Origin of the sequence: Actinacidiphila sp. bgisy160, assembly GCF_965342435.1 — a bacterium.
Classification (GTDB): domain Bacteria; phylum Actinomycetota; class Actinomycetes; order Streptomycetales; family Streptomycetaceae; genus Actinacidiphila.
In genome coordinates this window covers 57,672-112,788 of record NZ_CBDRCM010000016.1, presented here as the reverse complement: position 1 = coordinate 112,788, position 55,117 = coordinate 57,672, and the positions used below count along the sequence as shown (strand labels likewise).

At 73.8% G+C, this 55,117-nt stretch carries 55 protein-coding genes, 1 tRNA gene and 3 pseudogenes (2 of these 59 only partly in view); 32 read left to right on the top strand and 27 right to left on the bottom strand.

From position 1 onward, the window contains the following. Positions 1 to 237, bottom strand: the start of a protein-coding gene (locus tag ACRWNP_RS16020; RefSeq protein ID WP_431961896.1) for an HdeD family acid-resistance protein. It extends 372 nt beyond the left edge of the window; 237 of the gene's 609 nt are visible here — the first part of the coding sequence; the start codon lies at positions 235 to 237; its stop codon lies beyond the left edge, outside the window. Between the two features lie 150 nt (positions 238 to 387). Here ACRWNP_RS16020 and ACRWNP_RS16015 point away from each other — a divergent pair, with 150 nt between their 5' ends. Further along, on the top strand, positions 388 to 1,164 hold the full coding sequence (locus ACRWNP_RS16015) for an enoyl-CoA hydratase/isomerase family protein (protein WP_431961895.1): 777 nt from the start codon (positions 388 to 390) through the stop codon (positions 1,162 to 1,164). A gap of 318 nt (positions 1,165 to 1,482) precedes the next feature. Continuing rightward, entirely contained in the window at positions 1,483 to 1,689 is a 207-nt protein-coding gene (locus ACRWNP_RS16010; RefSeq protein WP_431961894.1) for a hypothetical protein, read from the top strand. On the opposite strand, the gene ACRWNP_RS16005 is transcribed toward ACRWNP_RS16010, so the two are convergent. The 5 genes and pseudogenes from ACRWNP_RS16005 to ACRWNP_RS15985 all read right to left on the bottom strand — a co-directional run bounded on the left by ACRWNP_RS16005 (position 1,673) and on the right by ACRWNP_RS15985 (position 5,846). Next, on the bottom strand, positions 1,673 to 2,590 hold the full coding sequence (locus tag ACRWNP_RS16005) for a DMT family transporter (RefSeq protein ID WP_431961893.1): 918 nt from the start codon (positions 2,588 to 2,590) through the stop codon (positions 1,673 to 1,675). The genes ACRWNP_RS16010 and ACRWNP_RS16005 overlap by 17 nt on opposite strands. 44 nt (positions 2,591 to 2,634) lie before the next feature. Next, positions 2,635 to 3,093 (bottom strand): hypothetical protein, encoded by a 459-nt coding sequence (locus tag ACRWNP_RS16000; RefSeq protein ID WP_431961918.1) that lies wholly within the window; start codon positions 3,091 to 3,093, stop codon positions 2,635 to 2,637. A gap of 193 nt (positions 3,094 to 3,286) precedes the next feature. After that, positions 3,287 to 3,574: pseudogene (locus ACRWNP_RS15995) on the bottom strand (hypothetical protein); the annotation flags it as partial. Between the two features lie 29 nt (positions 3,575 to 3,603). After that, positions 3,604 to 4,092, bottom strand: a complete 489-nt coding sequence (locus ACRWNP_RS15990; RefSeq protein WP_431961892.1) for a glutathione peroxidase — start codon at positions 4,090 to 4,092, stop codon at positions 3,604 to 3,606. Between the two features lie 113 nt (positions 4,093 to 4,205). Continuing rightward, positions 4,206 to 5,846, bottom strand: a complete 1,641-nt coding sequence (locus ACRWNP_RS15985) for an ABC-F family ATP-binding cassette domain-containing protein (protein WP_431961891.1) — start codon at positions 5,844 to 5,846, stop codon at positions 4,206 to 4,208. An 80-nt stretch (positions 5,847 to 5,926) separates the two neighbouring features. Between ACRWNP_RS15985 and ddaH the strand changes: the two genes are divergently transcribed. Both ddaH and ACRWNP_RS15975 read left to right on the top strand, forming a co-directional pair. Continuing rightward, positions 5,927 to 6,703 (top strand): dimethylargininase, encoded by a 777-nt coding sequence (ddaH, locus tag ACRWNP_RS15980; RefSeq protein WP_431961890.1) that lies wholly within the window; start codon positions 5,927 to 5,929, stop codon positions 6,701 to 6,703. Between the two features lie 89 nt (positions 6,704 to 6,792). Then, the gene (locus tag ACRWNP_RS15975) at positions 6,793 to 7,758 is read left to right on the top strand and encodes an acyl-ACP desaturase (RefSeq protein ID WP_431961889.1); all 966 of its coding nucleotides are present in this window, start codon (positions 6,793 to 6,795) and stop codon (positions 7,756 to 7,758) included. A 98-nt stretch (positions 7,759 to 7,856) separates the two neighbouring features. On the opposite strand, the gene ACRWNP_RS15970 is transcribed toward ACRWNP_RS15975, so the two are convergent. Further along, entirely contained in the window at positions 7,857 to 8,816 is a 960-nt protein-coding gene (locus tag ACRWNP_RS15970; RefSeq protein ID WP_431961888.1) for an AEC family transporter, read from the bottom strand. 199 nt (positions 8,817 to 9,015) lie between these two features. Between ACRWNP_RS15970 and ACRWNP_RS15965 the strand changes: the two genes are divergently transcribed. From ACRWNP_RS15965 to ACRWNP_RS15935, 7 genes are read left to right on the top strand one after another with little or no spacing between them, the layout of a single operon-like run. After that, positions 9,016 to 9,813, top strand: coding sequence for a TIGR03084 family metal-binding protein (locus ACRWNP_RS15965; RefSeq protein ID WP_431961887.1), 798 nt, complete (start codon positions 9,016 to 9,018; stop codon positions 9,811 to 9,813). Between the two features lie 20 nt (positions 9,814 to 9,833). Next, positions 9,834 to 11,372, top strand: a complete 1,539-nt coding sequence (locus ACRWNP_RS15960; protein WP_431961915.1) for an acyl-CoA carboxylase subunit beta — start codon at positions 9,834 to 9,836, stop codon at positions 11,370 to 11,372. A gap of 13 nt (positions 11,373 to 11,385) precedes the next feature. Next, positions 11,386 to 13,278: an acetyl/propionyl/methylcrotonyl-CoA carboxylase subunit alpha gene (locus ACRWNP_RS15955; protein ID WP_431961886.1), complete on the top strand. Its 1,893-nt coding sequence runs from the start codon at positions 11,386 to 11,388 to the stop codon at positions 13,276 to 13,278. Then, entirely contained in the window at positions 13,275 to 14,477 is a 1,203-nt protein-coding gene (locus ACRWNP_RS15950) for an acyl-CoA dehydrogenase family protein (protein WP_431961885.1), read from the top strand. Before ACRWNP_RS15955 ends, ACRWNP_RS15950 begins: the two co-directional genes overlap by 4 nt. A gap of 30 nt (positions 14,478 to 14,507) precedes the next feature. Further along, on the top strand, positions 14,508 to 16,091 hold the full coding sequence (locus ACRWNP_RS15945) for a 4-coumarate--CoA ligase family protein (RefSeq protein ID WP_431961884.1): 1,584 nt from the start codon (positions 14,508 to 14,510) through the stop codon (positions 16,089 to 16,091). Then, positions 16,088 to 16,837 carry an enoyl-CoA hydratase family protein gene (locus ACRWNP_RS15940; protein ID WP_431961883.1) on the top strand — a complete coding sequence of 250 codons (750 nt, stop codon included), beginning with the start codon at positions 16,088 to 16,090 and terminating at the stop codon, positions 16,835 to 16,837. The genes ACRWNP_RS15945 and ACRWNP_RS15940 overlap by 4 nt, the downstream gene beginning before the upstream one ends. Beyond that, complete coding sequence (locus ACRWNP_RS15935) at positions 16,825 to 17,445, top strand: TetR/AcrR family transcriptional regulator (RefSeq protein ID WP_431961882.1); 621 nt, start codon at positions 16,825 to 16,827, stop codon at positions 17,443 to 17,445. Before ACRWNP_RS15940 ends, ACRWNP_RS15935 begins: the two co-directional genes overlap by 13 nt. A gap of 107 nt (positions 17,446 to 17,552) precedes the next feature. Here the strand turns inward: ACRWNP_RS15935 and ACRWNP_RS15930 are convergent, their stop codons facing one another. Continuing rightward, positions 17,553 to 17,810 carry a hypothetical protein gene (locus ACRWNP_RS15930; RefSeq protein ID WP_431961881.1) on the bottom strand — a complete coding sequence of 86 codons (258 nt, stop codon included), beginning with the start codon at positions 17,808 to 17,810 and terminating at the stop codon, positions 17,553 to 17,555. A 332-nt stretch (positions 17,811 to 18,142) separates the two neighbouring features. On the opposite strand from ACRWNP_RS15930, the pseudogene ACRWNP_RS15925 reads away from it, so the two are divergent. Continuing rightward, positions 18,143 to 18,483 (top strand): annotated as a pseudogene (locus tag ACRWNP_RS15925) (MmcQ/YjbR family DNA-binding protein). Here ACRWNP_RS15925 and ACRWNP_RS15920 read toward each other — a convergent pair. Continuing rightward, positions 18,458 to 19,093: a DUF4291 domain-containing protein gene (locus ACRWNP_RS15920; RefSeq protein WP_431961880.1), complete on the bottom strand. Its 636-nt coding sequence runs from the start codon at positions 19,091 to 19,093 to the stop codon at positions 18,458 to 18,460. The pseudogene ACRWNP_RS15925 and the gene ACRWNP_RS15920 sit on opposite strands and share 26 nt — an antisense overlap. A 175-nt stretch (positions 19,094 to 19,268) precedes the next feature. Between ACRWNP_RS15920 and ACRWNP_RS15915 the strand changes: the two genes are divergently transcribed. Further along, positions 19,269 to 20,414: an inorganic phosphate transporter gene (locus tag ACRWNP_RS15915; protein WP_431961879.1), complete on the top strand. Its 1,146-nt coding sequence runs from the start codon at positions 19,269 to 19,271 to the stop codon at positions 20,412 to 20,414. A 19-nt stretch (positions 20,415 to 20,433) separates the two neighbouring features. Beyond that, positions 20,434 to 20,673: a hypothetical protein gene (locus tag ACRWNP_RS15910; RefSeq protein WP_431961878.1), complete on the top strand. Its 240-nt coding sequence runs from the start codon at positions 20,434 to 20,436 to the stop codon at positions 20,671 to 20,673. 370 nt (positions 20,674 to 21,043) lie between these two features. On the opposite strand, the gene ACRWNP_RS15905 is transcribed toward ACRWNP_RS15910, so the two are convergent. The 5 genes from ACRWNP_RS15905 to ACRWNP_RS15885 all read right to left on the bottom strand — a co-directional run bounded on the left by ACRWNP_RS15905 (position 21,044) and on the right by ACRWNP_RS15885 (position 26,364). Then, positions 21,044 to 21,775, bottom strand: a complete 732-nt coding sequence (locus ACRWNP_RS15905) for a tyrosine-protein phosphatase (RefSeq protein ID WP_431961877.1) — start codon at positions 21,773 to 21,775, stop codon at positions 21,044 to 21,046. A gap of 30 nt (positions 21,776 to 21,805) precedes the next feature. Next, positions 21,806 to 23,278 (bottom strand): FAD-binding protein, encoded by a 1,473-nt coding sequence (locus ACRWNP_RS15900; protein ID WP_431961876.1) that lies wholly within the window; start codon positions 23,276 to 23,278, stop codon positions 21,806 to 21,808. Between the two features lie 155 nt (positions 23,279 to 23,433). Then, positions 23,434 to 24,663: a hypothetical protein gene (locus ACRWNP_RS15895; protein WP_431961875.1), complete on the bottom strand. Its 1,230-nt coding sequence runs from the start codon at positions 24,661 to 24,663 to the stop codon at positions 23,434 to 23,436. A 40-nt stretch (positions 24,664 to 24,703) separates the two neighbouring features. Then, on the bottom strand, positions 24,704 to 25,228 hold the full coding sequence (locus ACRWNP_RS15890; protein ID WP_431961874.1) for a SigE family RNA polymerase sigma factor: 525 nt from the start codon (positions 25,226 to 25,228) through the stop codon (positions 24,704 to 24,706). A 35-nt stretch (positions 25,229 to 25,263) separates the two neighbouring features. Beyond that, on the bottom strand, positions 25,264 to 26,364 hold the full coding sequence (locus ACRWNP_RS15885) for an MFS transporter (RefSeq protein ID WP_431961873.1): 1,101 nt from the start codon (positions 26,362 to 26,364) through the stop codon (positions 25,264 to 25,266). A gap of 138 nt (positions 26,365 to 26,502) precedes the next feature. Between ACRWNP_RS15885 and ACRWNP_RS15880 the strand changes: the two genes are divergently transcribed. Then, positions 26,503 to 26,772, top strand: a complete 270-nt coding sequence (locus ACRWNP_RS15880) for a DUF6343 family protein (RefSeq protein ID WP_431961872.1) — start codon at positions 26,503 to 26,505, stop codon at positions 26,770 to 26,772. 73 nt (positions 26,773 to 26,845) lie between these two features. Here ACRWNP_RS15880 and ACRWNP_RS15875 read toward each other — a convergent pair. Next, a tRNA-Met gene (locus tag ACRWNP_RS15875) sits at positions 26,846 to 26,919 on the bottom strand. Positions 26,920 to 26,934: 15 nt separating this feature from the next. After that, complete coding sequence (locus ACRWNP_RS15870; protein WP_431961871.1) at positions 26,935 to 27,330, bottom strand: hypothetical protein; 396 nt, start codon at positions 27,328 to 27,330, stop codon at positions 26,935 to 26,937. Between the two features lie 268 nt (positions 27,331 to 27,598). On the opposite strand from ACRWNP_RS15870, the gene ACRWNP_RS15865 reads away from it, so the two are divergent. Continuing rightward, entirely contained in the window at positions 27,599 to 29,212 is a 1,614-nt protein-coding gene (locus ACRWNP_RS15865; protein WP_431961870.1) for an ABC-F family ATP-binding cassette domain-containing protein, read from the top strand. A 75-nt stretch (positions 29,213 to 29,287) separates the two neighbouring features. Here the strand turns inward: ACRWNP_RS15865 and ACRWNP_RS15860 are convergent, their stop codons facing one another. Then, a complete protein-coding gene (locus ACRWNP_RS15860; RefSeq protein WP_431961869.1) occupies positions 29,288 to 29,917 on the bottom strand; it encodes a hypothetical protein in 630 nt (209 codons plus the stop codon). A gap of 207 nt (positions 29,918 to 30,124) precedes the next feature. On the opposite strand from ACRWNP_RS15860, the gene ACRWNP_RS15855 reads away from it, so the two are divergent. Continuing rightward, positions 30,125 to 31,534: a helix-turn-helix domain-containing protein gene (locus ACRWNP_RS15855; RefSeq protein ID WP_431961868.1), complete on the top strand. Its 1,410-nt coding sequence runs from the start codon at positions 30,125 to 30,127 to the stop codon at positions 31,532 to 31,534. 116 nt (positions 31,535 to 31,650) lie between these two features. Here ACRWNP_RS15855 and ACRWNP_RS15850 read toward each other — a convergent pair whose 3' ends face one another. Together ACRWNP_RS15850 and ACRWNP_RS15845 are read right to left on the bottom strand one after the other, a co-directional pair. Next, positions 31,651 to 31,947 carry a DUF4190 domain-containing protein gene (locus tag ACRWNP_RS15850; RefSeq protein ID WP_431961867.1) on the bottom strand — a complete coding sequence of 99 codons (297 nt, stop codon included), beginning with the start codon at positions 31,945 to 31,947 and terminating at the stop codon, positions 31,651 to 31,653. Positions 31,948 to 31,975: 28 nt separating this feature from the next. Then, the gene (locus tag ACRWNP_RS15845; protein ID WP_431961866.1) at positions 31,976 to 32,131 is read right to left on the bottom strand and encodes a hypothetical protein; all 156 of its coding nucleotides are present in this window, start codon (positions 32,129 to 32,131) and stop codon (positions 31,976 to 31,978) included. A gap of 140 nt (positions 32,132 to 32,271) precedes the next feature. Between ACRWNP_RS15845 and ACRWNP_RS15840 the strand changes: the two genes are divergently transcribed. After that, entirely contained in the window at positions 32,272 to 32,901 is a 630-nt protein-coding gene (locus ACRWNP_RS15840) for a TetR family transcriptional regulator (protein WP_431961865.1), read from the top strand. Between the two features lie 109 nt (positions 32,902 to 33,010). Here the strand turns inward: ACRWNP_RS15840 and ACRWNP_RS15835 are convergent, their stop codons facing one another. The 4 genes from ACRWNP_RS15835 to ACRWNP_RS15820 all read right to left on the bottom strand — a co-directional run bounded on the left by ACRWNP_RS15835 (position 33,011) and on the right by ACRWNP_RS15820 (position 35,729). Further along, positions 33,011 to 33,136: a hypothetical protein gene (locus tag ACRWNP_RS15835; RefSeq protein ID WP_431961864.1), complete on the bottom strand. Its 126-nt coding sequence runs from the start codon at positions 33,134 to 33,136 to the stop codon at positions 33,011 to 33,013. Positions 33,137 to 33,161: 25 nt separating this feature from the next. Next, entirely contained in the window at positions 33,162 to 33,953 is a 792-nt protein-coding gene (locus ACRWNP_RS15830) for a VOC family protein (RefSeq protein WP_431961863.1), read from the bottom strand. Positions 33,954 to 34,048: 95 nt separating this feature from the next. Then, positions 34,049 to 34,819 carry an ABC transporter ATP-binding protein gene (locus ACRWNP_RS15825; protein ID WP_431961862.1) on the bottom strand — a complete coding sequence of 257 codons (771 nt, stop codon included), beginning with the start codon at positions 34,817 to 34,819 and terminating at the stop codon, positions 34,049 to 34,051. Beyond that, positions 34,812 to 35,729 carry an ABC transporter permease gene (locus ACRWNP_RS15820; RefSeq protein WP_431961861.1) on the bottom strand — a complete coding sequence of 306 codons (918 nt, stop codon included), beginning with the start codon at positions 35,727 to 35,729 and terminating at the stop codon, positions 34,812 to 34,814. The genes ACRWNP_RS15825 and ACRWNP_RS15820 overlap by 8 nt, the downstream gene beginning before the upstream one ends. 146 nt (positions 35,730 to 35,875) lie before the next feature. Here ACRWNP_RS15820 and ACRWNP_RS15815 point away from each other — a divergent pair, with 146 nt between their 5' ends. Then, complete coding sequence (locus tag ACRWNP_RS15815) at positions 35,876 to 36,487, top strand: TetR/AcrR family transcriptional regulator (RefSeq protein WP_431961860.1); 612 nt, start codon at positions 35,876 to 35,878, stop codon at positions 36,485 to 36,487. 59 nt (positions 36,488 to 36,546) lie between these two features. On the opposite strand, the gene ACRWNP_RS15810 is transcribed toward ACRWNP_RS15815, so the two are convergent. Together ACRWNP_RS15810 and ACRWNP_RS15805 are read right to left on the bottom strand one after the other, a co-directional pair. After that, positions 36,547 to 37,077, bottom strand: coding sequence for a SixA phosphatase family protein (locus ACRWNP_RS15810; protein ID WP_431961859.1), 531 nt, complete (start codon positions 37,075 to 37,077; stop codon positions 36,547 to 36,549). Positions 37,078 to 37,085: 8 nt separating this feature from the next. Further along, positions 37,086 to 37,808, bottom strand: coding sequence for a hypothetical protein (locus ACRWNP_RS15805; protein WP_431961858.1), 723 nt, complete (start codon positions 37,806 to 37,808; stop codon positions 37,086 to 37,088). A 279-nt stretch (positions 37,809 to 38,087) separates the two neighbouring features. Here ACRWNP_RS15805 and ACRWNP_RS15800 point away from each other — a divergent pair, with 279 nt between their 5' ends. From ACRWNP_RS15800 to ACRWNP_RS15770, 7 genes are all read left to right on the top strand, one after another. Beyond that, entirely contained in the window at positions 38,088 to 38,630 is a 543-nt protein-coding gene (locus ACRWNP_RS15800) for a (2Fe-2S)-binding protein (protein ID WP_431961857.1), read from the top strand. Continuing rightward, positions 38,627 to 41,020, top strand: coding sequence for a xanthine dehydrogenase family protein molybdopterin-binding subunit (locus tag ACRWNP_RS15795; protein WP_431961856.1), 2,394 nt, complete (start codon positions 38,627 to 38,629; stop codon positions 41,018 to 41,020). The genes ACRWNP_RS15800 and ACRWNP_RS15795 overlap by 4 nt, the downstream gene beginning before the upstream one ends. Then, on the top strand, positions 41,017 to 41,874 hold the full coding sequence (locus tag ACRWNP_RS15790; RefSeq protein WP_431961855.1) for an FAD binding domain-containing protein: 858 nt from the start codon (positions 41,017 to 41,019) through the stop codon (positions 41,872 to 41,874). The genes ACRWNP_RS15795 and ACRWNP_RS15790 overlap by 4 nt, the downstream gene beginning before the upstream one ends. Positions 41,875 to 42,091: 217 nt before the next feature. After that, positions 42,092 to 42,985, top strand: a complete 894-nt coding sequence (locus tag ACRWNP_RS15785) for an AAA family ATPase (RefSeq protein ID WP_431961854.1) — start codon at positions 42,092 to 42,094, stop codon at positions 42,983 to 42,985. Continuing rightward, complete coding sequence (locus ACRWNP_RS15780; protein WP_431961853.1) at positions 42,982 to 44,127, top strand: vWA domain-containing protein; 1,146 nt, start codon at positions 42,982 to 42,984, stop codon at positions 44,125 to 44,127. Before ACRWNP_RS15785 ends, ACRWNP_RS15780 begins: the two co-directional genes overlap by 4 nt. Next, complete coding sequence (locus ACRWNP_RS15775) at positions 44,120 to 45,232, top strand: XdhC family protein (protein WP_431961852.1); 1,113 nt, start codon at positions 44,120 to 44,122, stop codon at positions 45,230 to 45,232. The genes ACRWNP_RS15780 and ACRWNP_RS15775 overlap by 8 nt, the downstream gene beginning before the upstream one ends. Positions 45,233 to 45,250: 18 nt before the next feature. Continuing rightward, positions 45,251 to 45,880 (top strand): SRPBCC family protein, encoded by a 630-nt coding sequence (locus ACRWNP_RS15770; RefSeq protein WP_431961851.1) that lies wholly within the window; start codon positions 45,251 to 45,253, stop codon positions 45,878 to 45,880. A gap of 43 nt (positions 45,881 to 45,923) precedes the next feature. Here ACRWNP_RS15770 and lpdA read toward each other — a convergent pair whose 3' ends face one another. Then, on the bottom strand, positions 45,924 to 47,324 hold the full coding sequence (gene lpdA, locus ACRWNP_RS15765; protein WP_431961850.1) for a dihydrolipoyl dehydrogenase: 1,401 nt from the start codon (positions 47,322 to 47,324) through the stop codon (positions 45,924 to 45,926). A gap of 152 nt (positions 47,325 to 47,476) precedes the next feature. Then, positions 47,477 to 47,753, bottom strand: a pseudogene (locus ACRWNP_RS15760) (glycoside hydrolase family 75 protein); the annotation flags it as partial. Positions 47,754 to 47,894: 141 nt separating this feature from the next. Between ACRWNP_RS15760 and ACRWNP_RS15755 the strand changes: the two are divergent. From ACRWNP_RS15755 to ACRWNP_RS15730, 6 genes are all read left to right on the top strand, one after another. Next, complete coding sequence (locus tag ACRWNP_RS15755; RefSeq protein ID WP_431961849.1) at positions 47,895 to 48,893, top strand: polysaccharide deacetylase family protein; 999 nt, start codon at positions 47,895 to 47,897, stop codon at positions 48,891 to 48,893. Between the two features lie 70 nt (positions 48,894 to 48,963). Continuing rightward, complete coding sequence (locus ACRWNP_RS15750) at positions 48,964 to 49,809, top strand: tyrosine-protein phosphatase (protein WP_431961848.1); 846 nt, start codon at positions 48,964 to 48,966, stop codon at positions 49,807 to 49,809. Positions 49,810 to 49,862: 53 nt separating this feature from the next. Then, positions 49,863 to 52,355: a SpoIIE family protein phosphatase gene (locus tag ACRWNP_RS15745; protein ID WP_431961847.1), complete on the top strand. Its 2,493-nt coding sequence runs from the start codon at positions 49,863 to 49,865 to the stop codon at positions 52,353 to 52,355. 491 nt (positions 52,356 to 52,846) lie between these two features. Continuing rightward, positions 52,847 to 53,665, top strand: a complete 819-nt coding sequence (locus ACRWNP_RS15740) for an ABC transporter ATP-binding protein (protein ID WP_431961846.1) — start codon at positions 52,847 to 52,849, stop codon at positions 53,663 to 53,665. Then, positions 53,658 to 54,374, top strand: a complete 717-nt coding sequence (locus tag ACRWNP_RS15735; RefSeq protein ID WP_431961845.1) for an ABC transporter ATP-binding protein — start codon at positions 53,658 to 53,660, stop codon at positions 54,372 to 54,374. Before ACRWNP_RS15740 ends, ACRWNP_RS15735 begins: the two co-directional genes overlap by 8 nt. Positions 54,375 to 54,404: 30 nt before the next feature. Then, positions 54,405 to 55,117: the 5' portion of a branched-chain amino acid ABC transporter permease gene (locus tag ACRWNP_RS15730; RefSeq protein WP_431961844.1), read on the top strand. It continues 133 nt past the right edge of the window; only the first 713 of its 846 coding nucleotides appear in the window; it begins with the start codon at positions 54,405 to 54,407; its stop codon lies off the right edge, out of view.

The window sequence follows — 55,117 nt, the reverse complement described above, 5'->3', positions numbered from 1 at the left end:
CCAGAAGAAGCTCGTGTCGCGGTTCTGCACCGCCTGGACCAGGCCGACGACGCCGCCGGCCAGCAGCAGCCAGCCGAAGAGCAGCATCGAGGTGATGGTGGCGAAGCCCACGTAGAACAACCCGACCAGGCCGCCCACGACGAGGACCGCCCCGAGGGCGGCGACCCAGCCGAGGCTGCGCTTGATCCCGGCCTCCGGGGGCTTCGGGTGCCTCTTGCGTCCCTTGAACGGGGCCATGGCCGCCGCCTCCTTGCGCTCGTCGGGAGCCACTCGGGAGCTACTGCCCATATACCCGATTTGCCGCGGCACGGACCGGGATAGGATCCCGGTCCGGCGGCCTTCGCGATCTCCGGCAGCCGGGACGACGACGAGATGAGGGATGCGGACATGTCCGAGCCGTCCGGGCCCGGCCTCGTGGTGGACACGGTGGGCGCCACCGCAACCGTGACGATCAGCAATCCGGCCAAGCGCAACGCGATGACCGTGGCGATGTGGCGGGAGCTGCCCGGCCTGCTCGGCGGCCTCGCCGCGGACCCCGCCGTCCGCGTCCTGGTGCTCACCGGTGCCGGCGGTACCTTCTGCGCCGGCGCCGACATCTGCGACCTGCGCGATCCGGCGAGCGGTTCCGGTGCGGCGCAGGGCGCGGCCGTGGAGGCGGAGGAGGCGCTCGCGGCGTTCCCCAAACCGACGCTCGCCGCGATCCGCGGCTTCTGCGTGGGCGGCGGCTGCCAGCTCGCGGCCGCCTGCGACCTGCGGTTCGCCGCGGAGGGCGCCCGCTTCGGGGTCACCCCGGCGCGGCTGGGCATCGTCTACCCGGCGTCCTCCACCCGGCGGCTGATGGGGCTGGTCGGCCCGTCGGCGGCGAAGCACCTGCTGTTCTCCGCGGAGCTGATCGGCCACGAACGGGCGCTGCGGACCGGGCTGGTGGACGAGGTGCTGGCGGAGGACGAACTGGACAAGCGGGTCGAGGAGTTCGCCGGGGTGCTGGCCTCGCGGTCGCTGCTGACGCAGGCGGCGGCCAAGGAGTTCGCCGCGCCCGAACTCGACCCGGCGCGGGTCGGGCACTGGGCCCGCCAGGCGGACGGCAGCGACGAGACGGCGGAGGGTGTGACCGCGTTCCTGGAGCGCCGCGAGCCCCGCTTCACCTGGACGGTGGGGCGGTAGCGAGCGCCGCCAGGGCATCGTCCACGACTACAGCCTGGTGCCGCGCCCGGTGCCGGACGGGATCGGCGCCCGGCGGTTCGCGGCGCAGCCGACGGTGCTCGTGCTGCCGGCCGGGCATCCCGGCGACCCTGGGCCGGGCGATCCGGTGCCGCTGTCCGCGCTGAGCCGCCTGTCCGGGGCCGGGTGGATCACCGACTCGCGCGGCAGCGACGACGACGAACTGGTCCCGCGGGTGTGCGCGATGGCCGGCTTCACCCCGCGGATCGTCCCGGGCGACAGCCTGCACCTGGTGAACCTGCTCACGGGGCGGGCCTGGGGGTGGCGCTGCTCGCCGCGTCGGGGGTGGAGCGGCAGCGCGACGACGTGGTGCCCCGCCCGCTGGACCCGCCGATGGGCACGCGGCGGCACTTCCTGGCGGCGGGCGCCGGTCAGCGGCCGTGGCCGCCCATCGCGACGGTCGCCCGGCTGCTCATGGGTGAGCGCGCGGGCGACCGGGGTGGACAGGGGGTCAGCGGACGATTCTGACGGATTCCCCGCCGGCTCCGCGGACGCCGGCCGGGTCCTTCCGGGAGGTGCCGTACGCGCACGGCATCGCCGGATGCCGGCCCAGCAGCACGACGCCCACGGCGATCGCGGCGAGCCCCGCCGCCTCCCAGGCCAGTGCGCCGGGCGTGAGGCGTACCCGGTCGCCGAGGAAGCCGACGCCGCAGGCGATTCCGGCCAGCGGCTGGGCGGCGGTCAGCGCGGGCAGCGACATGCGCAGCGGGGCCGTCTCGAAGGCGCTCTGCACGAGCATCAGCCCGGTCAGACCCATCACGACGACGGCGTACGGCTGCCAGTGCACGAAGAGCGCGCCGACGCCCTCGTCCTCGGCCACCTGGCCCGAGATCCGGGTCAGGGCGTCCTGGAGGCCGTAGAGCAGGCCCGCGGCGAGCGCCAGCACCGTGGCCTCGCGCGCGGGGCGCAGCCGTCGCGCGCAGGCGACCAGGAGCAGCGCCAGGCCGACGACGACCCCGACCACCAGCCAGTGGCGCAGCGCCCCGGCGGGTGGTCCGCCGCCCGAGGGCCGGCCGGCCACGATGAAGGCCGTCACGCCGATCGCCAGCAGCGCCACGCCCGACCAGCCGTGCCGGCCGAGTCTCTGGCCGGTGAGACGGCGGGAGAGCGCCATCGCGAAGAGCAGGTTGGTCGCGGTCAGCGGCTCGACGAGGGAGACCTCGCCCTTGGTGAGCGCGAGGGCGCTGAGCAGCATGCCGCAGATCATCAGGAAGACACCGAGCAGCCACTGCGGCATGCGCATGAGGTCCAGCAGCAGCCTGAAGGACAGGAAGTCGGACAGCGGAGCGCGCTGGGCGGCCAGCTGCTGGAGTACGAAGCCCAGCCCCAGACAGCAAGCGGCCCCCACCCCGAGCAGGAATACGGCCACCTCGTCAACCTCCCGGTCTCGCCGGCTGGCCCGACCTTAGCCCCTCACCCGTCTTGATCGCGACGATTGCCCGCCCGTGAATCCCGGGCTCCGCCCACCACTGTCGCGACGGCGTGCCCTGTGGTACGTGTCCCCCGCGCGGGCACCGGCAGGCCGGCGACGATGCTGCGGATGAAGTGCAGCTCGGCGACGATGCCGGCGAGCGTCTCGCACTCGGGGCCGCGGGGAGATCCGGGGGCCGCGGCGGGGGCCCGGCCGTCCAGGGTGTCGGCGAGCGCCGTGAGCGCGGCGACCACCTGCGCTCCCTCACGGGCCGAGGGACGCGGGGCGCCTTGCTCCATTCGGACGACGCAGGCGGTGGCCGCGTCCACGATCCGCTCGGAGGCGGCGACCACCCGGAACCAGTCGCCGTTGCCGCCGTGCCGGGAGGGCAGCTCGGCGGCGAAGGTCTCGGCGGCCGCGCGGGCCTCGCCCAGGGCGCTGTAGGCCGCCCGGCGCAGCACCCCGCGCTCCTCGGGCCGCTCGGCCGCGGGGCCGGTCAGGACATGGTCGAGGTGCTGCCGGGTACGCCGCTGTGCAAGCTCCTGCCACCAGGCACGCTGTCCACCGGCCCTCCGGGGCCGCTTGCGGCGGGCGGGCGGTTCCGCGGCGCCGTCGCCGGTGCCGCGGACATCGGTCCGGCCGTCCTCCCCAGTGCGCGAACGGGAGGTCGTACAGCCCGGTCGGGGTGGTCGAGGTGTCCTGCACACGGGTCCGGCCCTCGACGAGGCCTCCCCCGCCGAAGCGGGCGGCCGCGGAGCCCGCGGCGACCCAGCGGCCGTCGCGCCGGTCCCATCAGGTCAGCGTCCCGATGGTGGCCTCCGGGGAGGCGGCTTCGGCGATGATCAGCTGGGTGCCGCCGCCGGTGTCCGCCATGCGGTCCGGCAGCGCGTGCGGCGGCGGCCAGGGGCCCGCGACCGCCGTGCCGGCCACGACGGCCGGCATGGCGAGGCGGGTCAGTGCGGCGCGCAGGCTCAAGCGGGGAGCTGGGCCTCGATGGCGGCGACGATCTCGTCGGCCTCCGGCTCGGTGCGGGGACGGAACCGGCCGACGACCTGGCCGTCCGCGCCGACGAGGAACTTCTCGAAGTTCCACTGGACGTCGCCGGCCTGGCCCTCGGCGTCGGCGGTCTCGGTCAGCGTGGCGTACAGCGGATGCCGCTGGTCACCGTTGACGTCGGACTTCTCGTAGAGCGGGAAGCTCACACCGTAGGTCGCCGAGCAGAAGGTCGCGATCTCCTCGGCCGTGCCCGGCTCCTGGCCCGCGAACTGGTTGCTGGGGAAGCCCAGCACGGTGAACCCACGGTCGGCATACCGCTTCTGCAGCCGCTCCAGGCCCTCGTACTGCGGGGTCAGACCGCACTTGGAGGCAACATTGACGATCAGCAGGGCCTTGCCCCGGTGGTCGGCGAGGGAGGCGGGCTCACCGGTGAGGGTGCGCAGCGGGATGTCGTAGATGCTCACGTTCGGATCTCCTCGTTTCGGGGCGCGGACGGACCACAGGTCGTCCATTCAACCCCGGTCACGGTGCCGGTCTTCCCACGGGAGGGCGTTCCGGGCGCGACCGCGGCGGGGCCTCAGTGCTCGGTGACGCGCCCGGAGTCGACCCGGATGCGGCGGGTGGTGCGGACGGCCTCCAGCATGCGGCGGTCGTGGGTGACCAGCAGCAGGGTGCCGTCGTAGGAGTCGAGGGCGGACTCGAGCTGCTCGATGGCGGGCAGGTCGAGGTGGTTGGTGGGCTCGTCCAGGACGAGGAGGTTCACGCCGCGGCCCTGCAGGAGGGCAAGGGCGGCCCGGGTGCGCTCGCCCGGCGAGAGCGTTGCGGCGGGGCGCAGGACGTGCGCGGCCTTGAGGCCGAACTTGGCCAGCAGGGTGCGGACGTCCGCGGGTGCCGTGTCGGGGACCTCCGCGCCGAAGGCGTCCAGCAGCGACTCGCCGCCCAGGAACAGCTTGCGGGCCTGGTCGACCTCGCCGACGACGACGCCGGGACCGAGGTGGGACGCGCCCGCGTCGAGGGGGACACGGCCGAGGAGCGCGGCCAGGAGGGTCGACTTGCCGGAGCCGTTGGCGCCGGTGATGGCCACCCGGTCGGCCCAGTCGATCTGCAGGTCGACCGGCCCGAGGGTGAACTCCGGGCCGCGGCGGACCTCCGCCCCGCGCAGGGTGGCCACGACCGCGCCCGCGCGGGGCGCGGCGGCGATCTCCATGCGCAGCTCCCACTCCTTGCGGGGCTCCTCGACGACGTCGAGGCGTTCGATCATGCGCTGGGTCTGCCGGGCCTTGGCGGCCTGCTTCTCGGTGGACTCGGCGCGCAGCTTGCGGCCGATCTTGTCGTTGTCGGTCGCCTTGCGGCGGGCGTTGCGGACGCCGTGCTCCATCCAGTTGCGCTGCATGCGGGCCCGGGACTCGAGTGCGGCCTTGGTGTCGGCGAACTCCTCGTAGGCCTCGCGGGCGTGGCGGCGGGCGGTCTCTCGCTCCTCCAGGTAGGAGGCGTAGCCGCCGCCGTAGGTGTTGATCTGCTGCTGGGCGAGGTCGAGTTCGACGACGCGGTTGACGGTGCGGGCCAGGAACTCGCGGTCGTGGCTGACCAGGACGGTGCCCGCCTTGAGGCCCTTGACGAACGCCTCCAGCCGCTCCAGACCGTCCAGGTCCAGGTCGTTGGTGGGCTCGTCCAGGAGGAAGACGTCGTAACGGCTCAGCAGCAGGGACGCCAGGCCCGCGCGGGCGGCCTGCCCGCCGGAGAGGGCCGTCATGGCCAGGTCCAGGCCGACGCCCAGGCCGAGCGCCTCGCTCACCTCCTCGGCCCGCTCGTCGAGGTCGGCGCCGCCGAGGGCGAGCCAGCGCTCCAGGCCGTCGTTGTAGGCGTCGTCCGCGCCGGGCGCCCCGTCGACCAGCGCCTGGGTGGCGGCGTCGAGCGCGGCCTGGGCGGCGGCGACCCCGGTGCGCCGGGCGAGGAAGGCCCGTACGGTCTCGTCCGGGCGGCGTTCGGGCTCCTGCGGGAGGTGGCCGACGGTCGCGGTGGGCGGGCTCAGCCGCAACTGCCCCTGCTCGGGCGTGCTCAGGCCCGCGAGCATGCGCAGCAGCGTCGACTTCCCGGCACCGTTGGCCCCGACCAGACCGACGACGTCGCCGGGGGCGACGACGAGGTCGAGGCCGGAGAACAGGACGCGGTCCCCGTGGCCGGCGGCAAGATCCTTGACGACAAGAGTGGCACTCATCAGGCTGCCGATGCTATCGCCCCGCCGGATGGCGCCCGGGACGGCCGCCGGCCGCCCCCGATCCAGGGAGGGAACATCCCATGCCGAGCAAGAAGGCGCTCGTCCGCCGTCCGGGTCCGCGCCTGGCCCAGGGGCTGGTGACCCACGTCGAGCGCTCCCCCGTCGACGCCGGGCTCGCGGCACGCCAGTGGGAGGGGTACGTGGCGGCGCTGCTGGCCCACGGCTGGGAGACGGTGGAGGTGCCGGCGGCCGACGACTGCCCTGACGCGGTCTTCGTCGAGGACGCGGTGGTCGTCTTCCGCAACGTGGCGCTGCTCGCCCGCTCCGGTGCCGTGTCCCGGCGCCCGGAGGCGGCCGGGGCCGAGGAGGCGGTCACCGCGCTGGGACTGTCGGTCAACCGGGTGCGCGAACCGGGCACGTTGGACGGCGGGGATGTGCTCAAGGTGGGGGACACCGTCTACGTGGGCCGGGGCGGGCGGACCGACGCCGAGGGCGTCCGGCAGTTGCGGTCCGCGTTCGAACCGCTGGGGGCGCGGGTGGTGGCCGTGCCCGTCACCAAGGTGCTGCACCTGAAGTCCGCGGTGACGGCGCTGCCCGACGGCACGGTCATCGGGTATCCGCCGCTGGTTGACGACCCGTCGGTCTTCACCCGCTTCCTGCCGGTACCGGAGGAGGCGGGCGCGCACGTGGTGCTGCTCGGCGGCGGCCGGCTGCTGATGGCGGCGAGCGCGCCACGGAGCGCGGAACTCCTGGGCGACCTCGGATATGAACCCGTATTGGTGGACATCGGCGAGTTCGAGAAGCTCGAGGGGTGTGTGACCTGCCTGTCCGTTCGCCTGCGGGAGCTGTACGCCTGACGGCGGGTTGCCTTTTGAGTGGTACCTAACCTACGGTTTCGTAACTTACGATTCCGTAGGCACTCTCAGCGATCCCTCAGGAGCCCAGCGTGACCATTGCCCCGTCCCAGAGCACAGGATCGGAAGCATGGAGCGACACCAGGCTGCTGTACGCCTTGGAAGAGGTCGTCGAGACCGAGATCAACCGTCACCTGACGGCGGCCAAGGAATGGATGCCCCACGAGTACGTTCCGTGGAGCCAAGGCCGTGACTTCGACGGGGTGATGGGCGGCGAGGCATGGGCGCCCGAGCAGTCCAAGGTCACCGAGATCGGCCGGATATCGCTGGTGGTCAACCTGCTCACGGAGGACAACCTCCCCAGCTACCACCACGAGATCGCCACCCTCTTCGGCCGGGACGGCGCCTGGGGCACCTGGGTCCACCGCTGGACCGCGGAGGAGGGCCGGCACGCCATAGTGATGCGGGACTATCTGCTGACCACCCGTGCCGTGGACCCGGTGGAGCTGGAGCGGCTGCGTATGCGCCACATGTCGGAGGGCTTCGAGTCCGACAACGCGCACAGCATGCTGCACTCGGTGGCGTACGTGGCGTTCCAGGAGCTGGCCACCCGCATCTCGCACCGCAACACGGGCCGCGAGTCGGGCGACCCGGTGTGCGAGCGCATGCTGGCGCGCATCGCGACCGACGAGAACCTGCACATGGTCTTCTACCGCAACCTGCTGGCGGCGGCGCTGCAAATGGCGCCGGACCAGGCTATGCCGGCGATCCGTGACGTGGTCGTCGGCTTCCGGATGCCGGGGCACGGGATGCCGGGCTTCGAGCGCTCCGCGGCGCGGATCGCCATCGGCGGGATCTACAACCTCCGCATCCACCACGACGACGTGCTCCAGCCCGTACTGCGGCACCTGAAGGTGCTGGAGACCTCGGGGCTCGGCCCCGAGGGCCTGAAGGCGCAGGAGGAACTGGGCTTCTTCATGGGCGAGCTGGACAGCCAGGCCCGCAAGTTCGAGGAGCGCAGGGACGCCCTGCTGGCCCGGCGGGCCGCGCGGGCCTGACGGAGCCGCACGCGGTGGGGCGCCTCTTCGGGGGCGCCCCGCCGGGGGCGCCCCGCCGCGACGGCCGGGCGCCGCCCGGAAGCGCCCGGAGACGGCAATCAGGCGTGCGCGGGCCCCAGGGCCCAGGCCGCGGCGGAGAGCGTGGCCATCGACAACAGCGTGGAGAGCATGACCGCGTCGCGGGCGAGCGCGGTGCTCAGCTCGTACTGGCGCGCGTAGATGAAGACGTTCTGCGCGCTGGGCAGTGCGGAGAGGATCACCACCGCGAGGAGCTGGTGGGCCGGCAGATGCAGGACGAGACTGCCGACCGCGAACGCGGCCAGGGGCTGGACAAGGGTCTTGATGAGGACGGCGGCCCCGACCTCCGCCCGGATCGCGACGCCGGTGGCGGGCGGGCGGCCGTGCAGCGACATGCCCAGGGTGATCAGCGCGGTCGGCACGCCCGCGTTGCCCAGCAACTCGACCGAGTGGCCGAGGGCGACGGGAAGCCGCCAGCCGGCCGCGGAGACCGCGCACCCGAGCACCGTCCCCGGGATGACGGGGGTACGCAGCGGCAACAGCAGCATCCGGGCGGCGCCGTTGTTTCCCCGCCACCTGTGGGCACCGGCGGTGCCCGCGTCGAGGACGGCCAGGATCACCGGGGTGACCAGCAGCACCTGGAACAGCAGCACGGGGGCGACGAACGAGGCGTCGCCGAGGATCTGCACCGCCACCGGGATGCCCAGGTTGGCGGAGTTGACGTATCCGGCGGCCATGCCGCCGATCGCCTGGTCGGGCAGGCGCCGGCCGAAGATCCACCGGCTGGCGGCGAACCCGAGCAGGCAGGCCAGGGTCGTTCCCGCCGCGAAAGCGATCACGGACGTGTTCGCGAAGGCGCCCAGGGGTGTCCTGGCGACCATGGTGAACAGGGCGGCCGGCATGGCGACGTTGAAGACGAAGCCGCCGAGCACGGACTCCGCCTGCGGGCCCAGCAGCCCGGTGCGGCCGACCGCGTAACCCGCCGCACTGAGCACCCATATGGGGACGAAGCCAGACAGCAGCGGCGACAGAGCGTACATGGAACCTCGGGTTGTCCGGTGGACCGTCGGGCCGGGGCCCGGGATCGCCGGGGGCCCCGGTGCAGTCAATCAGGCGGCCTCCGGGCCGCCGCGTGGGGGCCGCACGGAAAATCATGCAAGCACGCTTGATTGTTTCCTGCCGCGGTGCCAGCCTGTGACGCGCACGGCTTCGCTGACGCTGCGTCATTCAGGGGGACCCTTGTCCGACCCCACACCCGTACTGGACGACCTTCGGGACGAGAGCGAGGGCCTGGACGCCCTGGTCGCCCCGCTGCCGGAGGGGGCCTGGGCGACACCGACGCCCGCTCCGGGCTGGACGATCGCCCACCAGATCGCACATCTGGCCTGGACCGACCGGCAGTCGGTGCTGGCGGTCACCGACCCGGAGGCCTTCGGCTCCGTGGCGGAGAAGGCCGCCGCCGCGATCGACACCTTCGTCGACGACGGCGCCGAGGAGGGCGCGGCGCTGCCGCCCGCGCAGTTGCTGGCGCGCTGGCGCTCGGGGCGGGCGGAACTGCAGGCCGCGCTGCGGGCGCAGTCGGCCGGGACGCGCTTTCCCTGGTTCGGGCCGCCGATGAGCGCCGCCTCCATGGCCTCGGCCCGGCTCATGGAGAGCTGGGCGCACGGCGAGGACGTCGCGGACGCCCTCGGCGTACGGCGTCCGCCGAGCGCGCGGCTGCGGCACGTGGCGCGGATCGCCGTACGGGCTCGTGACTACGCGTACTTCGTCCACGGGCTGACCCCGCCCGTCGAGGAGTTCCGGGTCGAACTGACCGCCCCCGACGGCACGCTGTGGGTGTACGGCCCGCAGGACGCCGCGCAGCGCGTGACGGGCCCGGCGCTCGACCTGTGCCTGCTGGCGACCCGCCGCCGGCACCGTGCCGACCTGGCCGTGCGCGCCGAGGGCGCGGACGCCGACCGCTGGCTGGACATCGCCCAGGCGTTCGCGGGACCGCCGGGGCGGGGCCGCGCGCCGCGTGAGGGAGGAACGGCGTGAGCACCGAGAACCGTACGGCCATGCTGGAACGCCTCGCCGGGCTGGAGGCCGAGCACGAGAAGGCGCTCGCGGGCGGTGGCCCCAAGTACGTGGACCGGCACCGCTCGCGGGGGAAGCTCACCGCAAGGGAACGGGTGGAGCTGCTGCTGGACCAGGACAGCCCGTTCCTGGAGCTGTCGCCGCTGGCGGCCTGGGGCAGCGACTACCCGGTCGGCGCGTCGCTGGTGACCGGGATCGGCGTGATCGAGGGCACCGAGTGCGTGATCACCGCCAACGACCCCACCGTGCGCGGCGGGGCGAGCAACCCGTGGACTTTGAAGAAGGCCCTGCGGGCCAACGAGATCGCGCTCACCAACCGCCTCCCGCTGGTCAACCTCGTGGAGTCGGGCGGCGCCGACCTGCCCAGCCAGAAGGAGATCTTCATCCCGGGCGGCGCGCTCTTCCGCGACCTGACCCGGCTGTCGGCGGCCGGCATCCCCACCGTCGCCGTCGTGTTCGGCAACTCGACGGCCGGCGGCGCGTACGTCCCGGGGATGTCCGACCACGTGATCATGGTCAAGGAGCGCTCCAAGGTGTTCCTCGGCGGCCCGCCGCTGGTGAAGATGGCCACCGGCGAGGAGAGCGACGACGAGTCGCTCGGCGGGGCCGACATGCACGCCCGCACCTCCGGGCTCGCGGACTACTTCGCGCTGGACGAGCCCGGCGCGCTGCGCACCGCCCGCCGCGTGGTCGCCCGGCTCGACTGGCGCAAGCAGGGCCCCGCCCCGGCCGCCGGCTACGACCCGCCGCGGTACGACGAGGACGAACTGCTGGACATCGTCCCCGCCGACCTCAGGACGCCGTTCGACCCGCGCGAGGTCATCGCGCGGGTGGTGGACGGCTCGGAGTTCGACGAGTTCAAGCCGCTGTACGGGCCGAGCCTGGCGACCGGCTGGGCACGGGTGCACGGCTATCCCGTGGGGATCCTGGCCAACGCGCAGGGCGTGCTGTTCAGCGCCGAGTCGCAGAAGGCCGCGCAGTTCATCCAGCTGGCCAACCAGCGCGACATCCCGCTGCTGTTCCTGCACAACACCACCGGCTACATGGTGGGCCGCGAGTACGAGCAGGGCGGCATCATCAAGCACGGCGCCATGATGATCAACGCGGTGTCCAACTCCAAGGTCCCGCACATCTCCGTCCTGATGGGCGCGAGTTACGGCGCCGGGCACTATGGCATGTGCGGTCGTGCGTACGACCCGCGCTTCCTGTTCGCCTGGCCCAGCGCCAAGTCCGCCGTCATGGGCCCCGCGCAGCTCGCGGGCGTGTTGTCCATCGTGGCACGGCAGTCGGCGGCCGCCCGGGGCCTGCCCTTCGACGAGGAGGCCGACGCGGGGCTGCGGGCGATGGTCGAGCAGCAGATCGAGTCCGAGTCCCTGCCGATGTTCCTGTCGGGGCGGCTGTACGACGACGGGGTGATCGACCCGCGTGACACCCGAACGGTGCTCGGCGTGTGCCTGTCGGCGATCCACAGCGCACCGGTCGAGGGCGCCCGCGGCGGCTTCGGCGTCTTCCGGATGTGAGGAGCACCTGACCGTGATCGCATCAGTGCTGGTGGCCAACCGCGGCGAGATCGCCCGCCGCGTCTTCCGCACCTGCCGCGACCTGGGCATCGCCACCGTCGCCGTCCACTCGGACGCGGACGCCGCCGCCCCGCACGTACGGGAGGCGGACGCCGCCGTACGGCTGCCGGGCGACGCGCCCGCCGACACGTATCTGCGCGGCGACCTCATCGTGAAGGCCGCCCTCGCCGCGGGCGCGGACGCCGTCCACCCCGGCTACGGATTCCTGTCGGAGAACGCCGAGTTCGCCAGGGCCGTCGTCGCGGCGGGCCTGACCTGGATCGGGCCCACGCCCGAGGCCATCGAGGCCATGGGCTCCAAGACCCGCGCCAAGCGGCTGATGGCCGAGGCCGGTGTCCCTGTGCTGGAGGCCGGGCCGGACGATCTGCCCGTGCTGGTCAAGGCGGCGGCGGGCGGCGGCGGGCGCGGTATGCGGGTCGTGCGGGACGCGGCCGTCCTCGAACAGGAACTGGCCGCGGCCCGCGCGGAGGCGCTGTCCGCCTTCGGCGACGGCGAGGTCTTCCTGGAGCCGTACGTCGAGGACGGCCGCCACATCGAGGTACAGGTGCTGGCGGACACCCACGGCACCGTGTGGACGCTCGGAGAGCGCGACTGCTCGGTGCAGCGCCGCCACCAGAAGGTGGTCGAGGAGACCCCGGCCCCCGGCATCACCGACGAACTGCGCCGGACGCTGTACGCGGCGGCGGACGCGGCGGCGCGGGCCATCGGCTATGTGGGCGCGGGGACCGTGGAGTTCCTGGTGTCCCCGGACGGCCGGCCGTACTTCCTGGAGATGAACACCCGCCTCCAGGTGGAGCACCCGGTGACCGAGTGCGTCTTCGGTGTGGACCTCGTCGCCCTGCAACTCGACGTCGCCGAGGGCGGGAAGCTCCCGGCCGCTCCCCCGGCGCCCTCCGGGCACTCCGTGGAGGCCCGGCTGTACGCGGAGGACCCGGCCCGCGACTGGCAGCCGCAGACCGGCGTCCTGCACCGCTTCCGGCTGCCGGAGGCACCGGGGCTGCGGGTGGACGCGGGCTTCGGCGACGGCGACCGGATCGGCGTGCACTACGACGCGATGCTCGCCAAGGTCGTCGCCCACGCCCCCACCCGCCCGCAGGCGCTCCGGCTGCTCGCGGGCGCCCTGGAGCGGGCCCGGGTGCACGGCCTGGTGACCAACCGCGACCTGCTCGTACGAGTGCTGCGCCACCCGGACTTCGCCGCGGGGCGGGTTTCCACCGCCTTCCTGGACCGCCTCGGCCCGGCACCCGCCGAGGACGAGGGAGCCGCACGGCTGGCGGCCCTGGCCGCCGCGCTCGCCGACGCCTCCGGCCGCCATCCGCTGGGCGGCTGGCGCAACGTGCCCTCGGCCCCGCAGTCCAAGAGCTACCGCGCCGAGCCCGGCGGCGCGGTGTACGAGGTCCGCTACCGGCTCGGCCGCGACGGCCTGACCGCAGGGGGCCATTCGGACGTACGCCTGCTGGAGCGGACGCCGGAGCGGGTCGTGCTGGAGGTCGCCGGGGTGCGCCGGGCCTTCGACGTGGCCGTCTACGGGGACGAGGTGTGCGTGGACGGCCCGCCGGACGCCCACCGCTTCACCGCGCTGCCGCGCTTCCCCGACCCGGTCGCCCAGCTCGCGCCGGGCTCGCTGCTGGCCCCGATGCCGGGCACGGTGGTCCGCCTCGCCGATGTCGCCGTCGGCGACAAGGTGGCGGCGGGGCAGCCGCTGCTGTGGCTGGAGGCCATGAAGATGGAGCACCGCGTCGCCGCCCCGGCGGACGGTGTGCTCGCCGCACTGCACGCCGAGGTCGGCCGCCAGGTCGACGTCGGAGCCGTACTCGCCGTCGTTCAGGAGGAGGACTCGCCATGAGCGGTACGCCCGCTGTGAACGGACCGACAGGCACCTTCGACAACGTCCTGCTGGAGAGCGAGGAGCGACGTGCCCTGCGCAAGGCCGTCTCCGACCTGGGCCGCCGCTACGGACGGCCCTACTTCCTCGACGCCGTGCGCGAGGGCAGGCACACCGACAAGCTGTGGCAGGAGGCCGGGGCGCTCGGCTACCTCGGCGTCAACCTGCCGGAGGAGTACGGCGGCGGAGGCGGCGGGCTGGCCGAGCTCGCCATCGTGCTGGAGGAACTGGGCGCGGCGGGATGCCCGTTGCTGCTGCTCATCGTCTCCCCCGCGATCTGCGGCACGGTCATCGCCCGCTTCGGCACGCAGGAGCAGAAGCGCCGGTGGCTGCCCGGGCTCGCGGACGGCTCCATCCGGATGGCCTTCGGCATCACCGAGCCGGACGCGGGCTCCAACTCGCACCGGCTGACCACCACGGCCCGCCGGGACGGCTCCGACTGGCTGCTCACCGGCCGCAAGGTCTTCGTCTCCGGCGTCGACATCGCCGACGCGACGCTCATCGTGGGCCGCACCGAGGACGCCCGTACGGGCAGGCTGAAGCCGTGCCTGTTCGTGGTGGAGCGGGAGACGCCCGGCTTCGAGTTCCGGCCGATCGACATGGAGCTGTCGGCCCCGGAGAAGCAGTTCCACATCTACCTGGACGACGTGCGACTGCCCGCGCACGCCCTGGTCGGGGACGAGGACGCGGGGCTGCTCCAGCTGTTCGCCGGGCTCAACCCCGAACGCGTCATGACGGCCGCCTTCTCCATCGGCATGGGTCGCTTCGCGCTCGCCGCGGCCGTGGACTACGCCCGCACCCGGCAGGTGTGGAAGGCCCCCATCGGCTCCCACCAGGCCATCGCCCATCCGCTGGCGCAGGCCCACATCGAGCTGGAACTGGCCCGGCTGATGATGCAGAAGGCCGCGTTCCTGTACGACAGCGGCGACGACATGGCGGCCGGTGAGGCCGCGAACATGGCGAAGTACGCGGCGGCCGAGGCGGGCGCGAAGGCCGTCGACCAGGCCGTGCACACCCTCGGCGGCAACGGGCTGACGGCCGAGTACGGCCTGGCGTCCCTGCTGACGGCCTCGCGCGTGGGTCGCATCGCGCCGGTCAGCCGGGAGATGATTCTCAACTACGTCTCGCACCACACGCTGGGTCTGCCCAGGTCCTACTGAGCACGTCCTACCGAGGAGGGGGGAACGGCCATGCCACAGCCGGCCGTGTTCCACAGCGAGTACCCCGAGGTTCCCGCCGTCGACCTGCCGATCCACGAGGCGGTACTGGGCCGCGCCGCCGAGTTCGGTGACCGGCCCGCGCTCATCGACGGGGTGGAGGGCACGACGCTCACCTACGCGCAGCTCGACTCCTTCACCCGCCGCATCGCGGCGGCGCTGGCGGAGTCGGGGCTGCGCAAGGGCGACGTCCTCGCCCTGCACAGTCCCAACACCATCGCCTACCCGCCGGTCTTCTACGGCGCCACGCGTGCCGGCGCGGCCGTCACCACGGTGCATCCGCTCGCCACCACCGAGGAGTTCGCCCGGCAGCTGCGGGACAGCGGCGCCTCGTGGATCGTCACCGTCGCGCCCCTGCTGGAGACGGCCCGCGAGGCCGCGGAGCAGGCGGGCGGAGTGCGGGAGATCCTGGTCTGCGACAGTGCCGAGGGCCACCGTTCGGTCCTCGACCTGCTGGGGTCCACGGCCCCCGAGCCGGAGATCGCCTTCGCCCCGGGCGAGGACGTGGCCGCGCTGCCGTACTCCTCGGGCACCACCGGCGTGCCCAAGGGCGTGATGCTGACCCACCGCAACATCGCCACCAACCTCGCCCAGCTGGACCCGACGCTGGCGATGGGGCCGGGGCACCGCATCCTGGCCGTGCTCCCGTTCTTCCACATCTACGGGCTCACCGCGCTCATGAACGCCCCGCTGCGCAAGGGCGCCACGGTCGTGGTGCTGCCGCGCTTCGACCTGGAGCAGTTCCTGAAGGCGGTGTCGGCCCACCGGGTGCAGGGGCTGTTCGTGGCGCCGCCGATCGTGCTGGCGCTCGCCAAGCACCCGGCGGTCGCGGCGCACGACCTGAGCTCGCTGGAGTACGTGCTGTGCTCGGCGGCCCCGCTCGACGCGGAGCTGGCCCAGGCGTGCTCCAAGCGGCTGGGGCTGCCGCCGGTCCTCCAGGCGTACGGGATGACGGAACTCTCCCCGGGCACGCACGTGGTGCCGCTGGACGCCCGCGACGCGCCGCCCGGCGCGGTCGGCAAGCTGCTGCCCGGCACCGAGATGCGGATCGTGCCGCTCGACGAGGAGGACGGCGGCGACGGCTCCGGGGAGATCCACATCCGCGGTCCGCAGGTCATGAAGGGCTATCTGGGACGGCCCGAGGAGACCGCCGCCATGATCGACGAGGACGGCTGGCTGCACACCGGCGACATCGGCCGGGTGGACGCCGACGGATGGCTGCACGTCGTCGACCGGGTCAAGGAGCTGATCAAGTACAAGGGCTACCAGGTGCCGCCCGCAGAGCTGGAGGCTGTGCTGCTCACCGACCCGCGGGTGGCCGACGCGGCGGTCATCGGCGTGGTGGACGAGGACGGCACCGAGATCCCCAAGGCGTACGTGGTGCCGCAGCAGGGCTCCGCCCTCACCGCGGACGACGTGATCGCGCACGTGGCCGCGCGGGTCGCCCCGTACAAGAAGGTGCGCCGGGTGGAGTTCACCGACGCGATACCGAGGGCCGCCAGCGGCAAGATCCTCCGGCGTGAACTGCGCGCCCGGGAAAGGGGAACCACCGGATGACCGACGACGCCGCGGCACCTTTCGTGCGGAGCGCGTACGACCGGGGGATCACCACGTTGACGCTGGACTCCCCGCACAACCGCAACGCGCTCTCCGCACGCATGGTCGACGAGCTGTCCGACGCGCTGGCCCACGCCGGCAAGGACCCGGCCACACGGGCGGTGCTGCTCACGCACACGGGCGGCACTTTCTGCGCGGGCGCGGACCTGAAGGAGGCGATGTCGCCGGAGGGGCCGCGGCGGCTCGTGGCGCTGCTGCGGGCGATCGTGGAACTGCCCAAGCCCGTCGTGGCACATGTGACGGGTCATGTGCGCGCCGGCGGCCTCGGGCTGCTGGCGGCCTGCGACATCCCGGTGGCGGGGCCGGAGGCGAGCTTCGCCTTCACCGAGGCACGGCTCGGCCTCGCACCGGCCGTGATCTCGCTGACGGTGCTGCCGCGCATGGACGCCCGGGCCGCCGCGCGTCACTACCTGACGGGCGAGGTCCTGGACGCGGCGGAGGCCGTCCGCACCGGTCTGGTCGCCGCGCCGGAGGAGGCGCTGGAGGGCATCCTGGCCGGGCTGCGCGCGGCCTCGCCGCAGGGGCTCGCGGAGTCCAAGACGCTGACGACGGCCGCCGTGCTGCGCGTCTTCGACCGGGACGCGACGGCGCTGATCGAGCGGTCGGCCCGGCTGTTCGGCTCGCCCGAGGCGGCGGAGGGGATGCGGGCGTTCCTCGAACGGCGGGCCGCGCCATGGGCGCTGTGAGCGCCACCACCCGTACGCCCAAGCAGGACCGCAGCCGCGCCACCCGGCAGCGGCTGCTGGAGGCGGCCGTCGCCTGCCTGGCCGAACGCGGCTGGGCAGGCAGTACGGTGACGGTGGTAGCCGAGCGGGCGGGGGTGTCGCGGGGCGCGGCGCAGCATCATTTCCCCACCCGCGAGGACCTGTTCACCGGGGCGATCGAGTTCGTCGCCGAGCAGTGGCTGGTGGCCCTGCGGGAGCACGCGCACGCCCTCCCCCGCAAGGGCGTGCCCCGCACGCACGCCGTGGTCGGCATGGTCGTCGACCTCTACACGGGGCCGATATTCCGGGCGGCCCTCCACCTGTGGGTGGCCGCCGCCAACGAGGAGCAACTGCGGCCCCGGGTGACGGCGCTGGAGTCGCGGATCGGCCGGGAGGCGCACCGGCTCGCCGTGGAGATGCTCGGCGCGGACGAGGCGGTGACCGGGGTCAGGGAGGCCGTCCAGGCCACCCTTGACATGGCGCGGGGCCTGGGCCTGGCGAACCTCCTCAGCGACGACAGCGCCCGCCGCGCGGGCATCGTCCGTGCGTGGTCGGCGGTCCTGGACGGGGTGCTGCACCGCGGCGTCTGAGCGGCCCGCCGCGCCGGATCCCCGCAGGGCGGCCCGTCGGCGGCGCACTGGGGGGTCCGGGCGTTCGCTACCGAAGCGCGCCGTTCCTCATTGGCGTGGCGATGCCGTCATCGCACCGTCGGGTCGAACTCCTGCGCCACCTCCACCCCCAGGACGAGCACGCGCACTCCCCGAACCGGCCGGCGGGCGACGGTCACCGCCGCGCTGCCCGCCCGTGCCCTGGCCACCTCGCTCGCCGTGCCGGCCGACGCATCGCCGTCCACCCCGGCGGCCGCCCCGTCGCGGCCGCCGCCCACGAGCTCGTCCGGCAGCACGAGCCGGCCGGCACCGGCGCGGTCGCCGCCCGTACGGCCTTCGCCGCGCACGGCGTGACGATCGGCGCGGCCCGCAGCCACTCCACCCTCGTCACCGCGAACGCCGCCCAGGCCACCGCCCCGCGTTCCACGGGCCATCCCCTCGGCGCGCTCCCCGCCGCGCCCGCGGCGAGCACCGCCGGCCGGGGCGGCGAGGGCGACGCCTCCGTGCAGCGCCGGCCGCCCGGAGGGCGGGCCCCGCGGTTCCCACCGCGAAGCCGGGGGAGCCGCGGGGTGGGGCACCCCCGGCCGAAGGTCGGGGGAGGGACTTTGACGACGGGGCCTGGCATCGGGCGTACGCACGCCTGTCGCCCGCCGTCCGCGACTGCCCCCCGGGGAGGCCCGTGACCACCGTCCACGATCCGCTCGCCGTGCGCGAGCAGGTGCGCGCCTTCGCGCTCACGCTGCCCGGCGCGGCCGAGCGCTTCCCCTGGGGCGAGTGCGTCGTCAAGGTCGGCAGCAAGGTCTTCGTCTTCGTCGGCGTCGGCACTCACCCGCCCGGCATCAACGTCGAGCTCAAGGATCCCCAGGCCCACGAGCACGCCATGTCGGTCCCCGGCGCCCGGGGGTCTCGGTCCCCCTCACCTGGCAGGCGCCCGCCGCCGAGGTGCTGTGCGACCGGGTCGAGGAGAGCTACCGCGTGATCGCCCCGAAGCGGCTCATCGCGTCGCTGGAGGGCCGCTGAGCTCCGGCGTCGCGCCGATCACGGCGGCGGTCGCCGGGTCGAGCGGATAGGGCCGTTCCCGCGGCAGCAGCGCCGCGGCGGCCTCGCGGTCGCCGGAGCGCACGAGTTCGTGGACGCGGTGGGCGAGCCCGGTGACGTCCCGGATCCGGACGATCCAGTGGTCGGCGTAGTCGCGCGTCGCCCGGCCGGTGAGTCCGAGCTGCAGCGAGCGGTACGGCAGCGGACGCAGCGAGAGGTCGCGCTCCGGGTCCCACTGGACGCGGACCTGCGTGCCGCGCACGCGCTCGGCCCAGGTCTCGCGGTCGGGGTACACCGAGCGGTCGAAGTGCGACAGGCAGGCCTGCCGAAGCGCCGAGTCGAAACCGTCGCGGCGGATGTCGAGGGCCAGCACCCGCTCCTGCCCCTCCTTCCGGCCCCAGCCGCTGCGGTACATCATCCACAGGAACGACGGCTTGATCCACGTCATCCGGGAGCGGCTCCAGCTCGCCGGGAAGCTGCCGTGCAGCGCGGCGTGATCGCCGATCCCGGGGCGGTAGGCCTGATATACCGTCACGGTGTCGTCGGTGTGCGCGGCCCTGATGCGCCGGTACGGCATCTCGGTGTTCTCCATGATGCGGGCATCCTGCCCACCGCGGCCGGCACCCCGCCACGGGTTTTCCCGCGGGCCTTCCCCGGCCGGTGCCCGTGCCATGCGGCCCCCCGTCACCTCGCATAGCCTGGAATCCCGACGCGACAACGGCAAAAGGGCCCGGTGAACTGCACCGCACCCGGGTGGGAGGTCCGCGGTGGGCACTGTCTCCTTTCTCCTCGTGATCGTCATCGTCACGGCGCTCGCCTTCGACTTCACCAACGGGTTCCACGACACGGCCAACTCCATGGCGACGTCCATCGCCACGGGCGCGCTCGCGCCCAGGGTGGCCGTGGCGGTGGCCGGTGTGCTGAACCTCCTGGGGGCGTTCCTGTCGACCGAGGTCGCCAGGACCATCTCCAACGGCATCGTCGACGACGCCAAGGTGTCCGCTGTGATGATCTTCGCCGGGCTGGTGGGGGCCATCCTGTGGAACCTCGTCACCTGGCTGCTCGGCCTGCCCTCCAGTTCCACGCACGCTCTGTTCGGCGGGCTCATCGGCGCGGTCTGGGTGGGCGCGGGCGTGTCCGCGGTCAACGCCGGCGAGGTCCTGGAGAAGGTCGTGATCCCGGCGGTCGCCTCGCCCGTCGTGGCCTGCGTGGTGGCGATGATGGCGACCTATTTGGCCTACGTGATCAGCAGACGGACCCGGCGGGACACGGTGAAGCGGGGCTTCCGGGCCGGCCAGGTCGGCTCCGCCTCGCTCGTCGCGCTCGCCCACGGCACCAACGACGCGCAGAAGACCATGGGGGTCATCACGCTGACGCTCATCTCCGGGGGACTGCTCGCGCCCGGTGCCGGTCCGCCCTGGTGGGTGGTGCTGAGCGCCGGGCTGGCGATCGCGCTCGGCACGTACGTGGGGGGCTGGCGGATCATCCGCACCATGGGCAAGGGGCTGACCGACATCGAGGCCCCGCAGGGCTTCGCCGCCGAGACGAGCGCGACCTCCGTGATCCTCGCGTCCTCGCACCTGGGCTTCGCGCTGTCCACCACCCAGGTGTGCACGGGCAGCATCCTGGGCGCCGGCCTGGGCCGCAAACTCGCCCAGGTCCGCTGGGGCGTCGCCGGGCGGATCGCCGTCTCCTGGGTGCTGACGCTCCCCGCGGCGGCGGCCGTGGGCGGGGTGGCGGCCTGGGTCGCCGACCACGGCGACCTGGGTGTGGCGCTCGTGGCGGGTGTGGCGGTCGCCGCCGCCGCGGGCTTCTACCTCCTGTCGCGCCGTCGCCCGGTGAACGCGGACAACGTCAACGACACGCGGCCCGGTGCGCCGCAGCCCAGCCCCGCCGGCCAGTCGGCCGGGTGACGGTGAGGAACGGAGCCGCATGGACATCAAGTGGGGCAATCTCGGCGGCGTGTTCGGGGCCAGCCTGGGCATCACGATCGCCGTCGTGGTGATGTTCTCGCTGGGCGTCGCCGCGTGGGGCCGCGCCGGCGGCGGGGACCCGCGCGACGGGCGGCCGCGCGACGGCCGGGCGAGGGCGGCCCTGGCCGTGGCCACCCTGTGCTTCGCGGCCTGCCTGGCGGTGGCGGCCTACGGTATCGACCTGATCGTCCCCGGCTGAGGCGGGGGCGGAGGTCGGGCACCAAGGTGGCGCCGTACGCGGGGTGGCACCGATGAGCAGCGACTTCCGCGGCCGGTCCGGTCGCCGAGGGTGCCCATGGTGACAAGGAAGCCCGGGGCCCTGTCGCGCGGCGGTGACCGGGCCGGTCAGGCCGGTTGGCGCCAGGCGGCCGGTCGGGCCGGTCGGGCCGGTCGGACTGGGCCGGGCCGGGCCGGGCCGGCGTCCATCACCGCGGCGGGTGCGGGCAGCGGCGTGACGCTGCCGACGTCGTCCCGGGCGGCCTCCGGCAGCCGCGACGAAGCCGAAGCAGAGGACCGTGAGGGCGGACATCACAGCGGTGCGCACGTCCGGTGAGTCGCGCGTCATGGGGTCAGTCGGTGAGCAGCACCTCCCGCAGGGCGCCGAGCAGGGTGTCATCCGCGCCGAGCCGCGCGCGGGCGTACCCCTCGACGGAACCGTGCTCGGCGGTCAGGCCGGCGAGGAAGATCCGCATCGCGTCGGCGGGCGCCGTCCCCCAGCCCGGCCACCGCAGGCTCCGCTCCGGGTTGGCCGCGGTCCAGTCCGCGAGCAGGCGGGCGGTCGCCAGCTCGCTCAGCGCGTAGTCGGCGACGATGTCCTCCTCGGACACCCCCATCAGCCCGAGCACCAGCGCCGCCAGCAGGCCCGTGCGGTCCTTGCCGGCCGCGCAGTGGAAGACCAGCGGTCCGCTGGTGCCGGCGGCGATCACCTCCAGCGCCCGCGCCAGCTCCTTGACGCCGTCGGCCGCGACATCCGCGTGCAGCCGGGCGTAGAAGGCGGTCGTGTCGACCTCCGGCCCGAACGCGGCCTGGTCGACGGGCCGGTGCTCGATGCTGAGGTTGTGGTACGCGACCCCGGTGGCCTCCGGGACACGGCCCTTGGCCTCGATCTCGAACGGGTGGCGCAGGTCGATGACCGTGCGTACCCCGAGGGCGGCGAAGCGCTCCAGGTCCGTGCCCACGAGCTTCGAGAGCGCGTCGGAACGGTAGAGCCTCCCCCAACGGACCGTGCGGCCGTCGGCCGTGCGGTAGCCGCCCAGGTCCCGGAAGTTGTGCAGTCGCTCGAACGCGATGTGTCTCCCCATGGGGGGACCTTACGGGGCGGCCGACCCGCTTCAGAAGATCCCCTGGCCGGGAACGAGGATCCCCCGCGGGTCGTAGCGCCGCCTGGCCGCCGCCAGCGCGGGCCACGCGGAGCCGAAGTGGTCACGCCAGTCAGCGCGGCTGAACGGGATGGAGCCGACCGGGTACTGGGTGCCTCCGGCCGCCCGGGTGGCCTCGAACGCGGCGCGGTTGGCGGCCAGGAGTCGGCCGACGGTCGCGGAGTCCTGCGGCGGGGTGGTGCGCAGCACGGCGAGCAGGTACGGGACCGGGTCCCGGCCGGCCCGCAGCAGGGGCCGGTGCAGGCGCTCGCGCAGCAGCGGGTAGAGCAGCACGACACCGGGGCCGAGGTCCTCGGGTGTGAGCGCGTCGAGGATGCCGCCGGCGACCGCGGCGGCCTTGTCGCCGGGGATCAGCAGGTTGAGCCAGGGGTGGGCGAAGTCCCACAGGCCGGCGGCCTTGAGCGCCGCCACCGAGGCGGCGAGCCGGTCGAGGAAGTCGAAGTAGCCGAGGTTCTCGGTCTGCACGCCCGCGGTGTCGTGGTGCAGCCCCGCCAGCAACTCGGCGTCGTCGGGAGACGCGTCGTAGGAGACGGCTTCCAGGACGTAGCCGCGGAACGCTCCGTTCGCGTCCGGGAGGACCTGGCCCTCGACGTAGCCGAACCGGCCGTCGGTGACCAGCAGTCGCTGGTCACCGAGGAAGGTCCCGAGGTCGTGGTACGGCAGCAGGTAGTGCCGGACCGTCGCTGGGGCCTGCACCAGGCGCAGTGTGGCCGAGACGATGACGGCGCACTGGCCCAGGCCCGCCAGCACCGCCTCGAACAGGTCCCGGTGCCGCGCCGGGGAGCAGCGCACCAGCTCGCCCGCGCCGGTGACGACCTGCAGCTCGGTGACGTTGTCGACCTGGGCGCCGTGGTGGTGGCTCTGCCCGCCCAGGCCGCCCACCGACAGCGTGCCGCCGACGGAGAGTTCGAGGTAGTCGGTGAAGACGGGCGGTGTGAGGCCGTGCGCCAGGGTGGCCCTGGTGACATCACTCCACTTGGCTCCGGCGCCGACCGTGACGGTGCGGCTGTGTGGTCCGACCGGGCCGATCCGCGCCAGGGGCGTGGTCTCGACGACCAGCCCCCCGTCGGCCTGCGCCTGGCCGAACGTCCCGTGACCCTGGCCGCGCGGCGCCACCTTCAGCCCGTGCCGGTTGCAGAAGCGCACCATGGCGACGACATCGTCCACCGAACCCGGACGCAGCACCGCGACCGGCCTGTGGTGCACGATGTGCCCGAAGTCGTCCGCGGCGGCGCCGATCGAGGCGCCGTCGGTGAGCAGCGTCCCGTCCAGGCGCGGCAGCCCCACCAGCGCGCCGTCCGCCCGGTCCGTGCCGGTCGCCGCCACGGCCCAGCTCCTGCCGGCCGGGTCGAATCCGACGACGACGGCGCCGCCTGCGGTGGCCACCGCACGCAACATCGTGCGCCGGGACGGAAGTCGGGACATGCGATCCCCCTGAGCAAGTCGGTTGACGGCTCAACGACTCGGAATTCTATGCCTGTTGTTCCCCCCTCAGCAGCGACTCGGTGAATCCGGCCGGAACCCAAGTGAGGCTAACCGACTTCAGAGCGGGCGGCCCGCCGGGCGGGCCGCCCGAGTGATCAGCCGAACGTCTTCCACTTGGCGTCGGTCGCCGCGGCCACCAGGGCATCCATGTCGAGGGCGGGCGCCGAACGGGTCGGGGGGCGGTGGTAGCCGCCGGAGTTGAGCTCGGAGATGACGACCCGCAACCCGTCCGGGCGCAGGGTGTCGGCGGTCCACTGCACGACCCCGGGTTCGCCGCTGCCGCCCTGGCGGGTGACCACCTTGGTGCCGTCGGGCAGGATCGTGGGGTTCGGGAACCGCAGGTCCTTGAGGTTCTTCTTCGCCCACCGCTGGACGTTGACCTCGACGAAGGTGGCACCGTGGCCGTCGTCCACGGTGACGTGGGCGTAGCCGGACTCCCCGGCCATCGCGCTGACCTTCAGGCCCTGGGGAAGAGCCGACGTCAGCACCTTCACGATCGCGTCCCCGCCGGGTTCCGCGGATACGGAGCCTGGGCGCGCGGCCTTCCCCGACGCCACGGGGAAGTCGGCGAAGACGCCCTCCCACTGCGGGGCGCGCACCAGGGCACCGAGCTGGTCGGCGCTCAGCGGCGGGTTCTCCCGGGTGGTGGGCTTGCCCTTCTCGGCGGGTGCGTTCCACTCGTCCGCCATGATCTGCCGGCCGTCGCGGGTGGTCAGGGTGGCGCGCCAGCTCTTGGGCCCCTGGCGGCTGTCCTGGTATTCCCAGCCCTTGACGATCACGAGTACCGACTTGCCGGGGAGTTCGGTGCGGGTGCACGTCGTGCCCTGCTTCATGAACGCGAGGTCGGGGCACTCGGTCTCGCTCTGACCGGCCTCGACGCGGTTGAAGCCGATCGAGATCGTCGAGGCGCCGTCGCCGTCGTCCCAGACGACCTCGGCGTAGGGGGCCGGCGGCCTCCCCTTGGCGTGCCGCGTGCCCGAGGCCCGACCGCTGAGGATCTCGCCCTTGGGGAGCAGCTGCTCGAAGAGGCCGAGCATCTGCGCGTCGGAGATCGTCCGGCCGCCCTTGCCCTTGGACGTGCGGGCCGGGTCAGGGGTGCTGGTCGCCGCGGGCCCGGCCTTCTGGGTCGTGCCCCCCGGCAGGACCAGGCCTGCCGTCACGCCGGCGGCCACGACGGCCGCGACCGTGCCGGTGACGGCCGCCGTGCGGCGGCGGCGCAGACTGCGGCCCTGGATGAGGCCCGCAGCGACGAGGGCGCGGCTGTCGGTGCCGAAGGTGTCGCCGGTGCGCCGGAGCGCGGCTCCGAGGTCGTCTTCGAAGGGCATGGTGAACCACCGTCCTGAGCAGTAGTGGGAAGAGGGGAGGTCAGCGGGAGGAGACGAGTTCCGCGAGGCTGTCGCCGAGGAGCTCGCGGAGCCGGGCGAGGGCGCGGACCGACCGGGTGCGCACGGCACTGGGACTGACCCGCATCGCGTCGGCGGTCTCCTCGATGCTGCGGTCCTCCCAGTAGCGCAGGACCACGACCGCGCGGTCCTTGGGCGCGAGCCGGGCGAGGGCGTCGAGGAGGGTGAGCCGCAGCAGCGCGGTGTCGCTGTCGGAGCCGTCGGCGCCCGCGGGCACGTCGGGGAGCTCACCGGTGGGCGACTCGCCACTGCTGCGCCGCCGCCGGTGGCTGAGAAAGGTGCGGACGAGCACGGTCTGGGCGTAGCCGGCCGGGTTGCCGACGCGGGCGACGCGCCGCCAGGTGACGTACATCTTGCCGAGGGTCTCCTGCACGAGGTCCTCGGCGAGGTGGGTGTCACCGCCGGTGAGCAGGCAGGCCGAACGGAAGAGAGGTGCCGCGCGGATCCTCGCGAAGTCCAGGAAGTCCTCCGTACGGTCCTCGTGCATGCCCCACCCCATCGTCGTCCGGTGTCGCCTTCACCTCACTGACGTCGTGGAGGTACGGAAATGTTGCACCGCCACAGCGGAAACACGGGAAGGAGGAACGACAGGGCCGCCAGGGCGAACAGCGGCCCCGGGCCGGACCAGTGGGAGCCCAGGGCCCAGCAGCCGAAGAGCAGGAGTGCGACGGCCTCCGACCCCAGGCCCGCCAGGGAGGTGACCGTCGCGCGGGTGCGGTCGCTGATGCGCTCCTGGAGGCGGGCGTCGGCGGCCACCGTCGACCAGTCGAGGAGGCCGAAGGCCACGGCCACCAGTGCCAGGCCCGCCGGATGCGCCCCCGCCGCACCCGCGGCCAGGCACACCGCCGCCACCGCCGGTGCGAGCGGTGCCCATCGGGTGCCGCGGCCGGCGAGCCAGGCGCCGGCCGTGGCGCCAGCGGTCACCAGGAGTACGAGCAGGGGGACGAACGACGGCCGCACGCCGGTCGCCTGCGCCAGCAGCGGGACGTACTCGTCCAGCGCGGTCGCGCCGGCCAGCAGCGAGACGACGCCCACCATGCGCCCGGCGCCGGGGGTGTGCCGGGCCTGGTCGAGGGCCTCGCGCAGCAGCCCGGCATGCGCGGCGGCGGCGCCGGGCCCGGCCGCGGCGGTCCCGCGGCCGCGGGGCTCCGGCAGTGCCACGGCGGCCAGGGCGGTGAGCACCGTCACCGCGACGCTGACCAGCCCGACCGCGCGGTCACCGCCGGCCGCGAGGAGCGGCCCCGCCAGCGCGGTCGCCGCCAGGGCCGCCGTGGTGCCGAGGGCCTGCGCGCGGCCGGTGAGGCGGGCGTACGCGTGGGGGGCGCCGACGCGGGTCAGCTCCTCGTGGACCAGCGCCTGCAGCGCCCCCGACCGCAGCGCGGAACCGGCGCCCCACAGAACGAATCCGGCGGCGAAGGAGGCGTAGCAGGGCCACAGGGTCCACAGCGTGAAGCCCGCCCCGGCCAGCAGGGGCGCGACGGTGAGCAGGGCACGCCGGGAGAAGCGGTCGGCCCACACGCCCGAGGGCACCTCGAGCAGGAACGCCGTGAGTGACCACACGGCGAACAGCGAGGAGATCCCCGCCTCGGACAGCCCGGCGCCGGCGAAGAGCACCGCGTACACCGGGTAGAGCGGGATCAGGTCCTCGAGGAAGGCGTAGGCGTAGAGCCTGCGCGCCAGTGGGGACTCGGGGGAGGATCAATGTCGCCATGTCATGGGACGAGCGTAGCCGGGTACGAACCGGATGAGGAGGCGTTTTCCATGCGCATGGAACGTACCGGGAACGAGCCCCTGCGGGCTCGCAGCGCATTGCGGATGCGGCTCGCACTGGCGGCCTTCGGGCTGGCCTGGGCGATCGCGGGGACGGTGTTCTTCGCGGACCTCGGGCGCACCGGGTGGGCCGTCTTCTTCGGCCTGCTGGCACTCGCCGCGGCCATCGACCTGGTCGTGATCGTCCGGCACATCCGCCAGGGCCCGCACTGGCAGCCGGGTCGCGACGTTCCGCCGTACGAACCGCTCCGCAAACGCTGAGCGCACGGCCGGACACGCACCGGCACGGAAACACCGAGGGCCCGGTGCTCTCGCACCAGGCCCTCGGCTTCAGTAGCGGGGACAGGATTTGAACCTGCGACCTCTGGGTTATGAGCCCAGCGAGCTACCGAGCTGCTCCACCCCGCGTCGGTGAACACCACCCTACGGGGTGCCGGCGCCAGGACCAAATCCATTGACCGTCAGCCACCGCCAGCGGGGGATCTCGGCCACGACGGTGGCCGCAGCCAGCACGCCGACCAGCACCGCGACCGGCGCGGGCCAGGCCGCCCAGGAGGAGACGACGGCTGCACCGAGCTGCAGCAGCACCAGAGCGACGGTCACCGCGCCGGGGACGGGGACGATCACCTGCGCCTTGTCGCCGGGGGTGGCGAACACCGTCGGCAGGCCGATCAGCACGACCACCGACAGCACGGCGAGCAGCCAGGAGTGCCCGGACAGGGCCCACGGGGTCGCGACCCAGGCGACGAGTTCCGTGGTGAAGCGGAGGACGGAGGCGGCGCGGCCGTCCGGAGCGGTGGTCGGGGTCCGGGAGCTCACGGCGTCACACTGCCATGCGCCCGGCGCTCCGTAAATGCGTTGCCGGGGGCCCGGTGCCGGCGTAGCTTCTGCTCAGGCCCTGCCACCGTCCGATTGGAGAAGGCCGTTGCTCTTCTGAGGTCCGGGACACCGTGCCCGCGGCGCCGAACCGGCGTTCGCGCGGGCCGTGTGCGACCTCGGCCGTGAGCAGCCGCCTCCGCGCAGCGCCCGCCTTCCGGTGTCCCCGTGTGCCGATCCGTCGTCATTCACGAGTACCCCGGAGGACACCATGGGACATCCCACCCTCTCCATCACCTGCACCGACCTCTCCTTCGCCTGGCCGGACGGCACTTCCGTCCTGGACGGCTTCCAGCTCGCCGTCGGCCCCGGCCGTACCGGCCTGATCGGGCTCAACGGATCGGGGAAGTCGACCCTGTTGAAACTCATCGCCGGCGAACTGACGCCCGGCGGCGGCACGGTGCGGGTCGCCGGCGAGGTCGGCTACCTGCCGCAGGACGTCGTCCTCGACACCGCGCTGCGGGTGGACGAGGCCCTGGGCATCGCGGAAGCGCGGGCCGCGCTGCACGCCATCGAGGCCGGCGACGCGCGCGAGGAGAACTTCGCGGCGGTCGGCGACGACTGGGACGTGGAGGAGCGGGCCCGCGCCGGACTGGACGGCCTCGGGCTGGGCCACGTCGGCCTCGACCGGGTCGTCGGCGAACTGTCCGGCGGCGAGGGCGTCCTGCTGCGGCTCGCGACCCTGCTGCTGCGCCGTCCTGACGTGCTGCTGCTCGACGAGCCGACCAACAACCTGGACCTGTCGGCCAGGCGGCGGCTCCATGAGGCGGTCGCCTCCTGGAACGGTGTCCTGGTGGTCGTCTCCCACGACCGCGAACTGCTCCGGCACGTCGACCGGATCGCCGAACTGCGCGATGGCGGGGTCCGCTGGTACGGGGGCGACATCGCCGCCTACGAGGAGGCCCTGGCCGTCGAGCAGGAGGCCGCCGAGCGCATGCTGCGCGTCGCGGAGTCCGATGTGCGGCGGCAGAAGCGTGAACTGGCGGACGCCAACGTCAAGCTGGCCCGCCGGGTGCGGTACGGGCAGAAGATGTACGACTCCAAGCGGGAGCCGCGCGCCGTGATGAAAGTGCGCAAGCGCAGCGCCCAGGTGTCGGCGGGCAAGCACCGCATCCTGCACACCGAGCGGCTGGCGGAGGCGAAGGAGCGATTGGACGAGGCCGTAGAGGCGGTGCGTGACGACGACGAGATCCGCGTCGACCTGCCGCACACCGCGGTCCCGGTCGGCCGCACCGTGCTGACGCTGCGCTCGCTGCGGACGGCCTACGGGGCACCGGCCGGGGACCTGGAGCTGCGCGGCCCGGAACGGATCGCGCTGGTCGGCCGGAACGGCGCCGGGAAGACGACGCTGCTGCGGACGATCACCGGCGAACTGCCCCCGGCGGCGGGCGAGGCGCTGGCGCACGTGCCGCTGCGCTTCCTGCCGCAGCGGCTGGACGTCCTGGACGACGAGCTGTCGGTCGTGGCCAACGTGGCGCGGTTCGCCCCGGAGGCGACGGGCAACCGCATCCGCGCGTCGCTGGCCCGCTTCCTGTTCCGTGGGGGACGGGCCGACCAGGCGGCCGGTTCGCTGTCGGGCGGGGAGCGGTTCCGGGCCTCGCTCGCGGCGCTGATGCTCGCCCAGCCGGCGCCGCAGCTGCTCCTGCTGGACGAGCCGACGAACAGTCTGGACATGGCGAGCGTGCGGCAGTTGACGACAGCGCTGGCCTCCTACGAGGGGGCACTGGTCGTGGCGAGCCACGACCTGCCTTTCCTTCGGGGCATCGGCATCACGTGCTGGCTGCGGCTCGACGCGGGCGGACTGACCCGCGTCGAGCCGCTGTGACGGTCGCGGTGCCGCTCCGGAGGCGGGGCTCCCCCCGGGGTCCCGCCGCCGGTGTCCGTGGGCCGTGCCGCGGCCTCAGCGGTACAGCTTGTTCACGCCGGTCCTGGTGGTCTTCTTGAATGCCTTCAGCGGGATCCCGTCCAGGGTTCCCATCTGGCCCCACTCGACGACGGTGACGGTGCGGCCGTCGCGGCCGATGCCGTAGAGCCGGACGTTGTGCTCGGACTCGGGGGGTGCCACGTGCACGCCGTAGACGTGAGCGCCCTCCTCCACGGCGAGGCCGCCGAAGTCCTTCCAGTCGCCCTGCGCGCCCGGGTTGTGCTCCAGGAAGCGGGCGACGCAGCCCCGCACGGACTTGCGGAGCTTGGCGGCGAGGGCACGCGCCGCCCTGGTGTTCTCGGTCACGAAGGTGACCTGCTGGGCGTTGGTGTCCAGTTCGGTCCAGAACGAGCGGTGGGACACGCCCTTGCGGGGCAGGCCGCTCCGCGTGCAGGCGGTGCCGCCCTCGGGCAGGCCGCTGTGGACCCGGTCGGCGTACCAGGGCGAGAAGGGGTACGGCGGCAGCTCCTTCGGCGCGAGGAACCTCGGCGCCGCGGTGGGCGCGGCGGCGGCGCCGGCCTCGGCGGACCCGGCGGCGAGGAGGGAGGTGGCGGCGACCGTGGACAGCGCGGTCACGGCGGCGCGGCGGGCGAGTGTCCGTTTCAAGGTGGTTCCCCCGTGGCAGGTCGTGGACGAGGACCGTCGCCCGGCGGCGGCGGTACTGCACCCCAGCCTGCGCGGCACCGTCACGGCCCGGCAACAGCCGCGGCGGCTTCCGGGACGCCGGAACGGTTGCGCGTACCCTGGCCTGGGGAGACGTGAGCGCCCTGGAACGGGCGGCCGGGACACGGGAAGGCGTCGGGGGCGCGGGACATGGGTGGTACGGCGGCGGGCAGTGAGCGCTTCGCCCGGTGTTTACGTGAGCTGAAGGGCCGTTCGGGGCTGAGCTACGGGCAGCTGGCGACCCGGCTGCACGTCAGCACCTCGACGCTGCACCGCTATTGCAACGGCGACGCCGTGCCGACCGACTACGCGGTCGTGGAACGCCTGGCGCGGTTGTGCGGCGCGGGCCCGGAGGAACTGGTCGAGCTGCACCGGCGGTGGGTGCTCGCGGACGCGGTACGGCGCGTGGGCAACCGCGGCGGCGGCGATGCGGCGGTGAAGCGCGAGGGGACCGCCGACGCGGCGGGCGCCGGCGCCGCGCCCGCCGGGAGCCCCTCCGCCGGGAGCCCCTCCGCCGGGAAGGCCTCCACCGGGAAGGCCTCGGCCGGGCCCGCGCCCCTGCCCGGCCTCGGGACGGCCCCCGGGGCGCCCGCCGAACCGGAGCCGACCGGCACCGTCCCGGCGCCGCGCCCGCCGCGTTCCTGGCGCCACCGGCTGTCCCGTCCCGCCGTCGCCGGACCGGTGGCCGCGCTCGTGCTCACCGGCGCCGCGCTGGCGATGACCAACGGCACCGGCGGCGAGCGGCCCCCGGCCCACGCCGCGGCCTCGCCCTCCGCGCTCCCCGGCGGTACGGGAGGCACACCGGCCCCGCCCGGCGGGACGGGCACGGTCCCCGCCTCGCCCGGGGCGTCCCCTTCCGGGCAGGCCTCGTCCACGAAGCCGTCGGCCACGGACCCGGACGCCGGCCCACGATCCCCCGCCGGCCCGACCTCCCGCCCCCTGGAGCAGGCGCGGCCGCCGGCCTGGAGCGTGCGCTCGCACGTCTGGGAGAACGGCTGCGGTCACCGCTACCTCATCGACCGGCCCCCCGCGGACGTCCCTCCCCCGCCGGTCTCCCAGGACGCGCGCGCCTGGGCCGAAGCCCTCGGCGCCGTGCACGGCGGTACGACCATCGTCGAGGCCACGATCCGGGGCCGCGGGTCGACGCCGGTGGTGGTGCAGGCCCTGCACATCCGCGTCGTCGATCGCCGCGAGCCGCTGCGCTGGTCGTCGTACGCGATGGACAACGGCTGCGGCGGAGCGCTGACCCCCGCCGAGTACGCGGTGGACCTCGACGCGGACCGCCCGCAGCCGCATCCGCGGGACGGTTCCGACAGCGAGCGCATCCTGCCCGCGGTCCGTCTCCCCTACCAGGTCACCGCCCAGGACCCGCTGGTGCTCCGGGTGCACGCCCGCACGGTGCGCTGCGACTGCGACTGGTTCCTGGAGCTGGAGTGGAGCGCCGGCGGCCCGACGGAGACCGTCCGCATCGGCGACGGCGGCCGCCCCTTCCGGACCAGCAGCGTCAAGGGCCGCCCCGAGTACGGCTACTGGTCCTCCGGAGGCTGGACCCTCGACTAGACCCCGTCCGCCCGCGACGGCCCCGCCCCCGGTCCCGGACGTACGGAAGGGCCCCCACCCCCCCGTGCAGGGTGGGGACCCTTTCCCCCGTTTCCGCCGGCCGCGTCCCCTCGCGGTCAGAGGCCGAAGGGCCAGATGAAGCCCTTGTTCATGGTGATGAGCACGACCAGCACCATCAGGTCTGCCGCGCCGAGCACCAGGCCGAGGACCGCCCGGACCGGCCGCCGGGTGCCCCGGACGAGCGCGACGCCACCGAGGATCAGGGCGAAGGGGCCGAGCACGATGTTGAAGGCCAGCAGGCCGACCAGGCCCAGCACGAACGACGCGACGGCCATGCCGTCGGAGCCGTCCGAGCCCGACCGGGCTTCCCTGGCGCGCAGTTCGCGCTCACGGGCGGGTACGTAGGAGTCCATTGTGGGTTCCCCCCTGGGAGACGTGGGGTCAGCGGTGGCGGTGGTGCCCGACGCGCTCGCGGACGTAGAACGTCAGCAGCCAGGCACCGACCACGCCCACGGCGACGAAGAAGACGGGGAACGGGGTGTACGAGACGGTGCCCAGGAGGATCCCCATGGCGACCAGGACGACGAGGAGGGTCACGGACGTGCGCCTTTCTCGGTTGCCGGATGGCACTGCGGGCTGCGGACGAGGCAACTCAGTGAACAACTGGGAAAACAGTTGTTCACTGAGTGGGCAGTCTACTCTCGCGTAACTCGGCGAACGGATGTTTACTGGATGACATGAGTCACACCCTCGGAATCCGTGAGGCCCAGAAGCAGCAGACCCGGCGGGCCCTTCTCGACGCGGGCCTGCGCCTGCTGGAGAACCAGAGCCTGAGCAGCCTGGGACTGCGCGAGGTCACCCGTGAAGTCGGCGTCGCGCCCGCCGGTTTCTACCGGCACTTCCGCGACATGGGCGATCTCGGGGTGGCCCTGGTCGCCGAATCGCTGGGCAGTCTCCACGCGATGATCCGGGCGATCCTGGCCGAGCAGGACGACGCCGAGGAGGTCATCGCCCGCTCCGTCGGCGTCATCACCCTGCACGTGCGCGACCACCGGGCACACATCCGCTTCATCGCCCGCGAGCGGCACGGCGGGGTGCAGGCCGTCCGTGAGGCCATCGCCGCCGAACTCTCGCTCTTCGCCGACGAAGTGGCCGAGGCACTCGGCGCGCAGCCCGTCTCGCGGGGCTGGACACCCGAGGACATGCGCATGCTCGCCGAACTGTACGTGGACCGCATGCTGATGACGGCGATCGCCTTCATGGAGGCGCCGGCCGGGGACACCGCTGCCGAGCGGCTCGTCGCCCAACGGGCCCGCAAGGAGCTCTACCTGATCCACCTGGGGCGACGGCACTGGCTGGACGCCTGAGGACGAATGGACACGTGCGTGCCATGGCCGGCCGACGGCACCACGGATCGGGGGCTTGATCAGCTGTCAGGTGCCGACCCCACGGGCCGGCCGGTGGGCGGAGCCGAGGTCACCGCTCGGGAGAGCCCAGGTCGAGCCAGTCGGGCGCGCCGGGAACGTCGTTGATGCTGAGCATGGCGTGCTCCTTCGGACGGGCGTCCTGTGCCCCGGTCGCGCCCAGTCCTGCGGCGGGCACTGACAGTGGCCCCCGTGCCGCTCCGTCAGCTCTGCCGCGGCTGGCTGGCGATGACGGCGAACAGCGCGCCGAAGGGGTCCGCGAGGTGCGCGAAGCGTCCGACGCCCTCGGCGTGCCGGGGCGCCATGACGACCTTCCCGCCGAGCTGCCCGGCCTTGGCGACCACCGCGTCGGCGTCCTCGACCTCGAAGTAGGGCAGCCAGCGCGGGGTGACGCCGGCCTCCCTCATCTCGCCGGTGATCTGCACGATCCCGCCCAGGGACGCCTCCCGGCCGCCGCCCGAGGTCGAGAGCACCGTGTAGCTGGTGGTGCCGAGGGGCACGTCCTGCGCCTGCCACTCGAAGACCGAGCCGTAGAAGTCGCGGGCCGCGGCGGCGTCCGGCGCGTACAGCTCCGCCCATCCGAGGCTGCCCGGCTCGGTGACCACGTCGAGGCCCTTGGTGTCGCGGGGCTGCCACACGGCGAACTCCGCTCCCCCGGGGTCGGTGAAGCCCGCCATCCGGCCGTTGGTGAAGACGTCGAAGGGCGCGAGGCGGACCGTGCCGCCGGCCTGCTCGACCGCCTTGGCGGTGGCGTCGGCGTCGGCCGTCTGGAAGTACAGCGTCCAGGAGGGCCGCACGCCCTCCCCGCTGGGCGGCCCGAAGGCGGCCACGGTCTTCCCGCCGAGGCGGAAGAAGCCGTAGCCGCCGGCCTCGGGCCCGAGCGGCTGTGCGTCCCAGGAGAAGAGACCGGTGTAGAAGGTGACCGCCGCCCCCGGGTCCGGGCTGCCCAGGTCGATCCAGTTCGGGGCGCCGTTGACGTACTGGGTGGTGAGCATGGCGGTCTCCTTGGCCTGCGTGCGTGCCCGGTGCTGCCGTGGTCCCGGTGTCCGTCCTCAGTCTGGCACCGGTGCCCGGCTCGCGCCGGGCGGCGTCACTTCCCCTGGGTGAACGCGTCGTAGGCCTTGAGTACCTCGTCCGTCGGACCGTCCATGCGCAGCGTGCCGTGCTCCAGCCAGATGGCACGGTCGCAGGTGTCGCGGATCGACTTGTTGTTGTGGCTGACCAGGAAGACCGTGCCGGCCTCCTTGCGCAGCTCGCGGATCCGCGCCTCGGAGCGCTTGCGGAACCGGTTGTCACCGGTCGCCAGCGCCTCGTCGATCATCAGGACGTCGTGGCTCTTGGCCGCGGCGATCGAGAAGCGCAGGCGGGCCGCCATGCCGGAGGAGTAGGTCCGCATCGGGAGCGAGATGAAGTCGCCCTTCTCGTTGATGCCGGAGAAGTCGACGATCGAGTCGTAGCGCTGCCTGACCTCTTCCTGCGACATGCCCATCGCGAGACCGCCGAGCATGACGTTGCGCTCGCCGGTCAGGTCGTTCATCAGCGCGGCGTTCACGCCGAGCAGCGAGGGCTGCCCCTGGGTGTACACCTTGCCGCTCTCCGCGGGCAGCAGGCCCGCGACCGCCTTGAGCAGGGTGGACTTGCCCGAGCCGTTGGAGCCGATGAGCCCGATGGACTCACCCCGGTAGGCGGTGAAGCTCACACCGCGCACCGCGTGCACCATGCGGACGTTCGGGTTGCCGCCCTTGCGGCGGATCAGCCGCGACAGGGCGTTGACCGCGGTGCCGCGGCCGGTACCCGCGCCGTGCACCCGGTACACGATGTGCAGGTCGTCCACGATCACGGTGGGGATGCGCTCAGCCACGGCCGTACCTCTCCTCAGCCTTCCAGAACCACACGAAGCCCCCGGCGCCCATGACCACGGCCCAGCCCAGGGCGACCGCCCACACGTGCGGGGGCAGCTGCTCGGAGGTGAAGCTGTCGATCAGCGCGAAGCGCATCAGGTCGATGTAGACCGCCGCCGGGTTCAGTCCGAGCAGGATCTTCGCGGCCTGCGGCGCGTGCGCCGCGAAGTGGCTGATGCTGTACATGACGCCGGAGGCGTACATCCAGGTCCGCAGGATGAACGGCATCAGTTGCGCGAGGTCGGTCATCTTGCTGCCGAGCCGCGCCATCACCAGCGCCAGGCCCGCGTTGAAGACCGACTGCAGCAGCAGCGCCGGGATCGCGAGCAGCCAGGACGGGCCCGGCACCTCGCCGGTCATCAGCACGATGGCGACGAGCACGATCATCGACATCAGCAGCTGCTGCAGTTGCATGATCGTCTGCGCGATCGGCAGGCTGGCACGGGGAAAGTGCAGGGCCCGCACCAGTCCGAGGTTGCCCGAGATGGCGCGGACACCCGCCATCACCGAGGACTGGGTGAAGGTGTAGACGAAGATGCCGGTGACCAGGAACGCGATGTAGTTGTCCACGCCGCGGTCGGTGCCCAGCAGCAGGCCGAAGATCAGGTAGTACACGGCCGCGTTGAGCAGCGGGGTCAGCACCTGCCAGAGCTGGCCCAGGCGGGCCCGCGTGTACTGCGCCGACACACGGGCCGTGGCGTACGAGGTGATGAAGTGCCGGCGTCCCCACAGCTGCCGCACGTAGGCACCCAGACTGGGACGGGCCCCGCTGACCGTGAGGCCGTGCTCGGCCGCAAGCGCAGCGGGGGACGGCGCCGGAACGCCGGGCGGCGCGGGCGCCGCTGAGGAGGACTCGATGTCAAGGCTCACGAGGGGGCGCTTCCGTTCGGGGGTGATGCGCGAGGGGGGCGGTAGTGCGCCGACGGAACGAGACCGTATCGTCGTTACCAGGACGTTAGACCACATGCGCGTTGGAACGCAACCGTTCCGTCCCGTCGTCGCGTAGGCTGCCGGACATGGCACCGGACACCGCACCCCCACGACGCGCCCCCGCCGGGGCGGCAGTGCTCCGAGACGATGTCACGGAGGCCATCCGCGCGGCCGTCTTCGAGGAGCTCGCGGCGGTCGGGTACGGCCGGATGTCGATCGAGGGCATCGCACGGCGCGCGGGCGTCGGCAAGGCCGCGGTCTACCGGCGCTGGCGCTCCAAGCTGCCGCTCGTCCTCGACGTGGTGTCCGCCGTCGCGGCGCTCGGCGTGCCGGCGCCCGCCACGGGCAGTCTGCTGGGTGACATAAGGATGCTGCTGGAGGTGACGGCGCGGGCGCTGCGGCATCCCGTCGCCTCGCAGATCATCCCCGACCTACTGGCGGAGGCCTCCCGTAACCCGGAGATCGCCGAGACCCTGCAGACCGCGCTGCGCGACACCCAGCGCGGCATCGCCACCGCCATCGTCGAGGCCGCCGTCCAACGCGGTGAGCTCCCCGCCGGCACGGACTGCGACCTCGCCCTCGACCTCATGGCCGGCCCCCTCTACTGGCGCCTGGCGGTCCTCCGCTCCCCCCTCACCCCCCGCTACCTCGACCGCCTCGCCGCCGCCACGGCCGCGGCCCTGGCGGCGTCGGCCTAGGTGTTCTGTCCGGGGCCAGGCCACAGGGTCGGCAGAAGCGTTCGCAGGGACCGGTGGGGTCAGCCGCGGGGGATGGCGAAGTCGTCGAGGCGGGCGCGTTCCGGGGCGAGGGAGGACCAGAAGCCGGGCCAGGCGAGGACGGCGAGGGCGGAGGTGGGGAACTTGTCGGCGGCGCGGAGCAGGGCGTCGGCGCGGGCCTCGCCCGTCAGGCGCAGGACGAGGTCCTGGACGCCCGGGTTGTGGCCGACCAGCAGGAGGGTGGCGACGTCGTCGGGGGCCTCGCGCAGGACGTCGAGGAGGGCGCGCGCTGTGGCGGCGTAGACCCGTTCGTCGAGTCGCACCGTCGGGGGCGGCGTGGCGCCCAGGGCCTCGGCGGCGAGTTCCCAGGTCTCCTGGGTGCGCCGGGAGGTCGAGCAGATCACGAGGTCGGGGATGTGCTCGGCCTCGCGCAGCCAGTGGCCGACGGCCGGGGCGTCGCGCCGGCCGCGGGGACCGAGGGGACGGTCGTGGTCGGGGACGTCCGGCGGCCAGGCGGACTTGGCGTGCCGCAGCACGACGAGCCGTCGCGGGCCCTCCCGGCGTCGTCTCACGACGGCACTCACGACCGCATCCCGCCGACCTCACTCGTCAGCTCCAGCGCCAGCACACGGTCCGCCTGGGCGAACGTCTCGAAGCGGGAGCCGTCCGGCAGGGCGGTCTCCGCCGCCAGGCGATCGAGGGTGGTGAGGTAGGAGGCGGTGTCGAGGTCCGCGGTCAGGGCCGCCTGGAGGTGCTCGACGTACTCGGCGCACATCGGCTTGGACGGCGACTCGGCCCAGCGGGCCACAGCGCCGCGCCACTGCCGGAGGCCGGTGTCCGCCGCATCGAGGACCCGCGGGGTCAGTTCCGCCGGGGCCCGGCGGTCCAGCCGGAGCAGCGCCAGCCGTACGGCGGGGCCCGCGGTCACCTCGTCCGGGTGAACCGGTCCCACGTCCAGGCGGGGGCCGCCGGTCTCGGTGCCCGCCGGGGCGACGTGCGCCCGGGCCGGGCCGGCCAGTGCCTCCTCGGCCTCGCGCGCGCTGTCTCCACGTGCCGCGGCGGGCCTGATACCCAGCGCGGCCGCGGCCGCGTCCAGGGCGGGGTCGGCCGGGCCCACCGAGGCGACCAGCACCTGCCCGCCGTAGGTCTCGGCCGTGCGCGCCAGTACGTCCGCCAGCAGCAGCACCCTCAGCGCGGTCGTCGCGCCCGCGGCGCCGATGTGGGCCAGCACGCGCAGCGGCACGCGCCGCCCCGGCTCCAGCTCCACGGGCTCGCCGTTCCTGCCGTCCACGATGCGCAGCACGCCTCCGAATCTAACCCGTACCTCTCTCCGGCGGGGGCGGGGGCGCAGGTTCCCTTCCCAGGTGACCGCGTCCTGGGCGGGATGCCGCCGGGGCCGCGTTCTCCCCGGCCGGGCAGCTTGGCGGTCCGGGCTGCGAACGCCTCTCACTCTCGGATTTCCGAGCGCAAGAGGCCCGTGAAACTCGCGTCCGAGGCGTCGCGTTGTCCCCGGGCGCGACTTACAGTTGCGCGTATCAGAGCAGAACGGGGGATTCGCCACGCGGCGCCTCTGGGAGGGCATATGACCCGCATCTCGGTGAAGGTGGACGGCACGGCCTACGAGGACGAGGTGGAGCCCCGCCTCCTACTCGTCCATTACCTGCGGGACCGGCTCGGTCTGACCGGTACCCCCGTCGGGTGCGACACCACGAACTGCGGTGCCTGCACGGTGGACCTCGACGGGAAGAGCGTGAAGAGCTGCTCCGTGCTGGCCGTGCAGGCCGACGGCGGCGAGGTGACGACGATCCAGGGGCTGGCCTCAGCCGACGGCGAGTGGCACCCGCTGCAGCGGGCCTTCCACGAGCAGCACGCCCTGCAGTGCGGTTTCTGCACCCCCGGCATGATCATGGCCGCGCGCGACCTGCTGCGGGACAACCCCGACCCCACGCCCGAGGAGGTCCGCGAGGGTCTGGAGGGCAATCTCTGCCGTTGTACGGGCTACATGAACATCGTGCGCGCCGTGCTCGCGGCCGCCGCCGAGGAACGACGGCAACAGGCCCCCGAGCCCGGCGCCGTGGCGGAGCACGCCCAACCGAGCACGGCCGGAAGCGGGGCGCCGGTATGACCGACCAGCTCACCGGACGCGAGCCCGAGGTCGGCCGCGCCCGGGTCCGCAAGGAGGACGCCCGGCTGGTGACCGGCCGGACCAACTGGACCGACAACATCACCGTCCCGGGCCTGCTGCACATGGCGATCCTGCGCAGCCCGATGGCACACGCCCGCATCGAGCGGATCGACGTCACGCCGGCCCTGGAACGGCCGGGCGTCGTCGCCGCGTACAGCGGCCGCGACCTGGCCGAGGGGCTCGGCTCGCTGCCGTGCGCCTGGCCCGTCACCGAGGACATCGTGCTGCCCGAGCACCCGCCGCTCGCCGTCGACGAGGTCCGGCACACCGGCGACCCGGTCGCGGTCGTCGTCGCCAGGGACCGCTACGCGGCCGCCGACGCACTGGAGGCGATCGACGTCGACTACGAGCCGCTGCCCCCGGTGCTCGACATGGAGGCGGCACTCGCCGAGGGCGCCCCGCTGGTCCACGCCGACAAGGGCACCAACCGCTGCTACACCTGGCCGCTGGCCACCGGCGAGGACTACGCGACGGTGCGCGAGCGGGCCGACGTGGTGGTGCGCCGGCGCTTCGTGCAGCAGCGGCTCATTCCCAACGCCATGGAACCGCGGGCCGTCGTGGCGGTCCCGCCGGGCGCCTCGGACCAGTACACCCTGTACTCCGCGACGCAGATCCCGCACATCGTGCGCGTGATGATGGCCGTGGTCACCGGCATCCCCGAGCACCGGCTGCGGGTGGTCGCGCCGGACGTCGGCGGCGGCTTCGGTTCCAAGCTCCAGGTGTACGGCGAGGAGGCGATCGGCCTGGCCGTCGCCCGGAAGCTGGGCCGTCCCGTGAAGTGGACGGAGTCCCGGTCGGAGGGCTACCTGGCCACCCACCACGGCCGCGACCAGATCCAGGACCTCGAGCTCGCCGCGACGCGCGAGGGCAGGCTGCTCGGCCTGAAGGTGGACCTGCTCGCCGACATGGGCGCGTACCTGATGATCGTGACGCCGGGTGTCCCGCTGCTCGGGGCGTTCATGTTCCCCGGCATCTACAAGATGGACGCCTACGACTTCACCTGTACGGGCGTCTTCACCACCAAGACCCCCACCGACGCTTACCGCGGCGCGGGCCGCCCCGAGGCGACGTTCGCGATCGAGCGCATGATGGACGAGCTCGCCGCGGAACTCGGCATGGACCCGGTGGAGGTCCGCCGCCGCAACTGGATCGGTCACCAGGAGTTCCCCTACACCACCATCGGCGGGCTGACCTACGACAGCGGGAACTACGAGGCGGCGACCGACAAGGCGCTCGCCCTCTTCGGCTACGACGACCTGCGGTCCGAACAGCGCAAGCGCGAGGAGCACGGCGACCGGGTGCGGCTCGGCATCGGCGTGTCGACGTACACGGAGATGTGCGGGCTCGCGCCCAGCCGGATCCTGCGCGACCTGCGCTACGGCGCGGGCGGCTGGGAGGCGGCGTCCATCCGCATGCTGCCCACCGGCAAGGTGGAGGTGCTGACCGGCACCAGCCCGCACGGGCAGGGCCATGTGACGAGCTGGAGCCAGATCGCGGCGGACGTGCTGGGCGTGCCCTTCGAGGACGTCGAGGTGCTGCACGGCGACACGCGCACGGTCCCGCAGGGCATGGACACCTACGGCTCGCGCTCGCTGGTCGTCGGCGGGGTGGCCGTGCACCGCGCCGCGCGGAAGGTGGTGAACAAGGCCCGGAAGGTCGCCGCCCACCTGCTGGAGGCGAGCATGGACGACCTGGACTTCGCGGACGGCGTCTTCTCGGTCAAGGGTTCCCCGGACGCGCGCAGGACCATCCAGGAGGTGGCGTTCGCGACGTTCACCTCGCACGACCTGCCCGACGGGCTGGAACCGACGATCAACGCCGAGCACGTGGAGGACCCGGAGGCCTTCTCCTACCCGCACGGCACGCACCTGTGCGCGGTGGAGGTGGACACCGAGACCGGGCGGGTGCGGATCCGCAGTTACGTGTGCGTGGACGACGTCGGCAAGGTCGTCAATCCGATGATCGTGGAGGGCCAGGTGCACGGCGGTCTCGCCCAGGGCATCGCCCAGGCCCTGTTCGAGGAGGCCGTGTACGACACGGAGGGAAACCTGGTCTCCGGCACCATGGCCGACTACCTCGTGCCCTGCGCGGCCGACCTGCCCGACTTCCTCACCGACCGTACCGAGACGCCGGCGACGACCAACCCGCTGGGTGTGAAGGGTGTCGGCGAGGCCGGGACGATCGCCTCGACCCCCGCGGTGGTCAACGCCGTGGTCGACGCCCTGCGGCCGCTGGGCGTCACGGACGTGCCGATGCCGTGCACGCCGGAGCGGATCTGGCGGGCCCTGGGGGACGCGCGGTCCGCCCGTCCGGAGGAGGGCAGCTCATGATTCCCGCGTCGTTCGACTACGCCAGGCCCCGCACCGTGGAGGAGGCGGTGGGGCAACTCGCGCTCGCCGGGGACGAGGCGAAGGTGCTCGCCGGCGGCCAGAGCCTGCTGCCGATCCTGCGGCTGCGGCTCGCCTTCCCCGAACTCGTCGTGGACATCGGCCGCATCCCCGCCCTGCGCGGGGTACGGGTCGACGGGGACCACCTCGTCATCGGCGCCCTCACCTCGCACCACGATGTCGTGCACGACCCGCTGGTGCGGCGGCACGCCGGGCTTCTGGCCGCCGCCACGGCCACGGTGGCCGATCCGGCGGTGCGTCACCGCGGCACGATCGGCGGCGCCCTCGCCCATGCCGACCCGGCCGGGGACGTGCCCGCGGCCGTCCTGGCCCTGGACGCCGAACTGGTCCTCCAGGGGCCGGACGGGCGGCGGACCGTCCCGGCGCGGGAGTTCTTCACCGACTACCTGCAGACGGCACTGCGGCCGGACGAACTGCTGGTGGAGGTGCGGGTGCCCAAGGCGGACGCCTGGGGTTTCCGCTACGAGAAGTTCCAGCTCAGCGCCCAGGCCTGGGCCGTGGTGGGGGTAGCCGCGCTGGTCCGGCGCGACGACGGCCGGATCGTCGAGTCCCGCGTGGGACTGTCGAACATGGGGCCCACCCCGGTGCGCGCCACCGCCTGCGAGGCGGCCCTGGCGGGCGCCGAAGCGGCACCGGAGGCGGTGGCCTCGGCCGCCGACAGCGCGGCGGAGGGCACCCGTCCGGCGTCCGACCTGTCGGCGTCCGCCGCGTACCGGGAGCACCTGGCGAGGGTGCTGACCCGCAGGGCCGTGCTCGCCGCGGCGGACCTGACATGAGGAGCGGACGCAGCGCATGACCTGGCCGGCGCACGGGAATCCGCCGGGGTGGACCGCCCCGGCGGGCCCCTCCTGCGGGCCGCTTCCCCTGACGACGGCGCGTGCCGGGGCGGTGGGACCCCACGGCCCCGGCGCCCCGCCGTCGGCCCCGGCCACCGGCCCCACACCTGCCGCTTCCGCGTCGCCCGCCGCCGTGGACGGGGCGGTGGACGGGTCCATGCCGGGGATCGCCGGCCCCGAGCAGCTGCGGGCCCGGCTGGAGGAGACCGGCTATCTGGTCGACGACGGCCTCGCCGTCGCCTGCTACCTGGCGCTGACGCTGCACCGCCCGATCTTCTGCGAGGGCGACGCGGGTGTCGGCAAGACCGCGCTGGCGCACGCGCTCGCCGAGGCGCTCGGCGCGCCGCTGATCCGTCTGCAGTGCTACGAGGGCATCGACGCGTCGCAGGCGCTGTACGACTGGGACTTTCCGCGGCAGTTGCTGCACCTGCGGGCGGCCGAGGCGGCGGGCGTCAGCGACCCCGACACATTGGAGGGCGAGCTGTACAGCCGGCGGTTCCTGCTGGCACGGCCGCTGCTGCGGGCGCTGGAGACCAGCCCGTCGGTGCTGCTGGTCGACGAGATCGACCGCGCGGACGACGAGTTCGAGGCGTTCCTGCTGGAACTGCTGTCGGAGTACTCCGTCACCGTCCCCGAACTGGGCACCCTGCGGGCGCAGTCGCCGCCCGTGGTGGTACTGACGTCCAACCGGACGCGTGAGGTGCACGACGCCCTGAAGCGGCGCTGCCTCTACCACTGGTTCGAGCACCCCGGCTTCGAGCGGGAGCTGGCGATCGTGCGGCGCAGGCAGCCGCACGTGGCGGCGCGGCTGGCGGCGCAGGTCACGGCCGTGGTGCAGTGCCTGCGGGAGCAGGACCTGGTGCGGCCGCCGGGGGTGGCCGAGACCATCGACTGGGCGGAGGCGCTGGCCGCGCTGGGGGCCACGGAACTCGACGCGGACCTGGCGATGACCACCCTCGGCTCGGTGCTGAAGTACCGCGAGGACGCGGAGCGGGCGCGCTCGCTCGACCTGTCGGAGATCCTCGCCGCGCGGGCGGGCGGGTCGCGGTGAGCACGGTGCGCACGGTCACCGCGGACGGCACGGCGGCAGTGGTGGGCTTCGCCCGCGCCCTGCGGGCCGCCGGGGTGCCGGCCGGCCCCGACCGGGTGGCCGCCTTCCTGGCCGCGCTCGGCCGACTCGACCCGGCGCGGCGCCGCGACGTGTACTGGGCGGGCCGGCTCACGCTCTGCGGCGGCCCGGACGACCTGGAACGCTACGACCGGGTCTTCGCGGCCTTCTTCGACGGCGAGCGGCCGCCACCCCGCCGGGTACACCCCGCGGTCCGCCCGGTGCGCCCGCCTGCCGTACCGCGGGCCGTGCCCGCGGAGCGGGTTACGGACGAGGAGGGGGGAAAGGGGCCCGGCGTGACCGCGCTCGCCAGCGCGACGGAGGTGCTGCGGCATCGTGACGTGGCCGCCATGACGGCGGCCGATCGGGCCCAACTGAACCAGCTGCTGGCGGTGTTCGCCCTGGACGGTGAGCCGCGCCGTAGCTCCCGGCGCCGTCCGGCGCGCCGGGGTGACGTGGATCCACGGCGTACCGTACGGGAGTTGCTGCGCCGGGGCGGTGAGCCGGCCGTGCTCCTGCGGCGGGCCCCGGCCCGCAAGCCGCGCCGGGTGGTGCTGCTGCTGGACGTCAGCGGGTCGATGGCACCGTACGCGGACGCGCTGCTGCGGTTCGCGCACGCCGCCGCGCACGGTTCGCGCGGCCGCACGCCCACCGAGGTCTTCACCCTCGGCACCCGGCTGACCCGGGTCACCCGTGAGATGGCGCGCCGGGATCCGGACGCGGCGATGGCCGCGGTCGGGGCGGCGGTGCCCGACTGGAGCGGCGGGACCCGGCTCGGCGAGACACTGCGGGCGTTCCTGGACCGCTGGGGGGCACGGGGGACGGCGCGCGGCGCGGTGGTCGTGCTGCTGTCGGACGGCTGGGAGCGCGGTGACCCCGCCCTGCTGGCCGCGCAGATGCGGCGGCTGGCACGGCTGGCGCACCGCGTGGTGTGGGCCAACCCCCGCAAGGCCGGACCGGGGTACGCCCCGCTGGCGGCGGGGATGGCGGCGGCCCTGCCGAGCGTCGACGCCTTCGTGGAAGGGCACAGTCTGGGCGCGCTGGAACGTCTGGCCGCCGTGGTGAGAGGAGCCGACGGTGCGTGAGATCCTTCCTGCGCTGAACGACTGGTACGCCTCGGGCACCCCTTTCGGGCTGGCCACGGTGGTGGCGGTGAGCCGCAGCGCGCCGCGCGGGCCGGGCGCGGCGATGGCGGTGGGGCCGGACGACGAGGTCGTCGGCAGCGTCTCCGGGGGCTGTGTGGAGGGCGCGGTCTTCGAACTGGCCAAGGAGGTCGTCGAGTCGGGCGAGGCCCAGCTGCACACCTTCGGCTACAGCGACGCCGACGCCTTCGAGGTCGGCCTGACCTGCGGCGGTGAGATCACCTTGCTGGTCCGTCCGGTGTCCCCGGCCACGGACGCGGGCTTCGCCGAGGTGGCGGCCTCCGTCGCCGCGCACCGACCCGTGGTCACCGTGACGGTGCTGGACGGTCCCGCGCCGCGCGGCGCCACGCTCACGGTGTGGCCGGACCGGGTCGCGGGCACCCTCGGCTCGGAGGGCCTGGACGCGGCGGTCACCGACGACGCCCGCGGTGAGCTGGCCCGGGGCGGGACCGGACAACGCCACTACGGCCGGCACGGCGAGCGGCGCGAGGACGACGTGACGGTGTTCCTGCAGTCCTTCGCCCCGCCGCCGCGGATGCTGGTGTTCGGCGCGATCGACTTCGCGGCGGCGGTGGCGCGCATCGGGCTGTTCCTCGGTTACCGGGTGACCGTCTGCGACGCGCGTCCGGTGTTCGCGACCCCGAAGCGCTTCCCCGAGGGCGCGGAGGTCGTCGTCGACTGGCCGCACCGCTACCTGGGCGGCACGCAGACCGACGACCGCACGGTGGTGTGCGTCCTCACCCACGACCCCAAGTTCGACGTTCCGCTGCTGGAGGTCGCCCTGCGCCGCCCTGCCGCGTACATCGGTGTCATGGGCAGCCGGCGGACCCACGACGACCGTCTCAAACGGCTGCGCGACACGACGCTCCGCCCGGCCGAACTGGCCCGGCTGCGCTCGCCGATCGGGCTGGACCTGGGTGCGCGCACTCCCGAGGAGGTCGCCGTGTCGATCGCCGCCGAGATCATCGCGCTGCGCTGGGGCGGCAGCGGCACCCCGCTGTCGGGCACGGCCGGCGCGATCCACCCTCCGGTGCTCAGGCCGGTGTGACGAGGAGAGGAGGAGATCATGGAACTGCACCACGAGTTCGGGGTCCCCGTCCCGGTGGCGGACGCCTGGCGGGCGCTGCTGGACATCGAGCGCGTCGCGCCGTGCATGCCGGGCGCGACGGTGGAGGAGTACGACGGCGAGACCGTGAAGGGCACGGTGAAGGTCAAGGTCGGCCCGGTGACGGTGACCTACCGCGGCACGGCCGTCTTCGAGGAACGGGACGGGACCGCGCACCGCGTCGTGCTGGCCGCCCGCGGCAAGGAGGTCCGCGGCCAGGGCACGGCGCGGGCGACGGTGACCGGCACGCTGACGGAGAAGGACGGCGCGACCGTCGTCTCGGTGACCACCGACCTGGCGGTGACCGGCCGTCCCGCGCAGTTCGGGCGCGGCGTGATGGCCGAGGTGGGCGACCGCATCATCGGCCAGTTCGCCGACTGCCTCGCAAGCCGCCTGGCCGCCCCGCAGCCCGCGGCCGGGAGCGAGGACACCGCCGGGGAAGCGCCCCCCGTGCCACCGGAGCACGCTGACGAACCGCTCGACCTGCTCAGGGTCGCCGGCGCCCCGGTCGCCAAACGCGCCGCGGTGGCGGGGCTGCTGGCCGCGGCCGTCGCCGCGGCGGTCGTCGTCGTCCTGCGACGACGCCGCTGACGCTACGAGGTGGGTCGGCGGGACAGCCGGACCACCAGCGGGCTCAAAAGTTGATCATGTGGCCGGCGAGACCGTGGACGGCCTCCTGGACGGCCTCGCTCAAGGTCGGGTGGCCGTGCACGTTGCGGGCCACTTCGGCGGCCGTGAGGTCCCACTTCTGGGCGAGCGTCAGCTCCGGCAGCAGCTCGGTGACCTCGGGGCCGATCAGGTGCCCGCCCAGGAGCTCGCCGTACTTCGCGTCGCTGATGAGCTTCACGAAACCGCTCGCGTCGCCGAGGCCGTGCGCCTTGCCGTTGGCGGTGAAGGGGAACTTGGCCACGCGCACGTCGAAGCCGCGCTCGCGGGCCTGCGCCTCCGTCCACCCGAAGCTGGCGATCTGCGGCTGGCAGAAGGTGACGCGCGGGATCATCACGTAGTCCAGCGACATGGTCTCGGCGTCCGCGATGGTCTCGGCGGCGACCACGCCCATGGCCTCGGCGGCATGCGCGAGCATCAGCTTCGCGGTGACGTCGCCGATGGCGAAGATGTGCGGGACGCTGGTGCGGCAGAACTCGTCGATGTCGATGGCACCGCGCTCGGTGAGCCGGACCCCGGTCTGCTCCAGGCCGTAGCCGGAGATCCGCGGCTGGAAGCCGATGGCCTGGAGCACCTTGTCGGCCTGGAGCGTCTGCCGCTGGCCGCCGGTGGTCACCATGACCTTCACCGCGTCGCCGGCGTCGTTGATCGCCTCCACCCGGGTCGAGGTGAGCACGTCGATGCCCAGCTTGCGGTACTGGCGCGAGAGTTCGGCCGAGACCTCCTCGTCCTCCAGCGGCACGATCCGGTCCAGGAACTCCACGAGGGTCACCTTCACCCCGTAGTTGTGCAGGACGTACGCGAACTCCACACCGATCGCCCCGGCGCCCGCGATGAGCATGCTCCCCGGGAGCGTGTCCGTCATGATCTGCTCCTCGTACGTCACGACCCGCTCGCTGAGCGAGGTGCCGGGGAGCAGCCTGGTGGTGGCGCCGGTGGCGATGACGCAGTGGTCGAAGGTGACGGTCTCGCTGCCGCCGGAGCCCAGCGCGACGTGGAGGGTGTGGTCGTCGGTGAAGGTGCCGTGGCCCTCGAGCTTCGTGATGTCGTTCTTCTTCATCAGGAAATGGACGCCCTTGACCCGGCCGTCGGCGACCTTGCGGCTGCGCGCGAAGGCCTCGCGGTAGTCGAAGCTGACCTCGCCGTTCACCCGGATGCCGAAGGTCTTGGCCTCCTTGGTGAAGATGTGCGCCAGTTCGGCGTTGCGCAGCAGGGCCTTGGAGGGGATGCACCCGACGTTGAGGCACACCCCGCCCCAGTAGCGCTCCTCGACGATCGCCGTCCGCAGGCCCAGCTGGGCGGCCCTGATGGCGGCGACATACCCCCCGGGCCCCGCGCCCAGGACGACGACGTCAAAGTGTGTGCTCATGCGGCGACCCCTGTGTGGACCACGGTGCGGAAGCTCGAGCGGGCCGGAGTGTCCCGTGGCCCACGATCACGCGCCGGGGGCGGCCGCGCAACACGGAGGAGGCGTCTGCCGCGTCACATCGGCCGCCCGGCGTACTCCGGGTCGACGGCGGGTCAGTTGTTCGCCGGGAACTGACGGGCGAGCGTGTCGCCGGCGGAGACCGCCGTGGCGCGGCTCTCGATCGGCGAGACGGAGGAGTTCTTGAAGGGGATGTACGTCACGCCGGACTCCGCCCCGCCGGCCTCCGGGTCCGGGTCGATGCCGAGGGCCTGCGCGGTGGCGTAGGAGGTCGCGCCGGTGCATCGCGGTGGGGCCGGTGTCATCGACGACGGCCGACTCGACGCGGCCGCCGTACACGACGACGACACCGCCGCCCTTGATGCCGGCGCCGCGGTGGTCCCGGGACGAAGGTCCCGCCGGCAAAGGACCCGGACATGACCGAAAGACCGAGGGCGCGCCGCCGCGCGCCCCCTACGGTGGGGGCTGATCCGCATGCCCGGCATGCGCCGGCCGGACCCAGGAGGTACCACCGTGGCACTGACGACCCGGGCGACCCGAGCCCTCGGAGCAGTCGCGGCGGTGACGCTCGCCGGAGCCGCTCTCGCCGCCTGCGGCACGGAGCACATGATGCGGAGCGCCGGTGCCACCGCGTCCGCGCCCTCCGTCCGGGCCGCCGCGCCGGCCTCGCCCTCCGCGCTTTCCTCCGCCCCCACCGCCCCCTCCGCGCCCTCCGCGCCTTCCTCCGCCCCCACCGCGCCGTCCGGCACACCGGGCGCGGCCCGCACCCCGGCGGGCACCGCGCGCCACGACGCCGCCCCGGGTACCGGCCGGCGGCCGGCCCCCGGGCACCGCACGGCCTCGCCCCGCGGCACGGCGGCCCACGGCACCGCGGTCCAGGCACCCGCCCGTGGCACGGTCGTGACCGCGCGCTCGATCCAGCACGGCGTGGAGGCCCCGGGCAGGTCGGTGGCCCTCACCTTCGACGACGGCCCGGACCCGGTGTGGACCCCGAAGGTCCTCGACGTGCTCGCCCGGCACCACGCCAAGGCCACGTTCTGCGAGATAGGCCCCAACGCCCGGGCCCACCCCGACCTGGTGCGGCGGATCACCGCCGCGGGCCACCGGTTGTGCGACCACTCCGTCCACCACGACGAGGCGCAGAGCCGCAAGTCGGAGGAGTACAACCGCCACGAGATACTCGACGCACAGAGCGAGATCTCCCGCGCCGCCGGCTCCGGCGACACATCACTGTGGTACTACCGGGCCCCCGGCGGCGACTTCTCCCCCTCGATCCGCGCCATCGCCGCCGGCCACGGACTGCGCCCGCTCGGCTGGACCGTCGACTCCGACGACTGGCGCCGCCCCGGCGTGGACGCCATCCTCGCGACCGTGAACTCCGAGCTGAAGCCGGGCGCCATCGTGCTCATGCACGACGGCGGCGGCGACCGCAGCCAGACCGTGCGGGCGCTGGAGACCCTGCTCGACCGGCTCGACACGGCCGGCTACACCTACACCTTCCCCCAGCGCTGATCCGGGACCCGGACCGGAACGCGCGACGTGCCGCGTCGCGCCGCCCACGGGCGCGTCGCACCATGAGCACATGGCAACCGGCACCGCCATCCACGCAGGGACCGTGATCAACCTGCGCGACCTTGGCGGCATCCCGCTGGCCGGTCCCGGAGCGGGGCACGCGGTCAGGTCCGGGACGGTCCTGCGCTCCGGCCGGCTCGACCGCTACGACCCGGCCACCGATCCCCGTGTGGCGGACCTGGGCATCAGGACCGTGGTCGACCTGCGCACCGCCGGGGAGCGCGGCGCCGCCCCCGACGTGCTGCCCGCCGGCGCCCGGCTCTTCGTCGCCGACGTCTTCGGCGACGACCCGCACATGGCCCCGGCCCGGCTGAGGACGCTGCTCCGCGACCCGGCACGGGCCGGCCGGGAGCTCGGCGGCGGACGTGCCGAGGACCTGATGGCGGAGGCGTACCGCCGTATGGTGACCTCCCCGACAGCCTGCTCCGCGTACCGCGCGCTGCTGGAGACCGCCGCCGACCCGGCGGCCCGGCCGGTGCTGTTCCACTGCACGGCGGGCAAGGACCGTACGGGCTGGGCGAGCACGCTGCTGCTGACGCTGCTGGGCGCGGACCCGGCCGTGGTACGCGGCGAGTTCCTGGCGGTGAACGCCGCCGTGCAGGCCGCCTACAGCACCCACCTGCGGCGATTCATGAAGTCGGGCGGGGATCCCGGCATCGCCGCCGCGGTCCTGGAGGTGCGGGAGCGCTACCTCGACGCCGCGCTCGGCGCGGTCGCGGAGGGCTGGGGCGATATGACGGCGTACGCCCGGCACGGGCTGCGCCTGCCCGACCCCGCTGTGGCGCGCCTGCGCGAGGGGCTGATCGAGTTCGTGGGAGACGGAGGGAGCGTCACGCGTTCTTCTCACACCCCGTGACGTTTCCCCGCACACGGGCTGCGCCGGGGCCCCGGAGGCGGTGTAATGACCCCGTGGTCAGCGACGGCGCGAAAGGACGCAGAGTTCGGGCGCTGTCCGCCGAGCTCGCGCTCAAAGCGCTCCGATCCGACCTTGGCCACTCCGCCCGCCTGCGATCCGTCATCGAACAGGCGCTGGTCTTCACCGGCGCGACCCACGTCGCCGTGTACGCACCCTCGGAGACCGGCGGGAAGTTGTGCCTGGTCGCCTCGGCCGGGGTGCCGCGCGCCCTGCACGGGCTGCGCCAGAGCTACGCGACGGACGGCGACTCCCCCATGGCCGTCTGCGTGCGCCAGGACCGCGTGGTGTCCGCGGGTCCGGCGGAGGTCGCCCGGATGGCCGGGAACGGGACCCCGGAGCCGCTGGAGGTCTCGCTGACCGCCCTGCCGCTGCGGGCGGACCACGTGAGCGTCGGCTGCCTGGTCGCGGTCACGGACCAGCCGGGCGGCTTCGACGCCGAGGACCGGCAGAGCCTCGGACTCTTCGCCACCGCGATAGGCCACCCCGGCCCCATGCCCGGCGGCGCTTGCGGCGAGGCCGGTCCGGTGGCCGCGGCGGAGCCCCGGGGCACCGGGTTCACCCTCGACATGGACACCGGCTGGATCAACGTGGGCGACGATGTGCTCGCCCTGTTCGGCCTGGAGCCCTCGGGGTTCGACGGCAGGGTGGAGACGCTGCTCGCGCTGACCGTTCCCGAGGACCTACCCGCGCTGATGTCGGTGGTGGAGGCCGGGCACATGGCCACCGGCGAACGCGAGTTGGAGTTCCGCATCCGCCGGCCCTCGGGGGAGTTGCGCTGGCTGCGGCTGCGCGGCCGAGTGCTGTTCGCCCCGGACGGCCGCCCCGTACGGCTGCTCGGCACGGTCGGGGACGCCTCGCGGATGCGGGCCGGGGTCAACGACGTGGGCAGGGTGCAGCAACTCGCCGCCGACCTGGCCAACGCCGCGACCGTGCGGGACGTCAGCGCGGTCGTGGTGAAGGCACTGCGGCGCCCGCTGAACGCCGATCGGGTCGCGCTCGCGGAGCTGGAGAACGACCGGTTGGTGGTCACCGTCCTCGACCCGGCGGCCCCCTCGGCGTGGCCCGAGGTGTGGCACACCGAGTGGCGTTCGGACTGGCCGGACGCGCCCACCCGGGCCATGCCCACGCTGGCGGCCGCGCTGCGCGAGGGCCGGGTCGGCTTCTGGCCGGCCGGGGCGCCGCTGGAGTCCACGCTGGCCGGGGTGGGGCCCGGCGGCCTCGCGGTGCTGCCGCTCCCCGCGGCCGGACGGGTCGTCGGATGCTGCCTGCTCGGCTGGGACCAGCCCCACGAGTTCGGCCCGGACGAACGCGCCGTGCTGACCGCCGCGGCCGGCCTGGTCGGCCAGGCGCTGGTCCGCGTACGGGCCTTCGACGCCGAGCACGAACTGGTCGGCACCCTGCAGCGCACCCTGCTGCCGCGCCGGCTCCCCGTGCTGCCGGGCGGGGTCGCGGTCGCCCGGTACCTGCCGACGACCGGCGGGCTGGAGGTCGGCGGCGACTGGTACGACGTCATACCCCTGCACGACCACCACGTCGCCCTGGTCATCGGCGATGTCCAGGGGCACAACGCCGGGGCCGCCACACTCATGGGCCAGATGCGCACCGCGATCCGCGCCTACGCCGTGGAGGGCCACTCCCCCGACGTCGTCGTGTCCCACGCCAACCGCCTGCTCATGGGCATGGAGACCGATCTCTTCGCGACCTGTTGCTACGTCAGCATCGACATGGAGGAGGGCAGTGCCTGGTGCGTGCGCGCCGGTCACCTGCCCCCGGTGCTGCGGCTGCCGGACGGCGGCACACAGATCGTGGAGGGCGACGGCGGGCCCCCGCTGGGCGTCGTCGACGACGCGGACTTCCCGCTGATCCCCCTCCGGCTGCGCAACGGCACCGTACTCGCGCTGACCACGGACGGCCTGGTCGAGACCGCCGAACTCCCCATGGATGAGGGCATCTCACGGATGGCACGCGAGATGTCCGAGGCAGACCCCTCCCACCTCGGCCGCATGGCCGACGCCCTGCTGAGCGGCGCGACCCGCAGCGACGACGTGGCGCTGCTGCTCATGCGCTACGACGGCATGGCCGTCAAGCCCATACGCGAGAGCTGGACGGTGTGGCGGCTCCCCGACGCCGCCTCGCACGCCCGCCGGTTCACCGCCCGCACCCTGCGCGCGTGGGGGCTGGGCGAGGCGGCCGACACCGTGCTGCTCGTCGTCTCGGAACTGGTCACCAACGCCCTGGTGCACACCGACGGCCAGGTGCGGCTGGACATCACCCTCACTGGCGACCGTTTGCGGATCGCCGTGGGCGACGCCTCGCCCCGGACCCCGGTCAAGCCGGCGATCGTCAACTGGCACGACACGGGCGGCCGCGGCATCCTCCTCGTCGAGGCCCTGTCGGCCGCGTGGGGCACGATGCCCCTCAGCGGCGGCAAGCAGGTGTGGTGCGACATCCCCGTCCACCCCCCGCGCCCCGAAGCGGCCGACTGACGCGGCCGCCCGCTCCGCGGCGCGTGACGCGGGCCGAAGGACCCGGCCCCGGGGCCGGCGTGCCCCTCACCCAAGACCCCCTCCGATCGTCCGCGCAGGCCCGCGGGCGCCGGTTGCGCGGGCGCGAGCATGGGCCGCAGCCCCGGCCGGGCAGGGCGCCCCGCCCCCGAGGTTCCGTTCCGCACGCCTCAGGCAACGGGTAGCCGGTGCCGGGGCGGAGGTCGGAACGGGGCTGCGGGGGCACTGCCCGGGGGCGGTGGGCCCGGTGCTCCAACGGCGACCTGCAGCACCTCTTCCCGACATGCCGACCAGTCGGTATCGTGCGGCCACCCCGGGGCACCGACGCCCACCCGCGCCCGCACACGCACCCGCTCGCCACGGGAGCCCTCCCGAACGGCAGGCCACCGCGCCGACCCCGACCCCGACCCCGCCTCCCGATCCGCCCCTCTCGTCCCGCACCACCCCGCCGAACTCCCAAGGAAGGGTGACTGGTGGAAAGCCTCCTGCGCATCGACGGACTCGAGGTCTCCTTCGGGGGCCTGTCCGCACTCGATGCGGTGTCCCTGTCGGTCCGGCCGGGCGAAGTGCTCGGCGTCATCGGGCCCAACGGGGCCGGAAAGACGACCCTGTTCAACGCCGTGTGCGGCTTCGTACGCCCGGCCGCCGGCACCCTGCACTGGCAGGACCGGGCCCTGCCCTGGCCCCGCCCGCACCAGCTGGCCCGGCTCGGCATCGCCAGGACCCTGCAGGGCCTGGGGCTGTTTCCCCGGCTGACCGTGCTGGAGAACGTCATGGTCGGGGCGACCCGGCACGCGCGGGCGGGCTTCGCCTCCGCACTGCTGGGCCTGCCCCGTTCGGACCGCGACGAACGGCTGCTGCGGCACCGTTCGCTGGCCGTCCTGCGGGAACTCGGCGCGGAGGACGCCGCCGGCCGGCTCCCCGGCGAACTCCCCTACGGCGTGCAGAAGCAGGTCGCGCTCGCCCGGGCGCTGGTCGGCGAGCCGCGGCTGCTGCTGCTCGACGAACCGGCCTCGGGGCTCTCCGAGGACGGCATGCGCGCACTGGGCGAAATCATCTCCGGGCTGCGCGAACGGATGGCGGTCATCCTCGTCGAGCACCACATGGACCTGGTCATGCGGGTCTGCGACCGGGTCCTCGTCCTCGACTTCGGCAAGGTCATCGCCTACGGCACCCCGGACGAGGTGCGCGACGACCCGCTGGTGACCGAGGCGTACCTCGGCGACGAGGTCACCGCGGGAACACCGGCGCCGGCCGAGCCCGGGTCCCGAGAGGAGTCCTCCCGTGCTTGAGGTCCGCGAACTCGTCGTCTCCTACGGCATGGTGCGGGCCCTGGACGAGGTGTCACTCACCGTGGACCAGGGCAGCGTCACCGCCGTGCTCGGCGCCAACGGCGCCGGCAAGACCACCCTGCTGCGCGCCGTCAACGGACTCGTCCGGCCGCGCTCCGGCAGCGTCCTGCTCGACGGCGCCGACATCACCGGGCTGCCCGTCGAGGAGGTCGTACGCCTGGGTCTGGCCCACGTGCCGGAGGGCCGCGGGGTCGTCACCGAGCTGACCGTCCACGACAACCTCCGGCTGGGCGTCCTGTGGCGGGACCGGCGTGAGCGCAGGGCGCTGCAGTCCGCCGGCCTGGAGGAGGTGTACGCCCTCTTCCCCGCCCTGGCCGAGCGGCGCGCGCGGCTCGCGGAGACGCTCTCCGGCGGCGAACGGCAGATGCTCGCCATCGGCAGGGCGCTGATGACCCGGCCGCGGCTGCTGCTGCTCGACGAGCCGTCGCTGGGGCTCGCGCCCCGCGTCACCGCCCAGATCCTCGCCGTCCTGCGGGAGTTGCGGGAGCGGCAGGGGCTCACCGTACTCCTGGTGGAGCAGAACGCGCGCAGCGCCCTGTCCGTCGCGGACCACGGCGTCGTACTGAACCTGGGGCGGGTGGTCGCGGCCGACGCGGCCGCGCGCCTCGCCACCGCGGACGACCTCCGCCACGCCTACCTGGGGTTCTGAATGTATTTCATCAATCTGACATTGGGCGGGGTGAGCAGCGGCATCGTCTACGCGGCGGTCGCGCTGGCCCTGGTGCTCATCTGGCGGGCGACCCGGATCGTCAACTTCGCCCAGGGCGGCATGCTGATGATCACGACCTTCGTCGCCCTCGGCGTGATCCACGCGACCGGTTCCTACTGGCTGGGGCTGCTGGCCGCCCTCGCCTCGGGCTTCGTCCTGGGGGCCGTCGTGGAACGGGTGCTCGTCCGCCCGGTCGAGAACGGGCCGCCGATGAACGCGGTCATCGTCACCCTCGGCCTGCTGCTGTTCCTGCAGGCGGTGGCCGGGATGGTGTGGGGCGGCTCGCCGCGCTCCTTCCCGCCGCTGCTGGGCATCAAGGGCTTCACGGTGGGCGACGCCCGGTTGCTGCTGTCGCCCTCGGACATGTTCGTGATCGGGGCCGTGCTCGTGGTGATGGCACTGCTCGTGCTGCTCTTCCGGGTCACCCCGGTGGGGCTGCGGATGCGGGCGGCTGCCTTCTCCCCCGAGGTGGCCCGGATGTTCGGGGTGCGGGTCGGGCGGGTGCTCACGCTGGGGTGGGCGCTGGCGGGGGCGGTCGGGGCGCTCGCCGGGGTCCTGGTGGCGCCGTCGACCTTCGTCGGGCCCAACCAGTTCGACGCGGTGCTGGTGTTCGGCTTCGCCGCCGCGGTGGTCGGCGGGCTGGACAGCCCGCCCGGGGCGGTGGTCGGCGGGCTCGTGGTCGG

What these genes read in the sequence shown, in the direction of transcription:
- ACRWNP_RS15865 (WP_431961870.1), top strand. Translation starts at nt 27,599, where the DNA reads ATGGGACATCCCACCCTCTCCATCACCTGCACCGACCTCTCCTTCGCC.
- ACRWNP_RS15895 (WP_431961875.1), bottom strand. Translation starts at nt 24,663, where the DNA reads ATGCCCTTCGAAGACGACCTCGGAGCCGCGCTCCGGCGCACCGGCGAC.
- lpdA (WP_431961850.1), bottom strand. Translation starts at nt 47,324, where the DNA reads ATGAGCACACACTTTGACGTCGTCGTCCTGGGCGCGGGGCCCGGGGGG.
- ACRWNP_RS15850 (WP_431961867.1), bottom strand. Translation starts at nt 31,947, where the DNA reads ATGGACTCCTACGTACCCGCCCGTGAGCGCGAACTGCGCGCCAGGGAA.
- ACRWNP_RS15800 (WP_431961857.1), top strand. Translation starts at nt 38,088, where the DNA reads ATGACCCGCATCTCGGTGAAGGTGGACGGCACGGCCTACGAGGACGAG.
- ddaH (WP_431961890.1), top strand. Translation starts at nt 5,927, where the DNA reads ATGCCGAGCAAGAAGGCGCTCGTCCGCCGTCCGGGTCCGCGCCTGGCC.
- ACRWNP_RS15905 (WP_431961877.1), bottom strand. Translation starts at nt 21,775, where the DNA reads ATGGGGAGACACATCGCGTTCGAGCGACTGCACAACTTCCGGGACCTG.
- ACRWNP_RS15900 (WP_431961876.1), bottom strand. Translation starts at nt 23,278, where the DNA reads ATGTCCCGACTTCCGTCCCGGCGCACGATGTTGCGTGCGGTGGCCACC.
- ACRWNP_RS15750 (WP_431961848.1), top strand. Translation starts at nt 48,964, where the DNA reads ATGGCAACCGGCACCGCCATCCACGCAGGGACCGTGATCAACCTGCGC.
- ACRWNP_RS15795 (WP_431961856.1), top strand. Translation starts at nt 38,627, where the DNA reads ATGACCGACCAGCTCACCGGACGCGAGCCCGAGGTCGGCCGCGCCCGG.
- ACRWNP_RS15855 (WP_431961868.1), top strand. Translation starts at nt 30,125, where the DNA reads ATGGGTGGTACGGCGGCGGGCAGTGAGCGCTTCGCCCGGTGTTTACGT.
- ACRWNP_RS15840 (WP_431961865.1), top strand. Translation starts at nt 32,272, where the DNA reads ATGAGTCACACCCTCGGAATCCGTGAGGCCCAGAAGCAGCAGACCCGG.
- ACRWNP_RS15935 (WP_431961882.1), top strand. Translation starts at nt 16,825, where the DNA reads ATGGGCGCTGTGAGCGCCACCACCCGTACGCCCAAGCAGGACCGCAGC.
- ACRWNP_RS15950 (WP_431961885.1), top strand. Translation starts at nt 13,275, where the DNA reads ATGAGCGGTACGCCCGCTGTGAACGGACCGACAGGCACCTTCGACAAC.
- ACRWNP_RS15790 (WP_431961855.1), top strand. Translation starts at nt 41,017, where the DNA reads ATGATTCCCGCGTCGTTCGACTACGCCAGGCCCCGCACCGTGGAGGAG.
- ACRWNP_RS15920 (WP_431961880.1), bottom strand. Translation starts at nt 19,093, where the DNA reads ATGGAGAACACCGAGATGCCGTACCGGCGCATCAGGGCCGCGCACACC.
- ACRWNP_RS15880 (WP_431961872.1), top strand. Translation starts at nt 26,503, where the DNA reads ATGCGCATGGAACGTACCGGGAACGAGCCCCTGCGGGCTCGCAGCGCA.
- ACRWNP_RS15830 (WP_431961863.1), bottom strand. Translation starts at nt 33,953, where the DNA reads ATGCTCACCACCCAGTACGTCAACGGCGCCCCGAACTGGATCGACCTG.
- ACRWNP_RS15815 (WP_431961860.1), top strand. Translation starts at nt 35,876, where the DNA reads ATGGCACCGGACACCGCACCCCCACGACGCGCCCCCGCCGGGGCGGCA.
- ACRWNP_RS15770 (WP_431961851.1), top strand. Translation starts at nt 45,251, where the DNA reads ATGGAACTGCACCACGAGTTCGGGGTCCCCGTCCCGGTGGCGGACGCC.
- ACRWNP_RS16015 (WP_431961895.1), top strand. Translation starts at nt 388, where the DNA reads ATGTCCGAGCCGTCCGGGCCCGGCCTCGTGGTGGACACGGTGGGCGCC.
- ACRWNP_RS15945 (WP_431961884.1), top strand. Translation starts at nt 14,508, where the DNA reads ATGCCACAGCCGGCCGTGTTCCACAGCGAGTACCCCGAGGTTCCCGCC.
- ACRWNP_RS15970 (WP_431961888.1), bottom strand. Translation starts at nt 8,816, where the DNA reads ATGTACGCTCTGTCGCCGCTGCTGTCTGGCTTCGTCCCCATATGGGTG.
- ACRWNP_RS15960 (WP_431961915.1), top strand. Translation starts at nt 9,834, where the DNA reads ATGCTGGAACGCCTCGCCGGGCTGGAGGCCGAGCACGAGAAGGCGCTC.
- ACRWNP_RS15940 (WP_431961883.1), top strand. Translation starts at nt 16,088, where the DNA reads ATGACCGACGACGCCGCGGCACCTTTCGTGCGGAGCGCGTACGACCGG.
- ACRWNP_RS15785 (WP_431961854.1), top strand. Translation starts at nt 42,092, where the DNA reads ATGCCGGGGATCGCCGGCCCCGAGCAGCTGCGGGCCCGGCTGGAGGAG.
- ACRWNP_RS15985 (WP_431961891.1), bottom strand. Translation starts at nt 5,846, where the DNA reads ATGAGTGCCACTCTTGTCGTCAAGGATCTTGCCGCCGGCCACGGGGAC.
- ACRWNP_RS15890 (WP_431961874.1), bottom strand. Translation starts at nt 25,228, where the DNA reads ATGCACGAGGACCGTACGGAGGACTTCCTGGACTTCGCGAGGATCCGC.
- ACRWNP_RS15910 (WP_431961878.1), top strand. Translation starts at nt 20,434, where the DNA reads ATGGACATCAAGTGGGGCAATCTCGGCGGCGTGTTCGGGGCCAGCCTG.